This is a genomic window from Bacillus sp. FSL R12-0074 (genome assembly GCF_038005725.1).
Taxonomy (GTDB): Bacteria; Bacillota; Bacilli; order Bacillales; family Bacillaceae_G; genus Bacillus_A; species Bacillus_A mycoides.
This window is the reverse complement of the sequence record NZ_JBBOTR010000005.1, coordinates 1-53,696: the sequence shown is the minus strand read 5'-3', so window position 1 is coordinate 53,696 and position 53,696 is coordinate 1. Positions and strand designations below refer to the sequence as shown.

79 protein-coding genes and 2 pseudogenes are annotated in these 53,696 nt (G+C 35.5%); 15 read left to right on the top strand and 66 right to left on the bottom strand.

The genetic code is table 11. From position 1 onward, the window contains the following. Window positions 1–46 precede the first annotated feature (46 nt). From NSS97_RS30060 to NSS97_RS29940, 25 genes and pseudogenes are all read right to left on the bottom strand, one after another. A pseudogene (locus NSS97_RS30060) lies at window positions 47–986 on the bottom strand (DNA cytosine methyltransferase). Continuing rightward, complete coding sequence (locus NSS97_RS30055) at window positions 987–1,559, bottom strand: NUMOD4 domain-containing protein (protein WP_341115333.1); 573 nt, start codon at window positions 1,557–1,559, stop codon at window positions 987–989. Window positions 1,560–1,648: 89 nt separating this feature from the next. Beyond that, window positions 1,649–2,053 carry a DUF7448 domain-containing protein gene (locus tag NSS97_RS30050; RefSeq protein WP_328034248.1) on the bottom strand — a complete coding sequence of 135 codons (405 nt, stop codon included), beginning with the start codon at window positions 2,051–2,053 and terminating at the stop codon, window positions 1,649–1,651. A 43-nt stretch (window positions 2,054–2,096) separates the two neighbouring features. Continuing rightward, complete coding sequence (locus NSS97_RS30045) at window positions 2,097–2,600, bottom strand: dUTP diphosphatase (RefSeq protein ID WP_341115330.1); 504 nt, start codon at window positions 2,598–2,600, stop codon at window positions 2,097–2,099. A gap of 14 nt (window positions 2,601–2,614) precedes the next feature. Then, window positions 2,615–3,289: an HNH endonuclease gene (locus tag NSS97_RS30040; protein WP_341115328.1), complete on the bottom strand. Its 675-nt coding sequence runs from the start codon at window positions 3,287–3,289 to the stop codon at window positions 2,615–2,617. A gap of 13 nt (window positions 3,290–3,302) precedes the next feature. Then, the gene (locus NSS97_RS30035) at window positions 3,303–3,470 is read right to left on the bottom strand and encodes a hypothetical protein (RefSeq protein ID WP_341115326.1); all 168 of its coding nucleotides are present in this window, start codon (window positions 3,468–3,470) and stop codon (window positions 3,303–3,305) included. A 10-nt stretch (window positions 3,471–3,480) separates the two neighbouring features. Beyond that, complete coding sequence (locus NSS97_RS30030) at window positions 3,481–3,723, bottom strand: glutaredoxin family protein (RefSeq protein WP_341115323.1); 243 nt, start codon at window positions 3,721–3,723, stop codon at window positions 3,481–3,483. 69 nt (window positions 3,724–3,792) lie between these two features. Continuing rightward, a complete protein-coding gene (locus tag NSS97_RS30025) occupies window positions 3,793–4,200 on the bottom strand; it encodes a YopX family protein (RefSeq protein ID WP_341115321.1) in 408 nt (135 codons plus the stop codon). Next, window positions 4,187–4,330 carry a Fur-regulated basic protein FbpA gene (locus NSS97_RS30020; protein ID WP_341115319.1) on the bottom strand — a complete coding sequence of 48 codons (144 nt, stop codon included), beginning with the start codon at window positions 4,328–4,330 and terminating at the stop codon, window positions 4,187–4,189. The genes NSS97_RS30025 and NSS97_RS30020 overlap by 14 nt, the downstream gene beginning before the upstream one ends. Before the next feature lie 4 nt (window positions 4,331–4,334). Further along, window positions 4,335–4,532 carry a hypothetical protein gene (locus NSS97_RS30015; protein ID WP_341115317.1) on the bottom strand — a complete coding sequence of 66 codons (198 nt, stop codon included), beginning with the start codon at window positions 4,530–4,532 and terminating at the stop codon, window positions 4,335–4,337. An 11-nt stretch (window positions 4,533–4,543) separates the two neighbouring features. Beyond that, the gene (locus tag NSS97_RS30010; protein WP_341115316.1) at window positions 4,544–5,131 is read right to left on the bottom strand and encodes a hypothetical protein; all 588 of its coding nucleotides are present in this window, start codon (window positions 5,129–5,131) and stop codon (window positions 4,544–4,546) included. Then, the gene (locus NSS97_RS30005; RefSeq protein WP_341115314.1) at window positions 5,128–5,580 is read right to left on the bottom strand and encodes a nucleoside permease; all 453 of its coding nucleotides are present in this window, start codon (window positions 5,578–5,580) and stop codon (window positions 5,128–5,130) included. Before NSS97_RS30005 ends, NSS97_RS30010 begins: the two co-directional genes overlap by 4 nt. After that, complete coding sequence (locus NSS97_RS30000) at window positions 5,581–6,042, bottom strand: hypothetical protein (RefSeq protein ID WP_341115312.1); 462 nt, start codon at window positions 6,040–6,042, stop codon at window positions 5,581–5,583. 13 nt (window positions 6,043–6,055) lie between these two features. Continuing rightward, complete coding sequence (locus tag NSS97_RS29995) at window positions 6,056–6,322, bottom strand: hypothetical protein (protein WP_341115311.1); 267 nt, start codon at window positions 6,320–6,322, stop codon at window positions 6,056–6,058. Then, window positions 6,319–6,510, bottom strand: a complete 192-nt coding sequence (locus tag NSS97_RS29990; protein WP_341115309.1) for a hypothetical protein — start codon at window positions 6,508–6,510, stop codon at window positions 6,319–6,321. The genes NSS97_RS29995 and NSS97_RS29990 overlap by 4 nt, the downstream gene beginning before the upstream one ends. Window positions 6,511–6,547: 37 nt before the next feature. Continuing rightward, on the bottom strand, window positions 6,548–6,748 hold the full coding sequence (locus tag NSS97_RS29985; protein WP_341115308.1) for a hypothetical protein: 201 nt from the start codon (window positions 6,746–6,748) through the stop codon (window positions 6,548–6,550). Window positions 6,749–6,782: 34 nt separating this feature from the next. Continuing rightward, window positions 6,783–7,160, bottom strand: coding sequence for a hypothetical protein (locus tag NSS97_RS29980; protein ID WP_341115307.1), 378 nt, complete (start codon window positions 7,158–7,160; stop codon window positions 6,783–6,785). Window positions 7,161–7,235: 75 nt separating this feature from the next. Further along, entirely contained in the window at window positions 7,236–8,108 is an 873-nt protein-coding gene (locus NSS97_RS29975) for a DNA replication protein (RefSeq protein WP_341115338.1), read from the bottom strand. Next, window positions 8,038–8,838, bottom strand: a complete 801-nt coding sequence (locus tag NSS97_RS29970; protein ID WP_341115305.1) for a DnaD domain protein — start codon at window positions 8,836–8,838, stop codon at window positions 8,038–8,040. The genes NSS97_RS29975 and NSS97_RS29970 overlap by 71 nt, the downstream gene beginning before the upstream one ends. Further along, window positions 8,839–9,063, bottom strand: a complete 225-nt coding sequence (locus NSS97_RS29965; RefSeq protein WP_341115304.1) for a hypothetical protein — start codon at window positions 9,061–9,063, stop codon at window positions 8,839–8,841. A gap of 166 nt (window positions 9,064–9,229) precedes the next feature. After that, window positions 9,230–10,201: a RecT family recombinase gene (locus NSS97_RS29960; RefSeq protein ID WP_341115302.1), complete on the bottom strand. Its 972-nt coding sequence runs from the start codon at window positions 10,199–10,201 to the stop codon at window positions 9,230–9,232. Further along, window positions 10,194–11,960, bottom strand: coding sequence for an AAA family ATPase (locus NSS97_RS29955; RefSeq protein WP_341115301.1), 1,767 nt, complete (start codon window positions 11,958–11,960; stop codon window positions 10,194–10,196). Before NSS97_RS29955 ends, NSS97_RS29960 begins: the two co-directional genes overlap by 8 nt. Window positions 11,961–11,996: 36 nt before the next feature. Beyond that, a complete protein-coding gene (locus tag NSS97_RS29950; RefSeq protein WP_341115299.1) occupies window positions 11,997–12,227 on the bottom strand; it encodes a hypothetical protein in 231 nt (76 codons plus the stop codon). A 189-nt stretch (window positions 12,228–12,416) separates the two neighbouring features. After that, window positions 12,417–12,605 (bottom strand): hypothetical protein, encoded by a 189-nt coding sequence (locus NSS97_RS29945; RefSeq protein ID WP_341115298.1) that lies wholly within the window; start codon window positions 12,603–12,605, stop codon window positions 12,417–12,419. Window positions 12,606–12,813: 208 nt separating this feature from the next. Continuing rightward, entirely contained in the window at window positions 12,814–12,948 is a 135-nt protein-coding gene (locus NSS97_RS29940) for a hypothetical protein (protein ID WP_341115296.1), read from the bottom strand. A gap of 77 nt (window positions 12,949–13,025) precedes the next feature. Between NSS97_RS29940 and NSS97_RS29935 the strand changes: the two genes are divergently transcribed. After that, window positions 13,026–13,211 (top strand): hypothetical protein, encoded by a 186-nt coding sequence (locus NSS97_RS29935; protein WP_341115294.1) that lies wholly within the window; start codon window positions 13,026–13,028, stop codon window positions 13,209–13,211. A 33-nt stretch (window positions 13,212–13,244) separates the two neighbouring features. Here NSS97_RS29935 and NSS97_RS29930 read toward each other — a convergent pair whose 3' ends face one another. The 4 genes from NSS97_RS29930 to NSS97_RS29915 all read right to left on the bottom strand — a co-directional run bounded on the left by NSS97_RS29930 (window position 13,245) and on the right by NSS97_RS29915 (window position 14,696). After that, window positions 13,245–13,376 carry a hypothetical protein gene (locus NSS97_RS29930; protein ID WP_341115293.1) on the bottom strand — a complete coding sequence of 44 codons (132 nt, stop codon included), beginning with the start codon at window positions 13,374–13,376 and terminating at the stop codon, window positions 13,245–13,247. Window positions 13,377–13,494: 118 nt separating this feature from the next. Then, window positions 13,495–13,683 carry a hypothetical protein gene (locus NSS97_RS29925; RefSeq protein WP_341115291.1) on the bottom strand — a complete coding sequence of 63 codons (189 nt, stop codon included), beginning with the start codon at window positions 13,681–13,683 and terminating at the stop codon, window positions 13,495–13,497. Continuing rightward, window positions 13,680–14,417, bottom strand: coding sequence for an antA/AntB antirepressor family protein (locus NSS97_RS29920; protein WP_341115289.1), 738 nt, complete (start codon window positions 14,415–14,417; stop codon window positions 13,680–13,682). The genes NSS97_RS29925 and NSS97_RS29920 overlap by 4 nt, the downstream gene beginning before the upstream one ends. 60 nt (window positions 14,418–14,477) lie before the next feature. Next, entirely contained in the window at window positions 14,478–14,696 is a 219-nt protein-coding gene (locus NSS97_RS29915; RefSeq protein WP_445286000.1) for a helix-turn-helix domain-containing protein, read from the bottom strand. A gap of 177 nt (window positions 14,697–14,873) precedes the next feature. Between NSS97_RS29915 and NSS97_RS29910 the strand changes: the two genes are divergently transcribed. Continuing rightward, window positions 14,874–15,221, top strand: a complete 348-nt coding sequence (locus NSS97_RS29910) for a helix-turn-helix domain-containing protein (protein WP_341038933.1) — start codon at window positions 14,874–14,876, stop codon at window positions 15,219–15,221. Between the two features lie 6 nt (window positions 15,222–15,227). On the opposite strand, the gene NSS97_RS29905 is transcribed toward NSS97_RS29910, so the two are convergent. The 3 genes from NSS97_RS29905 to NSS97_RS29895 form a co-directional block, all read right to left on the bottom strand. Further along, window positions 15,228–15,380 carry a hypothetical protein gene (locus NSS97_RS29905; protein ID WP_341115287.1) on the bottom strand — a complete coding sequence of 51 codons (153 nt, stop codon included), beginning with the start codon at window positions 15,378–15,380 and terminating at the stop codon, window positions 15,228–15,230. A 143-nt stretch (window positions 15,381–15,523) separates the two neighbouring features. Then, window positions 15,524–15,667 (bottom strand): hypothetical protein, encoded by a 144-nt coding sequence (locus tag NSS97_RS29900; RefSeq protein ID WP_341115340.1) that lies wholly within the window; start codon window positions 15,665–15,667, stop codon window positions 15,524–15,526. A gap of 26 nt (window positions 15,668–15,693) precedes the next feature. Then, window positions 15,694–16,869 (bottom strand): AimR family lysis-lysogeny pheromone receptor, encoded by a 1,176-nt coding sequence (locus NSS97_RS29895; protein ID WP_445286001.1) that lies wholly within the window; start codon window positions 16,867–16,869, stop codon window positions 15,694–15,696. 525 nt (window positions 16,870–17,394) lie between these two features. Here NSS97_RS29895 and NSS97_RS29890 point away from each other — a divergent pair. The 12 genes from NSS97_RS29890 (at window position 17,395) to NSS97_RS29835 (ending at window position 25,216) form a co-directional block, all read left to right on the top strand. Further along, on the top strand, window positions 17,395–17,739 hold the full coding sequence (locus tag NSS97_RS29890; RefSeq protein WP_341115284.1) for a helix-turn-helix domain-containing protein: 345 nt from the start codon (window positions 17,395–17,397) through the stop codon (window positions 17,737–17,739). Between the two features lie 197 nt (window positions 17,740–17,936). After that, window positions 17,937–18,467 carry a DUF4352 domain-containing protein gene (locus NSS97_RS29885; protein WP_341115282.1) on the top strand — a complete coding sequence of 177 codons (531 nt, stop codon included), beginning with the start codon at window positions 17,937–17,939 and terminating at the stop codon, window positions 18,465–18,467. A gap of 15 nt (window positions 18,468–18,482) precedes the next feature. Next, window positions 18,483–18,827: a DUF4064 domain-containing protein gene (locus tag NSS97_RS29880; RefSeq protein ID WP_341115280.1), complete on the top strand. Its 345-nt coding sequence runs from the start codon at window positions 18,483–18,485 to the stop codon at window positions 18,825–18,827. A 466-nt stretch (window positions 18,828–19,293) separates the two neighbouring features. Then, the gene (locus NSS97_RS29875; RefSeq protein ID WP_341115278.1) at window positions 19,294–20,385 is read left to right on the top strand and encodes a replication initiator protein A; all 1,092 of its coding nucleotides are present in this window, start codon (window positions 19,294–19,296) and stop codon (window positions 20,383–20,385) included. A 312-nt stretch (window positions 20,386–20,697) separates the two neighbouring features. Continuing rightward, window positions 20,698–21,729, top strand: coding sequence for a ParM/StbA family protein (locus NSS97_RS29870; protein ID WP_341115276.1), 1,032 nt, complete (start codon window positions 20,698–20,700; stop codon window positions 21,727–21,729). Beyond that, complete coding sequence (locus NSS97_RS29865; protein ID WP_341115274.1) at window positions 21,689–22,015, top strand: peptidylprolyl isomerase; 327 nt, start codon at window positions 21,689–21,691, stop codon at window positions 22,013–22,015. The genes NSS97_RS29870 and NSS97_RS29865 overlap by 41 nt, the downstream gene beginning before the upstream one ends. Window positions 22,016–22,144: 129 nt before the next feature. Further along, window positions 22,145–22,525 carry a hypothetical protein gene (locus NSS97_RS29860; protein WP_341115273.1) on the top strand — a complete coding sequence of 127 codons (381 nt, stop codon included), beginning with the start codon at window positions 22,145–22,147 and terminating at the stop codon, window positions 22,523–22,525. 11 nt (window positions 22,526–22,536) lie between these two features. Further along, complete coding sequence (locus NSS97_RS29855; RefSeq protein WP_341115271.1) at window positions 22,537–23,067, top strand: hypothetical protein; 531 nt, start codon at window positions 22,537–22,539, stop codon at window positions 23,065–23,067. Window positions 23,068–23,153: 86 nt separating this feature from the next. Continuing rightward, window positions 23,154–23,387, top strand: a complete 234-nt coding sequence (locus NSS97_RS29850) for a helix-turn-helix transcriptional regulator (RefSeq protein WP_341115270.1) — start codon at window positions 23,154–23,156, stop codon at window positions 23,385–23,387. A gap of 143 nt (window positions 23,388–23,530) precedes the next feature. Further along, the gene (locus tag NSS97_RS29845; RefSeq protein ID WP_341115268.1) at window positions 23,531–23,971 is read left to right on the top strand and encodes a helix-turn-helix domain-containing protein; all 441 of its coding nucleotides are present in this window, start codon (window positions 23,531–23,533) and stop codon (window positions 23,969–23,971) included. An 18-nt stretch (window positions 23,972–23,989) separates the two neighbouring features. Further along, window positions 23,990–24,712 (top strand): nucleotide excision repair endonuclease, encoded by a 723-nt coding sequence (locus NSS97_RS29840; protein ID WP_341115266.1) that lies wholly within the window; start codon window positions 23,990–23,992, stop codon window positions 24,710–24,712. Between the two features lie 150 nt (window positions 24,713–24,862). Next, the gene (locus NSS97_RS29835) at window positions 24,863–25,216 is read left to right on the top strand and encodes a YolD-like family protein (RefSeq protein WP_341115264.1); all 354 of its coding nucleotides are present in this window, start codon (window positions 24,863–24,865) and stop codon (window positions 25,214–25,216) included. Window positions 25,217–25,242: 26 nt separating this feature from the next. On the opposite strand, the gene NSS97_RS29830 is transcribed toward NSS97_RS29835, so the two are convergent. The 19 genes and pseudogenes from NSS97_RS29830 to NSS97_RS29740 form a co-directional block, all read right to left on the bottom strand. Then, the gene (locus tag NSS97_RS29830; protein ID WP_341115262.1) at window positions 25,243–27,330 is read right to left on the bottom strand and encodes a right-handed parallel beta-helix repeat-containing protein; all 2,088 of its coding nucleotides are present in this window, start codon (window positions 27,328–27,330) and stop codon (window positions 25,243–25,245) included. Window positions 27,331–27,471: 141 nt separating this feature from the next. Then, window positions 27,472–28,239, bottom strand: coding sequence for an N-acetylmuramoyl-L-alanine amidase C-terminal domain-containing protein (locus NSS97_RS29825; RefSeq protein ID WP_341115260.1), 768 nt, complete (start codon window positions 28,237–28,239; stop codon window positions 27,472–27,474). After that, window positions 28,239–28,664 carry a phage holin family protein gene (locus tag NSS97_RS29820; protein ID WP_341115258.1) on the bottom strand — a complete coding sequence of 142 codons (426 nt, stop codon included), beginning with the start codon at window positions 28,662–28,664 and terminating at the stop codon, window positions 28,239–28,241. The genes NSS97_RS29825 and NSS97_RS29820 overlap by 1 nt, the downstream gene beginning before the upstream one ends. An 82-nt stretch (window positions 28,665–28,746) precedes the next feature. Then, a complete protein-coding gene (locus NSS97_RS29815; RefSeq protein ID WP_341115256.1) occupies window positions 28,747–30,519 on the bottom strand; it encodes a BppU family phage baseplate upper protein in 1,773 nt (590 codons plus the stop codon). Window positions 30,520–30,574: 55 nt separating this feature from the next. Continuing rightward, the gene (locus tag NSS97_RS29810; protein ID WP_341115254.1) at window positions 30,575–34,258 is read right to left on the bottom strand and encodes a phage tail spike protein; all 3,684 of its coding nucleotides are present in this window, start codon (window positions 34,256–34,258) and stop codon (window positions 30,575–30,577) included. After that, on the bottom strand, window positions 34,255–35,712 hold the full coding sequence (locus NSS97_RS29805) for a distal tail protein Dit (protein WP_341115252.1): 1,458 nt from the start codon (window positions 35,710–35,712) through the stop codon (window positions 34,255–34,257). The genes NSS97_RS29810 and NSS97_RS29805 overlap by 4 nt, the downstream gene beginning before the upstream one ends. Window positions 35,713–35,753: 41 nt before the next feature. Continuing rightward, window positions 35,754–39,362 (bottom strand): DUF2207 domain-containing protein, encoded by a 3,609-nt coding sequence (locus tag NSS97_RS29800; protein ID WP_341115251.1) that lies wholly within the window; start codon window positions 39,360–39,362, stop codon window positions 35,754–35,756. 231 nt (window positions 39,363–39,593) lie between these two features. Further along, entirely contained in the window at window positions 39,594–39,956 is a 363-nt protein-coding gene (locus NSS97_RS29795; RefSeq protein WP_341115249.1) for a hypothetical protein, read from the bottom strand. Between the two features lie 18 nt (window positions 39,957–39,974). Next, window positions 39,975–40,541 (bottom strand): major tail protein, encoded by a 567-nt coding sequence (locus NSS97_RS29790; RefSeq protein WP_341115248.1) that lies wholly within the window; start codon window positions 40,539–40,541, stop codon window positions 39,975–39,977. Further along, window positions 40,542–40,871: a hypothetical protein gene (locus NSS97_RS29785; RefSeq protein ID WP_341115245.1), complete on the bottom strand. Its 330-nt coding sequence runs from the start codon at window positions 40,869–40,871 to the stop codon at window positions 40,542–40,544. It lies immediately after the preceding gene. Further along, the gene (locus NSS97_RS29780) at window positions 40,868–41,212 is read right to left on the bottom strand and encodes an HK97 gp10 family phage protein (protein ID WP_341115335.1); all 345 of its coding nucleotides are present in this window, start codon (window positions 41,210–41,212) and stop codon (window positions 40,868–40,870) included. The genes NSS97_RS29785 and NSS97_RS29780 overlap by 4 nt, the downstream gene beginning before the upstream one ends. A gap of 1 nt (window position 41,213) precedes the next feature. Further along, window positions 41,214–41,513, bottom strand: coding sequence for a phage head closure protein (locus NSS97_RS29775; protein ID WP_341115241.1), 300 nt, complete (start codon window positions 41,511–41,513; stop codon window positions 41,214–41,216). Beyond that, window positions 41,510–41,782, bottom strand: coding sequence for a head-tail connector protein (locus NSS97_RS29770; RefSeq protein WP_341115240.1), 273 nt, complete (start codon window positions 41,780–41,782; stop codon window positions 41,510–41,512). The genes NSS97_RS29775 and NSS97_RS29770 overlap by 4 nt, the downstream gene beginning before the upstream one ends. Window positions 41,783–41,784: 2 nt before the next feature. Continuing rightward, window positions 41,785–42,075, bottom strand: a complete 291-nt coding sequence (locus tag NSS97_RS29765) for a hypothetical protein (RefSeq protein ID WP_341115239.1) — start codon at window positions 42,073–42,075, stop codon at window positions 41,785–41,787. Between the two features lie 36 nt (window positions 42,076–42,111). Further along, a complete protein-coding gene (locus NSS97_RS29760; RefSeq protein ID WP_341115236.1) occupies window positions 42,112–43,278 on the bottom strand; it encodes a phage major capsid protein in 1,167 nt (388 codons plus the stop codon). A 13-nt stretch (window positions 43,279–43,291) separates the two neighbouring features. Continuing rightward, window positions 43,292–43,876 carry an HK97 family phage prohead protease gene (locus NSS97_RS29755; RefSeq protein ID WP_341115234.1) on the bottom strand — a complete coding sequence of 195 codons (585 nt, stop codon included), beginning with the start codon at window positions 43,874–43,876 and terminating at the stop codon, window positions 43,292–43,294. Further along, the gene (locus tag NSS97_RS29750) at window positions 43,827–45,053 is read right to left on the bottom strand and encodes a phage portal protein (RefSeq protein ID WP_341115232.1); all 1,227 of its coding nucleotides are present in this window, start codon (window positions 45,051–45,053) and stop codon (window positions 43,827–43,829) included. Before NSS97_RS29750 ends, NSS97_RS29755 begins: the two co-directional genes overlap by 50 nt. Window positions 45,054–45,068: 15 nt before the next feature. Further along, window positions 45,069–46,755 (bottom strand): annotated as a pseudogene (locus NSS97_RS29745) (terminase large subunit). Beyond that, entirely contained in the window at window positions 46,718–47,485 is a 768-nt protein-coding gene (locus NSS97_RS29740) for an HNH endonuclease signature motif containing protein (protein ID WP_341115230.1), read from the bottom strand. The pseudogene NSS97_RS29745 and the gene NSS97_RS29740 overlap by 38 nt, the downstream one beginning before the upstream one ends. Window positions 47,486–47,573: 88 nt before the next feature. On the opposite strand from NSS97_RS29740, the gene NSS97_RS29735 reads away from it, so the two are divergent. Beyond that, window positions 47,574–47,720, top strand: a complete 147-nt coding sequence (locus NSS97_RS29735; RefSeq protein ID WP_341115227.1) for a ribbon-helix-helix protein, CopG family — start codon at window positions 47,574–47,576, stop codon at window positions 47,718–47,720. 14 nt (window positions 47,721–47,734) lie between these two features. Here NSS97_RS29735 and NSS97_RS29730 read toward each other — a convergent pair whose 3' ends face one another. The 15 genes from NSS97_RS29730 to NSS97_RS29660 form a co-directional block, all read right to left on the bottom strand. Beyond that, window positions 47,735–48,106, bottom strand: coding sequence for a hypothetical protein (locus tag NSS97_RS29730; RefSeq protein ID WP_341115223.1), 372 nt, complete (start codon window positions 48,104–48,106; stop codon window positions 47,735–47,737). Window positions 48,107–48,207: 101 nt separating this feature from the next. After that, window positions 48,208–48,462: a hypothetical protein gene (locus tag NSS97_RS29725; protein ID WP_341115221.1), complete on the bottom strand. Its 255-nt coding sequence runs from the start codon at window positions 48,460–48,462 to the stop codon at window positions 48,208–48,210. After that, window positions 48,449–48,757 carry a hypothetical protein gene (locus NSS97_RS29720; RefSeq protein ID WP_341115219.1) on the bottom strand — a complete coding sequence of 103 codons (309 nt, stop codon included), beginning with the start codon at window positions 48,755–48,757 and terminating at the stop codon, window positions 48,449–48,451. Before NSS97_RS29720 ends, NSS97_RS29725 begins: the two co-directional genes overlap by 14 nt. Continuing rightward, the gene (locus NSS97_RS29715) at window positions 48,757–49,059 is read right to left on the bottom strand and encodes an HNH endonuclease (protein WP_341115218.1); all 303 of its coding nucleotides are present in this window, start codon (window positions 49,057–49,059) and stop codon (window positions 48,757–48,759) included. Before NSS97_RS29715 ends, NSS97_RS29720 begins: the two co-directional genes overlap by 1 nt. Before the next feature lie 169 nt (window positions 49,060–49,228). Continuing rightward, the gene (locus NSS97_RS29710; protein WP_341115217.1) at window positions 49,229–49,453 is read right to left on the bottom strand and encodes a hypothetical protein; all 225 of its coding nucleotides are present in this window, start codon (window positions 49,451–49,453) and stop codon (window positions 49,229–49,231) included. Next, the gene (locus tag NSS97_RS29705; protein WP_341115215.1) at window positions 49,440–49,622 is read right to left on the bottom strand and encodes a hypothetical protein; all 183 of its coding nucleotides are present in this window, start codon (window positions 49,620–49,622) and stop codon (window positions 49,440–49,442) included. The genes NSS97_RS29710 and NSS97_RS29705 overlap by 14 nt, the downstream gene beginning before the upstream one ends. Window positions 49,623–49,647: 25 nt before the next feature. Beyond that, the gene (locus tag NSS97_RS29700) at window positions 49,648–49,863 is read right to left on the bottom strand and encodes a hypothetical protein (protein ID WP_341115213.1); all 216 of its coding nucleotides are present in this window, start codon (window positions 49,861–49,863) and stop codon (window positions 49,648–49,650) included. A 45-nt stretch (window positions 49,864–49,908) separates the two neighbouring features. Then, window positions 49,909–50,157: a hypothetical protein gene (locus NSS97_RS29695; protein ID WP_341115212.1), complete on the bottom strand. Its 249-nt coding sequence runs from the start codon at window positions 50,155–50,157 to the stop codon at window positions 49,909–49,911. 292 nt (window positions 50,158–50,449) lie between these two features. Continuing rightward, window positions 50,450–50,572, bottom strand: coding sequence for a hypothetical protein (locus NSS97_RS29690; RefSeq protein ID WP_341115210.1), 123 nt, complete (start codon window positions 50,570–50,572; stop codon window positions 50,450–50,452). Window positions 50,573–50,583: 11 nt separating this feature from the next. Continuing rightward, entirely contained in the window at window positions 50,584–50,823 is a 240-nt protein-coding gene (locus tag NSS97_RS29685; protein ID WP_341115207.1) for a hypothetical protein, read from the bottom strand. Between the two features lie 10 nt (window positions 50,824–50,833). Then, the gene (locus NSS97_RS29680; RefSeq protein WP_341115205.1) at window positions 50,834–51,076 is read right to left on the bottom strand and encodes a hypothetical protein; all 243 of its coding nucleotides are present in this window, start codon (window positions 51,074–51,076) and stop codon (window positions 50,834–50,836) included. Between the two features lie 765 nt (window positions 51,077–51,841). Then, window positions 51,842–52,297, bottom strand: coding sequence for a hypothetical protein (locus NSS97_RS29675; protein WP_000182202.1), 456 nt, complete (start codon window positions 52,295–52,297; stop codon window positions 51,842–51,844). Between the two features lie 138 nt (window positions 52,298–52,435). After that, complete coding sequence (locus NSS97_RS29670) at window positions 52,436–53,065, bottom strand: Holliday junction resolvase RecU (RefSeq protein ID WP_341115203.1); 630 nt, start codon at window positions 53,063–53,065, stop codon at window positions 52,436–52,438. Between the two features lie 2 nt (window positions 53,066–53,067). Continuing rightward, entirely contained in the window at window positions 53,068–53,244 is a 177-nt protein-coding gene (locus tag NSS97_RS29665; RefSeq protein WP_341115202.1) for a hypothetical protein, read from the bottom strand. Between the two features lie 29 nt (window positions 53,245–53,273). Then, window positions 53,274–53,456: a hypothetical protein gene (locus NSS97_RS29660; protein ID WP_341115200.1), complete on the bottom strand. Its 183-nt coding sequence runs from the start codon at window positions 53,454–53,456 to the stop codon at window positions 53,274–53,276. Window positions 53,457–53,696 lie beyond the last annotated feature (240 nt).

Here is a 53,696-nt window from a genome sequence, read left to right as displayed (position 1 = left end):
TTTGCACATTATCCATTCCCCTTTTCTACAAAATGAAATTTTTATACTAATCTTCCTCATACCCCATTCTCGAGCCGATAAATTTCGCAATATTAACCGTTAACCCGTTACCAGCCTGTGCATATAATTGATTAGGCGATGTTACTTCTTTTGCTCGATCAAAGTATTCGTCAGGAATCCCTTGCAATCGCCACGATTCTCTTTCTGTAAGCCAGTATAACTTCCCGTCACGTAAAGTAGTTTGTTCCCTGGATCTAAGTAATGTTTGCGCTACGCCGTGTCCTATGCGACCTCTGCGTGTCTTAGATGTTGGTACTGCTATATTAATAGCGTCACCAACAACACCGATATCATATCCTTGTTTAGTAGCCTGTCTTACTTTTACATAATCTTTCGTTACTTCTAAAATACAGCTATTCTTTTCTGTATCAACTAAATATTCGTCGGACACTTGATCCTCTAAGATATCCTGCAATGAATATTCTTTTCCTTCTTTGAGGGATTCCAACCTCGGTTGAGGTGATAACATTCCATTCCGCATCATACCCGACTCCATCCATTTCAGTGAGAATACGGGCAAAGTCCCATCCTTTATTAACTGATAATGTGTTATCAACGTTTTCAAAGAGCAAGTAGGCAGGTTTCTTATGTTCAGGTACTTCTTTGATGAGCCGGATAACTTCTGTAAATAGTCCTGATTTTTCTCCTGCAAGTCCTTTTTGTTTTCCGTTTTTGGAAATATCGGTGCAAGGGAACCCTGCTGTCCAAATATCCACTGACGGAATAGTAGTTCCTTTTGCGTTTCTGATATCATGTTCCGTCCACTCGCTTTCTACATTAACTTCATGCATAGCTTCATATGTTTTCCTTGCCGCTTTATCCCATTCGCAGAAACCAATACAGGTATGTCCCGCTTGTTCTAATCCGATTCTAAAAAGCCCAACGCCAGCAAATATATCTATAAATGTTAATTTATTGTTATTCATTTACACTACTACCTCTTCATCTGCGAATTTCCAAATGAAGCCCCCTGCACGTGGTCTTACACCTCTACATACAGCGCTTATGTTGTTTATTTTAGTTTTATCAATAGCTTCAGATAAACTTATAAAAGTAGCTACGATTTCGCCATCATTACTAATTTGATTTATTTTCCTTTTCGGCCTTCCTCCATTTGAATTTGGTTTATTAAGTCCTGTTCTATACGCATGTAGCGCATTTTCTCCATTTGTACACCACTCTAAATTATTTACGTTGTTATCTTGTTTATTTCCGTTGATATGGTTCACTTGAGGTTTGCATTCAATGTTAGGTATAAAAGCTTTAGCTACTAATCTATGAACAAATCCACCTTTTCTTTTACCTCTGTTTCTTAAATCCACTATTAAATAACCTTTATGATTTACCATCGGTTTCAATATGACACCTTCACGATTGTAAACTCTCCCGTTACTTCGTATGAATTCCCTTTTCATCGATCTGACTCTACCTAAATTGCTAACTTGATACATACCTTCGAATCCCTCATACCCTTCAATATCTCTCCATTCCTCTTTCATATCCATCCCTCCGTTTTCTGCAAGCTGGCGAATAAGTCTATAAAAGTAAGACTCATATCACCACCTCGCTTTCTATTAAAATAACGCTTTTATAACACTTCATCATGATTAATTTGTTTTGAAATAACTTTAGCTTCATGACCGTAATATCCATTGTGTTCGTTGTAAGCGACAAACTGGAGAGTTCCTTTAGATGTGACAATATCAACGAACATCACGTCACCTTCAAAATACTCACTTTCTATATCCAAATCATGCTTTTCAAGAAGACCTTCTTTTAATTCTGTATCAGTTATTTTCACATCAATAAGTTGTGCTCCTATAAAATCATTAAAGTCATCTTCTGACATAAAGTAACCAAAGTTTTCGCAGCAAGATTGTTCATCATCAATCAATAGCTTGATTACCTGTTCGTTTGTCGTTATAGCGTAACCACTCATGCTTGACCATCGCACTTTCTCTTGATGCTCTTCAATTTTTAAGATTTGTTCCATTTTTCATTCCTCCCTTGTTTTTATACAAAATTCAAATTTGGTCTTAATATCCGCTTGCTAACCGATCATAGTTAACTTGGTTCTTATCGAAATACGCCTTTTCCATATCTTCAAATGTCATTCCGATTTTAATTCCAATTGCTAATAGAGCCATCAATGCTTCTGTGTACTCGTTCCATTCGTTCAGTTCCAATCTGTATATGTTTTCGAATAGGTCATGGAATGAAGTATCTGTTCTTGTGTATCGACGACATTGTATATTGTCTATATCAACTTTAGTTATCCAATCACTATGTCCGTACTTATTACCCAAACTCGCCATAAAGTGCATGCAATCCGCCCACTCATCGTATTGACGCGCCTTATTTGTTGTTTTATTTTTCTTCCAATACTTAAAGAACCCTATTTCCTGCGCGAGCTCCCCAAGTTCTACGTATAAAGCTTGAGTGATATCTCCTGTAAGGCTTTTACCTTTTAAACTGTGTACCTTTACAATTTCGTTATCCAATTTTTCTTGTGCTTCGAAAATTTTTTGTATATTAATCATCTATATTCTCCTTTTTAAATTGATAATTTAACTTGACCTGAATCATCGATCTCTATTTCTGTTTTGTTTCGTTTGCTAAGGTTACAAGTTCGGCATAAAACCCTTAGATTCTCAGGAGTGCTATCTCCCCCTTTAGAAATAGGGATAGTATGGTCGATATGAGCTTTATTTTCATCGTTTTTATTATTGTCATGAACTTTCTTTCTGCAACATTGACAACTCCAGTTATCACGCTCCAGTAATTCTGTTCTCTGTACTGGAGTAAATTTAACGAAATTTTTATTCGATCGCCTTTTCAATATGCTAGCGTATACTTTGTCTTTGTTTTCGCTTTTCCACAATTTTATTTTTTGTGATATATGATTTTTGTTTTGTTCGCGCCACTCTCGTCCGTATTCAACAACTTTTTCTTTATTTTTATCACGCCAATTCCTCATTCTTTCAATCGTTCTTTCTTTGTTTTCTTTGTGCCACTGTCTTGTTTGTTCAGTTATTTTCCCTTTATTTTCTTTACGATAACGCTTTTGATATTCAGCTATTTTCTCTTTATTTTCTTTACAATATTGTTTCTTTCGTTCGGACACGCATTTTTTACAAGTGCCTTCATGACCATCCTTACACGTTTTTCCTTTTGGATAATCAATGTATAGCTTCCACTCATTGCATTTCTTGCAAACCTTACCGTCCACTCATATCCGCTCCTTATAAGTAACTTTTTAATTTCTCTTTCTGTTTCTTCAACACTTCCAAAGACTTCTCTGTTTTGCGTTTCTCACTATTTAATCCGTTCAAATGATATTGCTTCCTGTAAATCTCGATTTCTACTACTTCAAGTTCACCTTCCACCTGTATTTTGGTTTCTTTCTTCATACAATCCCTCCTACAGTCCTAATTCGTTCATTATTTTACCTTCTTCAAATCCTCTCACGATAGTTCCATTTTCGAATTTAAAAGCTGGTAAACTCATTATTCCTAAACCTTCAGCTTCAGCTTTATAAATGTCATTTTCCTCAATGTTTCTTTCTTCTAATTCAATTTCCACTGGAGCGAATCCCAAGAAATGTTTTGCACGTTTGCAATTTGGACAATCCGTTTTCGTGTACATAATGATCTTAGTTGCCATTCTCTTCATTCTCCTTTGTCTCCGCTAATAGTTGAGTGATTTCATAAACACCGTTTTCGATTGGTTTCATTATTTTTCATCTCCTTTTAATATTTCTTGATTTTCATAGATATTGCCGATGATTTTATGATATTTCGTTAATTCAACAGACACTGAAAATGCTGGTTCCATGTGGTCATAGTAATCTTGTCCGTTATCATGACACTGATACATAAAAGCTCCGTTTCTAAATTCCACAATTAGAAATGGTCTGCTTAAATCAGTTGAAACAATGTCACCTTCGTAAATTTCGTTTCCTTTTGAATCTTTTAATCCTGTGTACTGACTGACTGTTCCCCATTTAACTGGTATACACCCTTGATAATTCGCCTCAATATAAGCTAATTTATCTTCATAACCTATAATTGCACTTCCATAAAGCCATTTTGTATCACCGTAATTCTCAATTGGCATTCCGCGAAACTTAATCTCTCTCATTCTCCCCATCTCCTTTTATCAATTCGAATAGTTCCTGCTCACTCATTTCCCAAAGTTGACGTCCCGTATTTTCTTCCTTGTAAATCCCCTTATGTATCAGGACATCGATGTAGATTTGTTTCCTGTCCATTTACTTATCTCATGCCCTTCACATATTCTTCCTTCAGATCACGAATCAACATAATTTCCTGCGGTCCCACTTCATGTCCTAGCGAATTCACCCTGTTTCCGTATACCTCACCAGACATCGTTACACGCGTTATAGCGATATGCTCACCTGTCTGTTTATGAGTCCAGAAACCACGAAGTACGGCTCTTTCTTTTGCTGTCATGGCTTGTCCTCCTAACTTATCTGCTGCACTTCCTTATATTTTCGTGTTGTCTTCGTTGCTGCTTCTTCATATGACCATCCAATATCAATCCTGCTATAGAATGTCCCTACTTTAATTCCATTACTTTTCGCTACATTTATCCAATACTTGTTTTCTTTTTGTTTACCATTATCCGTTTCACTTATAACGATATTCTTCTTACCTCTAACAGGTCTTATTGCTGCTTCATAGGGATCCATTCCTCTTTCGACCCTCCTATGAAAAGTGGGGGCACTTATTCCGTTTTGTTTCCTTAGCTCTACATAATCACTAAATTTTGTTTTCTTTTGGCCATAAGGCGTTGTCGCTGCCTCTAAAGGACTCCATCCTCGACGTATGCGATTATAAAAGTCTTGTTTTTTAATACCGTTTCTAACAGCTAGTTTAGGTAAATCGCCGTGCTTCTCTCTTCCTTTCCAACTTGTTCCTATCGGCGTTGTAATTGCTCGTTCTAAGCTCCATCCATAATATTTAATACGATGATCTACATATTTTTTACAAACGCCTATAGCATCCGCTCTTTGATAATCTTTGTATGTCGGTACTATCCTATTTTTCACAACGCTTCCTCCTTAACTTTTACTGAGCAACGTCTTCCTGTATTGCTTGGCGGAGTTGTTGCCGCTCTTTCTAAATCCCAACCATGAGTATTAACCCTCGACATAAATGTTCGGTAACCAATTCCATTCCGGTTTGCGATATCCAGCCAATTCTTTCTATCCGATTTCATTTCGTTTGCCTGTCTAGTAGCCGCCTCTTCACACTCCCAACCAAGAAGGTTTATTCTGCTATAAAAAGTACTAATATTTATCCCGTTTTCTTGAGCTTTTTTAAGCCATTTTGTATATTTTCTTTCGTATCCATGATTTACTGTTCCCGGCTGTGCCGTTATTGCTTCTTTAATATCCCATCCTAATCGGTAAACCCTGCGATATAATGTGTGATAATTAATTCCGTTCTTCCTAGCAATTGCTCGTTCCTCATCGGTTAACCAACGATCTAAGGTCATTTATACCACCGCCTTCTTAGCTCGATGTTTAATGTTAGGTGGAGTCGTTATAGCGCTTTCTATACACCATTTAAGTACAAAGACTCTCGTTCTTAACGTTTGTTTTCCTACGCCGTTTTTTAACGCTTCTTGGTACTGTGATGGCTTTATAATGTCCGTTTTAGAGTGGGCTCTTTTCGTGCATTCTATTGGCGATAATACTGGTGTCGTTGCTGCGTCATTAGGATCCCAGTTATAACGCTTAACCCTTGAGAAAAACGTGTCATATGAGATACCATTTCGCTGTGCTAATCCCCATTCTTCTGCATACTTAACTTTCAAACTAACAAATAATGGTTTACTAATTGCTTTTTCTACATCCCATCCATGTACATTAATCCGCTGATCTACTGTACTTTTCTTAATTCCGTTTTGTTTTGCGATTTCGTATTCTTCCCAAGTAGGTACAGGATTGTATCTCATATCGTTTTCCCTCCTAATCTAATGCCATAATTTCAGCTAACGATCTGTCCGATATATAAGTATCGATAATTTGAATCCGTCCATATTTATCTTTAGCCATTCCTTCGGCTTCGCTCTCTGACTTCGCTTCAAACCATCTAAGCTTCCATTTGTCATCCTTGTCGTAAAACTCTACTGAGTACGTTATGACGCTTGTGACACGTTGTAAAAACTTCTCAGATGTGCTCTTTGCTGAATAATCGAAACTCCCAACGACATCTTCCAGTGTTAATTGCTTCATGCTACTTCTCCAGCTTTCTCTAGCTGTTGTAGTCGATATGCTTCCTTCAATCTCGCCATAACGGCATGACGTCTTCTGTCCACTTCTTCAGGGCTGCGATTCCCCGCCTCACAAATACATGATCCAAACTGATACATACCCATTCCAATATCGTTTCTAATTACTCCCGCTCCGTTACATGCACACATCTTAATTCCCCCTTTTATTTTTAAACAACGCTTTTGTTCAGTTTCCTTTGTTTAAATGCATTTCTAAAACCCGTTTTTCATTCCGAACCATTTCTAATGCTGAAATCAAATTATGTTCTAATACCTCTAAATCATTTATTCTTTTTTCTACTTGAACAGTTGATACAAAGTCATATATGTTTGCACCGATAGTACCGAATGATAATTTCACTTTCGCTTTTCCGTAGAAACCACTCATACAATCCCTCTTTTCTATTCAAATAATGATTTTTTTAAATCTTCTTTTCGTCTAATAACCCAATGTTATACATTTCTTTTGCTTTTTCATGATTAACCAATTCACCGTCTACTGTATTTGCATAAGGCGAAAGCTTCTTTTTAGTTGGATCATAGTACCCTGTTTCTAATTCAGCTTCCGAAAAAGGATGATTAGGTTTCAACACTGCTTCCCAATTTTCCAAGTAGATGGTTTCTCCTTCGCGATCTTTGTAATACCAGTCATATAGTTCTGGCCCTATTTCACTAGCATGGCAACTTTCACAATGGTATGGACCGCATTGAACCATCCCTACTCCTACATCTACCCAATCCGCTTCCATTTCTATTTCGCAATATGGACACTTTTGTGTCGGTGTATCGTATGCTCCCATAATGTATTCCCCCTTAGAATCCTAAATGTTCAATACGTTTATCTGATGTTTCCTTAAATACAACTGCTTCTGCTTTTATGCTGTTCTGTAACTAACTCCCTTAACTTGATACAAGTACTTCTTACTCATTCCGTACAACCGATCAGCTGCCGCAAATCCAATCTTGTCTTCCAATGTGTCTAAGTCTTCATTACTTGTGTACCAAATCGGTAAATTCCGTAAGTATCGCTCATTGATAATCTTGTAATACATGTCTTCTTTGAACTCGCTGTACTTCGATTTTGCTATGTCATCCCACACGAGAATGTCACAAGTACATAAATCATGAAGTAATTCATTTAATCGCTTCTTATTGTCATTCAGGAACGCTGCATTTTGTATCTCAGCCATGATATTTACATCTTGGACACATAACACTCTAGCGCCGCGCAAACGTCCTGTGCGCTCATCTACGACTTTGAATTTATTCAATGCATACTTAGCTGCTGCTATTTGCAAATGAGTCTTCCCTAATCCGTACGAGTTGTTTTCCTGGCGCATTTTATTTCGTTCTCCTGGAGGTAAACTTTTTAATCTCGTTTCACCCACTGATGCAATAAAACCGATACTATTCATCTTTGAATCTCTAATTTCGTTAAAGACTTTCAAATATTCGATCATAGCGTCATATAAAACTTTCTGCACTTCTGCCTCTCTTATGTAGTTATCAAATCGTGCATTTTCAAACTCAGATGGAATCATTGCGTACTTGAAACGAGATTTTAGACTTTTCCGTTCTAAGCATTCACATTCGATAGCAACATCAACATATTTTCCTTTTAGAAATTCAGATGGTTCTTTAATGAATGTGTACCCTTTATCACCACATATTTCACAATCAACCGATGGTTTGAGCGAATCCTCTTCCGCTGGTCGGTTGGATTCCTCTGCCAGTGCCTTTTTGTGCATAACTTCCGCTCTTTTCATTAAATCCTTCATTATGTCCCCTAGTTTTTCCATTACCATTCGCTCCTTTGTTTTTAAACTCTGTTTCTGATGCTTCAACATCTACTAAAGTACAAATGTTATTGTTAGCCCACTGCTTCAAGATTCCCTCAGCATAGTTCCATTTAGCTTGCTTTTTTAATGCGCGTTCCATAGCTGCTATAACCAATTCTTCACTTGTATCTTTAATCCACTGATCTACGTTCTCAGCCATGTACGGATTTAATATTCCAATGTTACTTTCATAGAATGAGAAGGGATTCTTACTACTATTACTTATTGTTAAATTAGTATTGTTAAGATTAGTATTGTTAGTGTTTCCCTCAGACACTACCCCTAGTTCCTCTGGGACACTACCCTGGTTTCCATCAGACACTACTAGTTTCTGTGAGACACTAGGGGTAGGTAGTACGTAATAGATATTTGATAAGTTATTTCCTTGTGCATCTTTCCTGTTAACTTTTTGAATGTACCCTTTTTCTTCTAATGACTTGATACATTGGACAATCTTCTTTCTTCCACATCCAACTTTTTCAGTTAATGTTGTTAGTGAAGGGAACGCTGATTGTGTATCTCGATTTGCATGTCTTACAATCACTGCGTAAGCCTTAAATTCGTAAACATCCAAATCACAGTTGTCAATTGCGTCATTCTCTATCATGAAAAACCCGCGTCTTTTATCAATAAAATTCATTTAGTCCACCTTCTTCATCCAACATTCATAGCTGACATTATCCGTGTAGCCGATTGTTCTAAATTCATGCTTACCTTGAAAACTTCTACCACTTTGCTCATAAAACTTACCGTTCTTATATACCGGTTTGATTGGTGTTAAGAAATCAAAACCTCTCTCAACCAAATCGTTTGTAGCTATTAACATTTCTTTTTGCGTTTGTCTTCTCACAGGTATCTTAAACATCAACCATCACTCCGTTCGCATATCGCAAATCCTTTCGATACTTTCAGGACCCTATAACCTGGGTAGCGTTTTGGATTTATATATTTCAGTACGTTTTTTTTGATTTCTTCCTGGTTAGTGCCTTTAAAGCACCAGCCAGGAAGAACAACTCTTGTTTGTGTGTTGATCATGCGAAGTTCATTTCCATGTTTTCAAAGTCAATTTCTGATTGTGGAGGCTCTTCTGCTATAACTTCAATTACCTCTACTTGTTCTACAACCACTTCGCTTTGTTTTTGTCTTTTTACACGCTCAAGGTCAATGAACTTAGACAGGGCAGCAATTTGTTGTAATGTTAGTTCTGTTGGTTTTTGATTGAATTTTTCTGTAATAATTGCTTTCAAATCATTTTTAGTCATTCCGAACCCTTTAAGCTTTGAGTTAATTGCTTCCCATTGATTTTTCATTTCTTCCTCTGGATTTACCGTTTCACCATCTTCAACCTGAATCTGATTTGGTTTATTTGGCGTGATATCTACACGTTTTTCAGGTTCGTAGGATTGAACGTTATCTACTGGACTAGATGAAACTGCTTCATCTTCGTTAATTTCAATTCCGTACTGCAATTTAGCAGCACGTTTCATTGCATGTTTTTTGAACATATCGTTAAACCAGTTATTCCACATATGTTTATTTGTGCCGTTCTTCATGTGAATTACTTCGTCTGTCTCCATCATGACTACAACATCTTTGAAACCATCACGTTGAGCCACTGCATAGCAACCAATTACTTTTCCGCGAGGGAATTTAACTTGGTGCTTCCTGATAATCCATTCACCTTCTTGAGAACGATCAGCTTCGAATTCATCGTTTTCGTGAACCGTTTGAACATCGATACCTTTATATCCGTTCTTTTGTCTTGCTAGGTGAAGTACGCCTTCTACTGATACTTGAATGCTCATTTTCCCGCCGTATACAATGCAGTAAATGTGATTTAAGAAGGGATTAAGTTCTGAGTTAACGCAAGTTTGTACGAATAAAGCAAATTGCTCATTACTTGTACCTGTTGCGATAGTGCTTTTGATTGTGTCTAGTTCTGATTTCGTAAAGTTACCGATTACCTTTTCTGTATTTGGTGCTGCTGTTACTTGATTAGTCATTGTTTTCTTCCTCCTCATTCACTTCTTGATATTCAAACTCTAAAACTTCGCCGGATTTACCTGCTTCATATGCCATTTTCATAAGGCTATCTACGCTGTGGCAGTCTGAAAAGTTACGACTTAAATTGTTGTCTTCTGGGGAATCGCTGTGATGAACATCAAACATTTCTTCTCCATCAACCTCTATAGAAACACGGCCGTATTCTCCCCATTCACTTTCTTCTGTTTTCATAACAACTTTCTTGATTTTGTTTGTTTCGCCAACTGAAACCGTGAAATTGCTATCTGCCACCTTCGCCACAATCAATTGACCGACTGGTTTTTCGAAATGTAAAATACTTTCTGCGTTATCGACAAAACATGGGACCACTAATTGGGATTGTTTACTCAGCACTTCAACAAGTTCTAATCCTGCTTTAATCTTTTCGGCCGTAGAAAGTCTGCTGTATGGTTTGTTGTCCATTAGTATTTCAAATGTAGCTCTCTCTTCGCCGTTTTTAAGAGTTTCATAGAGCTGTACATCAATGTTTGTAAATAAACTTTGAATCTTACTAACCATCAATTCAGAACGCTTAGTACGGAAGTCCTTAATAGCATCAATGATTGCTAATGATTCATTCTTTTCTTTGCGAATCTTCTCTTGCGTACTTGCTGCTTCATCGATTTCTTTTTGAAGCAATTCAAGTTGTTGTGACTGTCTAAGTAATCCGTTTAACCCGTAAATCTTTTCATCGATTTCTCTTGTTTGGTTAAGATCAACTTCTACAGCAGACATTTCTTTTATAGAAGCTTCTAGTTCTTTTAGTTTCTTAACCATGCTTATTCCAATTTGTTTCGCTTCTTCAAAACGATTAATTTTATTCTGTTTCACTTGCTCAACCGCTTCATCTTGTAAAGCTTGTCCACATGTATGACAAGTATCTTGTAACTTCTCGTTATTAATTCCGGTAAGGACATTTTTTTGTTGTGAAATTTGTTGTTTCACAACATCAATTTGGTACTGCACTTGATTGTACTGTTGTTGTTTTTGCTGACAGTCTCTAACTGTTTTATCTATTTCTGAACGTTTTGTTTGTAATTCAGATAGTTGTGATTCAATTTTTTCTTTATTTACATCAGCACTTTCCGCTTTTTGCTTCTCGTACTGTTCTTTTAATGTGATAACTCGTTCGCTTGCACGCTCATATGATTTCTCATGTGTTTTCTTACGCTCTATATGAACTTTCTGTAAGTCTTCTATTGAAAGTTTCTTTAAGTTTTCTTCTAATAACTCAACCTGTATTTTTGGTAACTCTGCGAATACTTCTTTTTTCAACGGCTCGCCTACATATGATAGAAGTTGTTCACGTTGTGTCTGCCAATGTTGTGAACTGAAGAATCCAGGATTGAATAGTGATAGGAACGCTTGCTTATCAAACAACTCATCTACAAATGATTCGAATTCCTTTGCTTTCTTAGGAACTTCATTAATGAAGTACTTAGCTGCTTTCTTTTGAGCTTTCCCAATCAATATGTTTTTATCATCTACTTGGATAAGAAGTTCGACTTTCGTTTCTGCTTCTTCATTACCAATAGGTTTAGGTTCATTTTTAGTTCCGTATGGATCAATACCGTATAAAACCCACGTAATCGCTTCACCTATAGATGATTTACCTGCGCCATTCGGGCCGCTAATAGTTGTTATTTCACCGAACTCCACATTAAGATTTTCGTGGTTTTTAAAGTTAGTAATACGTAATTCTTTAAAGTTGATTTTCATTATTTTAATCCCCCATTAAGTTGATAGTTCGTACTTTTATTTGCAAAATAGTTCGTTTGAAACAGTCTGTTGCGATGCCCACTCTTCTAAGAAACCATCGAATCCTTTGATCTGTCTCACGTGTGTTTTAGCAAACTCGATAAAACGTTTTGAGGTTACACTATGGTTGCTATAAACAGTTGTTTCACTGATTTCTGTAACTCCTTTGTTACGAATAAAGAAGTGTAATGTAATTTTGTAGAATGCATTTTTTCTCTTATCTATCATGATTAACTTCCTCCTTGTTTTGAGGAGAGCACATTTGGTATAATGTAAGTGAGTCATTACATGTGTTTTCTCCAAACCGTCCTTGGCGTAGGTCGGTTTTTTATTTTGTTATAGAAACTAACTAATAATTCTGTTAAAATATAGTTACCGATATGTGTAACAACCTGCCTGTGCTTCTGTACGGGCTTTTTATTTTGTTTTGATTCCTTTTCCCAAACATTTGTATTTAGGGATAATCGGCATAAACTCGACAATGTCAACCTTCCACTCAGGTGGTTCACCTTCAAAGTGACTATCCACTTGATAATGTTCAAATCTGCATAAGTACTTGTTTCCTTCTAAGTCATTGCAATATGTTGGTTCGAAACATGGTGACATTTCGACTCTCCTTTCTTGATGCTTTCACGCATCGGAATATCCAGGAACCCATTTACTAGGTGGGGGATGCCATTAAATTCCTGAATATTCCGACAAGCAAAGGCTTGTCTTTACCTGTAAAATAGTGGTATAATTATTCCATAAAGTTGGTAATCCAACTTTACCCTTATACAATGAGCCATGAGCCTTCACAACTCTTGGCTCTTTTTTATTTAGCTAGAATTATATACTTGTATGTTTCCTCAACCTTATCTGCGCTGTTATGTACTCCTCTGGCTCTTAAATCCTTTATGATCCATAAGATTTTCTTTTGTTCGCTTTCATCTCGCTGCTGTTTATCCATCGCTTTACCACCTTACTTATCTATTACTCTCCTAATTTGGTATAATGTCCCTATCAACTACGATAGGAGGTGACATTATGGACAAGAAAGAGATCGCTAAAGATTTAACTATTGCCTTTTTCCAAAACAAGTCAGGTTCAATCCGTTCTGTTGATGACGCTGTACTTGTATATGAAAAGTTCTACGAAGCTGTACATAGATCAGCTTCACTTGTTGATTATGGTCATGTTAAAACTGAAGATTTTGTACGCAACAATAAGTAGTTTTAACAAGAGTCGAAGCTGCCACTTCGGCTCTTAACTATTAATAATGATTTCCCTTGCTTCAGCTAAATGTTTTATTACTAATGCTGTTTCCGTATCGTTACAAATCTTAGTTAATTCGTTAATTCTTTCTAGTAACGCCTGAGCTACCTCAATTTTGTTCATTTTTTCCACCATCCTTCATAATCCGTTTGTCTATGCGTTCCATTAGATAAATGAATCCTTTGAATACTATGACTGCCACCAGTACCATGCATAGTGAGAATGTGCTTTCTTCCATTGTTTACACCGCCTCTTCCAAATGCTCATGTAATAAATCCAAAGCCATTTCAATTAATGCTTCTAAATGATCTGTTCTACTAACCACACTAGGGAATGTTCCGTGTCCATTTGTTAATGTTGCTGGGTAACGATCTCTAATATCTGAAAAAGCTGATTCTAATATTTCAATAGCTTCTATTAGTTGACTCATGCTGTAGCACTTCCTTTATTAAGGAGTTTGTCAGCTACTCGAACCGCATCTTCTAACTGATTTGTCATTGATAAGTACTGTGGTCTTGTTAAGTCTTTAAGACCATGCTTTTCTTTATAGTTCGTGATGCGTAATTTCAAGTTAGTTTTGTATGCAGTGTTGAATGCATCTGTGAAAGCTCTCCATGCATTTGGGATAGTCATTTTCTCTTGTTGTGCATGTCGTCTAATCATTTTGTTTAAGCGTTGCTGCAAGTCACCGATTGTGTCGATTCTGTCGATGTTATCTAACCGGTGGTTAACTGTTGTTACTCGCTGTTCTAGCTGAACCATTCTTTTTTCACTTTCCATATTTTGTTGAGCTAACATATAGATCAACTCGGCTGGTGACTTCACTTGTTGTTGGCGGAATCGTTTTTCTACTTCAATGAAGTATTTTCTGATTGCTCGTCCAGCTTCGTTATTTTGAACCATCGCAAATTCTTTTCCGGTATCTAAAGTCAGCCAATATTCATGTTTAGTAACATTTTGACGTTCCCCAATTTTGGTGAGCGTTAAATAGTAATCTTCATTCTCTGTAAAACCGTAATTTTTTACTCTTTCCTTAACCCATGTTGTGAAATCTTTCTTCACTAACATTTGTTCATGTAACTCTCGAGCATTTACGAATTTCTCGCCATTTTCATTTTGATAAACCGGAAGCATTTCATTTGCGATTACTTTTAATTGATTCATTTTCTTTATTCCTCCTGATTGGTTACTGTAGGTAGTCGATAGTTCCAAAAAAAATTCCACCTATAGTGTACTTTTTATTAGTAATTCATCTGTAGGGACATCATAAAGCTCTGATAATCTCCCTAATTTATCTATACTCGGTTGCCTAAAACCTCTTTCAATATGACCATAAGCACTTTTATGACAATTGAGGCGTTTCGCAACGTAACCATGGGTATATCCATGGTATTCTCTTAATTCTCTGGCTCTTTCTGTATTCAGTTTTATCATTTGAGTCATTTGAATCACCCTCGTTTGTTTCGTTGAATTCATCATAACACCATCGACTACTCTTAGTAAACCCCTAATTTGAAATTTATTTAAAAAAAGTCAAAAAAGGTTGTCTTAGAGTAGTCGATAATGTTAGTTTATATATAGAATGGTATATAATTTATGTTTATAAAGGGGAATTTTAAGATGGAGAACGCTATCGGCAAACGTGTTAAAGAAATACGTGCTGAATTAAAAATGAGTCAAAGCCAATTTGCAGAATCAATCGGAGTAAGTAAGTCTTTAATATCATTAATAGAACTAAGCAGAAAAAATCCTTCAGTAGAAACAATTAACAAGATCGCCAAGAAAGGTAATGTTAGTGTTGATTACATTATGGGAAGAACAGATAATAGAAGCTCTGGTGAAAATGAGACATCTAAAGTGAAAATAGAACTGAATACTGCTGTAGACAGAATCGAGAAGTTACCTGAAGAACAACAACGATTCATTATCAAAATGTTAAACGGCATGGTAGATAATATAGAGGATTGATAGCAATTATATGCTAACAATCCTCTCTTTTTTATTTGCTTCTTCAAACTCGCTCACATGACCAAACAATGTTTGTAAGTAAGTTATAGCTTGTTGGTCCCCTTTATTCGCTGCATTTATTAAAATCTCTAATTTATCCTTTTCAACATTGCTTAACATACTTTATCCCCCTCAGTTTCTTGTTAGTAGTTTGTGAATCGTTCAAAGTGGAAAGTTTTTGTCGTTTTCGTCAAAATGTTTCCACTCCCTATAAAGCAGAAATGACAGTGTCGAATTCGACACTGTCATTTTATATATATTTATTAACCGCCGCCTGGGCCAGGATCAACCATAAACTTTTCTATTTGAGCTACATTAGCTTCTCGATCTGTAAATTGGAAAGCTGTCACAGAAAGACACGCTACAGCAGCGATAGATAAAATCGCTTTGATAAACTTTGTTTTCAAGTGTTTCACCACCTTTTATATATGCCTCAATTATAACATTTCAGGGCTTCTTTTGGTAGAGAAATATAGAAAAAATCACCTGATTTAGAAAAACTTTCTGCGGACATTTCTAGGTATCTTTTCCCTTCTTCTCCTCCAACTGCAAGACCCATATAATACAACTGGAAACTACTAAGATACCCATTTTCATTTTGTAAGGTTTGTAGAATTTTAATAGCTTTTTCATTTTCACCTAACTTTACATATAAAAATGCCTTTTCAGCTTCATCTAGTTCTTCAGGGTTTATAGTATGTAAATCTTTCTCGTAATGTATTCTCAAAAATAAAAGCGTATTTAAAACTTTCTCTCTTCTTATTTCTAACTTCCTATTCACTGGATCGCCAATAAGTTCTAATGATTTCTCCATATATTCTTTCGCTTTTTGATAATCAGAAAAAACATAGCTTTCCCCAGCTTTACAATACGCCACTGCTTTAGTGCTAATATAACAATTCGTATCATTATTAATTATTTCAAAACATAAATTACGAGCTTTATCTAAATTATTCTCGTGTAACTCTACGAAAATATTCATTTCTTTTATTCTTAATAAAAATGAATCCCTTAAGGTATGGCATTTAATTTCTAGAATGTCAGGTAATAATTGCTGGATATATTCATTAACCATCTTGTAATTTCTCAAATCAAAAAAAGAGTATATTGTATTTAAAACTGATAATATTACCAATTCATTGTCTGTATACTTTTGCTTTTTTCTCATTTTATCAACTTTCTCAAAGTACATCTTAGGAGTAATTGTATCTTCGCTTCTTTCTCGCAAAGTTTTGTATAATGGAACCAAGTTTAAGTTTATCCGTACAGTTTTTGAATTCCCTTTTTTCTTTTCATTTTTATCTTCTTTGTTTTTAAGACTAGTTATCTGTTGCATTACCACATCTTGAAGATCATATTCCCCAAACATATCTAACACTTCTAATGCTAACTTTAAATTTTTATGTGATAAATGGGGTGTTATCTTTTTTATCCATTTTCTACGGAATTCAACATCATTTGGCTTGTATAATCTTAGTGCGTCTACAAAATGCATGAAATCGAATTTCCCTTTTGTATTGAAATAACCATTTACTGTAGTATGTGTTACATCAAAGCGTTTAGCTAGTTTTCTGTTAGTGTAACCGTTTGATTTTAATTTTTCGTTCATATTAGTTAATAATTCTTGCACAATATTTGTCCCCCTTGTTCGGAACAAAAGACACGTTATACCCAATTTTTAACTTTTAAGGAAAACGCGCCACTACATTCATGAGATGTGATATAATTTATGTAAGACTTGCAGTAAGTGTTTTCCCTAGTCGGATTAGGGAAAGCGGTATAAGAGTGTTAGCGCACTACTTATACACGCTGTGAGTCTTTTTTACGTCCGTTTATTTTGTATTAATAATACCACAAATTTCCCAATATTCAGTCCTATGATTATCAGACAATTGTTGAGAAAGTTAAGAAACCGCTCTACAACAACGTTTCTTATGTTTAATAAAAATAAATATGTAATTGTGCATATTGTCATATGAATAATCCATATGAATATTTTACCACTAATCACCCGAAAAGAGAACATAGGTTCTTATTTTTATTTTTCTGAGAATAATAATTAATCATTATACTATATTTGACAATAAATCTATCATTTATAGTATATCGATATTACTATAACTATACTGATAGTATGAAAACTTTAGGTGAAACTTTAAAAAAACTTAGAAAAAGTCGTTCGTTAAGACAAGCAGATTTAGCTCATGATCTAAATCTCAGCAGAAGCCAAATTAACAATTATGAAAATGGATTTTCTGAGCCTGATCTTACGACAATGTTTCGTCTCGCCTCCTATTTCAACGTATCGTTAGACGTGCTTACTGGGCGTACTGACGCTACAGATGATGAAACGCTACATAATACTCTCAATGGTGTTCAAAAAACGTATGGAGCGTTGTCCGAAAGCCAAAGAAAGAATTTTTGTAAACAACTCGACCACTATGTGAAGTTCTTAGGTGAGTGTGATGAGTTGTTGTAACTCGATTGATTTCATTGTAGGGGAAAACTTTTCCATTGAATAGTGGTAAATTTTTACATAATTTGACCATTCTTACCAGTGAGAGCTTATGCTCTCTTTTTTTATTTTCTTTCGACAGAATATAACAAAATAGTTGTAACTGTTTCTGTTATGATGGTTTCGGAAATCTTACATTTTACATAACTGGAGGAAACAAAATGTATAAAAAAATGGGTACAATTGCTTTAACTGGAGCGCTTGCTTTTAGTTTATCTGCATGTGGTGAAACAGAAGTTAAAGAAGTAAGTAAAGACAATACTCCTAAACAAGAGGAAAAAAAGGACAAAAAAGCATCTACCGAAAACAAAGTTTATAAAATCGGGGATACAGTAGAAGTTAATGGTCTACAACTAACTTTCAGTTCTGCTAAATTTGTTGAGCCTAGCGAATACAGTAAACCAGAAAAAGGAAAAGTTCTAGAAATCGCGTTCAATGCTAAGAACAATGGCAAGAAAGATGTATATTTCGGAACTTCTGAATTAAAAATTGCCGATGTTGACGGTAATCAATTCAAAGAATACTTTGGTGGAGGAGATACATTCGTAAACGAAAATATCGCACCAGGTAACCAAATCACTAACAAAATGTTATTTGATGTACCAGAGGGTGATAAATTTACAGGTACATTCAAACCTACATTTACATTTGATGAAAAATCTGTGAAATTCGAATTTGAAATAGCTAAATAAGGAGAAATTAAAAATATGAAACGAACAACTGAATTTGTATTAGGTCTTATCGGTGGTATTTTCGGTATTATTAGTGCATTTATCGCTTTAATGATCGGTGGTATGGGGGCTGCATTTGAAGCTGAAGGTGCAGACAGCATCATTGGTTTAGGATGGGGAGCTGTTGCTTTATCGATTTTAGGAATTGTTGGCTGCGTAGTAGTTAAAAAGAATGCTAAAGTTGGCGGTATCATGATGACAGTCGCTGCTATTGGTGGATTCATCTGTATCTCTATCGTTTACTTATTACCAGGAGTATTATTGTTGATTGGCGGATTAATGGGTATCTTCCGTAAAGATAAAGCTGCTGTATCTGTATAATCTACTTATATTATTAAAATTAAAGTGGTTCAAGTCGGAGGAAGGCACCTTAGGGTGTCTTTTCTTTATACATTAAAAAGCCCACCTATTTCCGTAGGTGGGTTATATGTGATTTTGCACTTGTGCATTATTAAATTATACCAAGAACCTTCAATCCTCGTTAAGCTTCCCGATTTCTCTTCTTTTTTCGTCAATCTTCTGTTAAGATTGGAAATGGATACATAGATTTTTAAACAATTAAATTTATATAAAACTAAAAAACCCCCGGCTCAGTTTTTAGATGGTTCAAGGTTGGTCGCCAGAACACCATTTAAAAACTCCAAAAGCAGAGGTTTTGTAAGTTACGTCATTAAGTTAATACTTTCTATATTGATAGTATCATAACTTTAAAAAAACGTAAATACAAAATCCTCTACTTTCCTATACCCAATTTTAAGCCGGGGTGGAAAATGGAGGATTTTTTATTATGTCTACAAACAAAAGAGAACGACGCATCAACGGCAGAAAAGCAAGTGCAGACCTATACTTCCCTTTACATCAATTCTTATTTTATGAACCTAAATATAGAAAATTAAGCAACAACGCTCGTGTTTTATACTCCATCTTACGTGACAGATATAAACTTTCATTACAAACATCTCAACATGTAGATACATATATAGATAGTGAAGGGGACATATACTGCATTCTCGATAACACTGAACTTAGTTATCTATTAGCAGTATCAGAACCTACAGCGATTAAAGCCAAGAAAGAACTGCATGCTGTTGAATTACTTGATGAAGAGTACGTAAAAGATGAACCTAATAGACTGTACGTATTGGACCCAGAGTTAACAACGGATAACTGGACTTATATGGCCGATCTAGATGAAATACGCAAACAGAAAAAAGAAAAGAAACTTGAACAATCTAAGAAGAGAAAAGAAAAAAAGGTTATTAAAGAAGCTGAAGAAAACCAATCGTCAGTTGGTGACTTAAATAACTTTAGTCACCAGGAAAATGAGGATTCCGTAAAAAGTGGTGACTTAAATAACTTTAGTCACGTGACTAAAGAATCTTTAGAGTATACAAAAGTATTTGTAATACAGACTGATTTTAATATCTTTAGTAAGTATGTAGGTAAGGATATTCCTAATCTCCTTATTGATTTTTATAAAGAATATTTCAAAACAACTAAGTACGCTGAAATCGAACTTACAAAACTTTGTGAAGAGGGAAATTCATTATTAACATTTGAAGCAATTAAACGTGCTATTGATGGAGAACCAGAAAAGCCTATTGCTTACATTAAAGGAACAGTTTCTAAATGGAATGAAGCAAACTGCAAAACATTAGAAGATATACTAAACTACGAAAAAGATCATCATGAACAGAAGAAGAAAAACAGAAAATCTAAATTACCTAGAACACGTACTAATCGAATTGAAGTTGTTCCTGAATGGTTGAAAGAACAAAAAGAAGTAGAAGAATCCGAACAGGAACAGAATAACAGTAAGAATTTAGAAGAAGAACAAAAACGATTGAATGAAGTTTTAAATAAATATAAAAGAGCATAGGTTATTTTCGGATAACCTTTTATAAGTGAAATTTCACATACTGTATCTATTGTGTAAAAGAGATTTTTCAGTATATAGGGGATTTTAACGAATCTTAGGGAGGACAAGTCTATGTCTTCCTGACTTTGCTACATGCGTTTTTATAGATATTGCGAAGCCTTTGCGATGCCCTACGACCTCGCAAACTGACAATCAATGATTAACCAATGAAAAGTTTATCTTTTTTGGTATATTTCATTGAATTGAAACGTAAGTATCTGTTAGAATCAAAAATATCAATGATTAACCATTGGCTTTGAAAGGGGAATGAATATGTTATTAGGAAATCCATATGCGATTGACTTAGGAAATGGCTTTACAAAGCGAGCTTCAAAGAAAAATAAAGACCTAGAAGCAGCTGTTGTTACAGAATTATCGGTGTTAGCACCTGTAGATGACTACTACAATGAAGCTGAATTCACAAAAATCGAATTAACAAACACTGACTTTTCATACTACATAGGGGAGGAAGCAAGAAAATCCAAACTTCCACTTGTTCGCGCGCTTGGAGAGAATAAAGCGAAGCGTTATGAGGACCCAACATTCAAGAAACAGCTATTCGGATTCATTGCGAAAGACTTCAAAAAGAACGTTACGATTCCATTGCTTGTTACTGGTCTTCCTGTATCTCACTTTGGCAACCAACGTGAATCATTACAAAAAGTAGCTATGGAAGAAACAGCTGTTAAGGTAAATGGTGAGTTAATCACAATCAAAGTAAAGCAGTGCTTAGTGATTCCACAACCAGTAGGAACACAGTACTACTTAGTTAAGAAAGAAATCATCAAAAAAGAAGATCGTATTCTAATTATTGATGGTGGATTCGGTACGTTTGACGTGACTGATATGTCTGGTAACGCTGTTATCGATCGCTTAGGAACTGAATTAGGATGTGAGAAAGCGTTCCTTAACATTGAACAAATCGTTCGTGACAACATCGGTGAAACACCTGATTTAAGCGTTTCTAACATGCATTATATCCTTGAGAGTGGTTACAAGTATAATGGTTCTCTGTACGACTTATATACGCACAAAGATGTAGCTGAAAAAGTTGACGCTGAATTACAACGTCATTTTGATGCGGCACTTCGTGAAGTATCTCAAAAGTTCAACTTAGCTGTATACGATAAAATTGTGTGGACTGGTGGAATGGCTGCCCTTCATAAAAAGCGTATCGAAAAGAAAAAAGAGCAATTCCCAACATTTGCGGTTCTAGAAAATGGTCAAGAAGCTAACCTATTAGGATACTACTATTTAGGATGTGATGTCTTTGACAAGCTTACAAAAGAAAAAGCTCCAAATTGAGCTTAACCCTAATAATGATAAAGTCCTTTATAACTTCGTCACTCGATTAGAGGAACAAGGTAAAGGCCAAAAAGGTTACGTAAATAAGCAGATTAAAAAACGATTAGAAATGTACCAAGTACTTGCTGAAGTTGCTGGTGAAGAAGATCCACTTCAATTGGTTAAGAAATTGTTAATCAATATAAACACTCATGGTATACAGAATGATGCAGGAGAAGTTGAAAAACCTACTGATGAAGTTGCTGATAATGCCATGGCATTAATTGATGGTTTCAACGACTGGTAAATAACTATATAAGTAAAACGCAACCCCCTTTCTCTCTTTTCTTGAAATTAGCAGGAACAATAGCACGTTGGAATTATGTCCCTGAGAATACAGAGGGGGAGGAGGTTAATTTCGAAAGGGGAGAGTAGCATGAGTAAAATTAACCCTATGTTCGAAACTCCTAAACAATCTACTACAATAACAAACCTACACCCTCGTAAAACTCGTTCCGATAAAAAGAAAGACGTAAAAATCCCCGTAAATGAAATACAAAGACAATTAATAAGAACCTCAGCAATCCAAAAAAATATAACCACTACACAATATATGTCCAAATTAATCACAGAACATCTCAGAATCGATTATATAAGCGAAATACATGCGTATGAATATAAGGACACTAAAAAGTACATTCATGCGAAATTGGATCAGGAAACGCACTCTAAGCTTGTCCATTTGGCTATTGAATGGGGTGTGTCACAAAGAGCAGCCGCAACACGAATCTTATGCTTTGCATTACGTACAATGTAGGGAGTGACAACATGTATAGCAAATATGATGTGATGACCAAAGAAATACAACTTATGAGCGCTAATAATTGGTGGGAACGAACTAAGATTGAATGGACATTAAAAGAGAAGTACCGATTTGAAGTTAAAATGCTCAAGATCTACTTATTCCGCATGAACATCATAATTGAAGATATGGAAGAGGAAGAGTATGAGTGTAACGCTAGTGATTTAGCTGAAATACTCGTTGAAGACTTTCTCGAACATATAAGGTCCAAGAACAGTATGGATCAGTTATATCAAATCCTAGATAGTAAGAAACACTATACAGATTACGAATTAGAATTTAATGAAAATGATGAACGATATGGAACTATAACAGTAAAGATTGATAGAAGGACATTACGAAGGATTGAAGTGTTTTTCTCTGATATGGCTCATACCTTCCCTATGCATGGATATACGGCCGATAAATTGATTAATATTCTGATGTGCGACTATATGAAGTTCTATGCCGAAGAACCGGGAAAGAAGCTCTCCTTATTGAAACGAAGATTTTCATGATATTTAGAATTCCTATTTTCGGGATGTTTAAAAAATGAAATCTTTGACCACTCTTGTACTAAGAACTTAAAACAGGAGTGATTAAAATGGGATGGCTTATTTCTGGTAAAGGGAGAAAGTCGAAGCTCTCCAATTTTCTGGAGAAAAACAAAATTACTCAACAAGAATTAGCGGAAAGAAGCGGTGTCAGTAAATCTACAATTAGTCGTGTATGTCAAGGGGATAAATTTTCTCCCACTATGAAGAATGCACAAAAAATTATTAAAGCTTTGAAGAAGTTAACAAATAAAGATGTTTATTATGATGATTTTTGGATGTAGCTGACTAATTGCGGTCAGCTTTTTTATATTGTCGAAACTTTGTCGAATGAAAATAGGGAAAATGTATTTACTTGAATACATTTAAATGTTAAATTAGATATAACAATTCGTATTCAATTAAATACAATTTAAGGAGTGAGATTATGAAAGATGCATTAAAGTATGTGTATACATCAAAAGAAGCTGCTGAAATATGGGGATTATCATATCAAACGGTTACGCAATGGTATAGCAGAGGTAAATTCGAGAATAATGAAGCTAAAAAAAGTGGGGGTGCAATTCTAGTGACACATCAAGGGATGGAAAGAGTTGCAGGAGAGATTAATGAAGAAAAGAGACAGAAAAATATTTTAAGACGAGAAATAGTAAGTTCCTTGAAAACAGTGTCAGTATTATTGGATAAATTGGAAGGATTCGAGCAGTATAACTCCGCCAACCTTATTTATGAATGGCATAGAATAAAAGATATCATTAGAAAAGAAGGATTTGGATTTTTATCTTTAAGTGAGACTGAAACAGTTCATAAAGATACTTTATTGTTATTAGATCGTACAAACGAAATAATAACAAAACATCCTATGTAAAGAGGGAGGGAATAGACAATGTTTTCTTTAGTAAATAATTTACCAAAGCCTGATGGGTTATTAAGATTTGGAGAATTAAACCAAGGTATGTTACCTGAAATACCAGGTGTTTACGTTTGGTATGACTACTTAGGCACTTCTTTATATGTAGGAAAAGCAGCTAATTTAAAACGAAGAATAGAAAGTCACTTATATGAGTCGCATAATCAATACTTAAAGAAGGATATTTCTCGTAATCGAATAAGCCATATTGTATATTTCGAATGTGAAACTGAAGAAGATGCAGTTATTTTAGAAAGAGTATTAATAAAAAACTCATCATTCGTAGGAGTATATAATATTCAAATGATTACCGATAAGGATAAAGTAGTTAAGAAAAGATATACTGACTTTAAAAAGAAGTCTAGAAGTGATAAGAAAAAAGATGTAAAGATTCCAATCACTGATGATATGTATAAAAAGATATTAATTGTAAGTAGAAAAGAAGGATTTACTCCAACGCAATTCTCTACTAGGTCTTTTTCAGAGGCATTACTTAATAAATCTGAATTCCCTAATGTAGAATATAATTCAGGGACTGGTACATTTATTCATGTTAAGTTAAATCTAGAAATATATGATATGCTCGTTGAATTATCAGTTTCTTGGAGATGCTCAATAAGAAAAGCAGCACACAAAGTATTTGATTATGCATTAAAAAACGATACCTACGTTAAGGAGTATAGTCATTTGATTCAATGATGACATGAGGCATCGAGATATCTTGATCTGGTGGTTAAAGCTGATGTTTTTTTTGGATGTAGCTTCGTGAAAACGAGGCTATTTTTATACTTTTAAAAGAACGTACGTTCGTGTATAATGAACATAAATTACACGAAGCGGGGGATCATCATGGAAAATCAAAACTGGGGAACGCCGAAGATAAAAGGGCGTGGTATGGTAAAATGGATGCCGTTTGCCAGTATGCCGGAACAATATGAAGGAATTAGAGATATACTTAGTGATTTAAATAAAATACCGAAACCAATTGTGACTGAAGATATGAAGGAACAAATAGAACGTAGTTTGATTCATTCGATGCAAAGTAAAGAAGAAATATCAATTTCTTTTTACCGTGATGGCATGATACAAGACATGTACATAAACGTGCTACACATCGAACCGATGCTAAAAACCGTGTATTGTACGGATGCCTTTGGTTTGAATACTGAATTTAAGTTTAATGAATTAGTGAATATAAACTAAAAAAAAGCTGACTCAAAAGAGCCAGCTTAAATTGTTGGTAAAGTAATGTTCGCAAAAGTATTATTTGAATCGACAAAGTTACGTATGTGATTCTTATTTGCGTAGTATTTTAAGTTCAATGGTGTTGGTCCTGTGTAAATGAACTCATTTCCTTCCAGAACTAATTCATTCGCTGTATTTGCTGAACCAGATGCTAATAGTGAAACAAATGCAGGGTTACTTATCGAAACTCTACAATACTTTGCTTTATAAGATGTGTAAGGTCTGTTCGTATCGGATAAAAACAGGTTATTCTTTGTGTTAATAGTGATATCACAATCATCTAATAGTGTATACGATGCTTGGTTGTCCACATTTGTAATACCAACTTCACAAGTTGTATCTATAAGTTTTGATTTAGTAACCCTAATGTTCATCGGACGACCACTAAATAGGTGATTCCTTAACTCGCAATTAAGAAATTCTGACCTAGTGAACTCGCAAACGTCTATATTTTGAGCATTAGGGTTTTCTGATCTAACTCGTAAATTTTCGAATCTACAATTATCATATCCTTTAACTTTAAACGTCATTTCCCTTTGTGTAGGGATAGATTTAAAGGTACATTTGCTTATTTTATTTGCTTTTATCCACGGTGTAGTAACGGGATTTTCTGTGAAAATAAAATGGTTATTGTCGAATGTGCAATTATCTCCCAAAGCAACGAAGTCAGGGTTTACGTATTGATTGTTAGATAAAGAAACTCTATACGAATCATTAGTTACATTCATATTACCGCCTGTGAAGCTATTACCTTCAATATTCACAAAAGCCGCATTAAAATTAGAAGTCATAAGCCCAATGTTATTTTGACAGTTGTATAAGAAATTATCCTTAATAGTAGCATGGACTAATGAGTAAAGATTAATCGCAATGTAATCAATATTATATATGTGGTTATGCTCTATTAAGACATCATAACACCCAACCAAAATACCATGATAACTACCGTAAATATGATTATCTTTTATGGTACAACTTGCCCCATAAGAGTCTTCCATGTTTATCGAATAGCGAGTTGGATCGTTGAAAATAGGCTTTCCATCCAAAAACCTAACCATCCCTTTACCATTATCACGGATTTTATTGTTTACAATTTTGTTATAGTTACCACCTAGCGTGATTCCACCTCTATGGCCATTAAAAACCTCGCAGTTTTCCACAGTATTATGATGAGGAGTACCACCAAACATGATTGTATATTGCATGTTCTTATTTACATTGTTCTCATTATAAAATTGAAGTCTAAATTTTGTTGCGTTTACAGGAATAGAAATGTCAGTGTAAATTCTTCTCTTTTTCATAACCCCTATGAATTTGTTGTTATTGTCATAAAAAAAGATGTCCAGTTCTTTACTGTTTAAATTGGTTGTTCTAGCGTATCCTGAGCCGGCGATAAGGAAGTAAGTTATCTTAGGTGTTAAGTCTTGAGGTATGTTTAATAATTTTGTTGTGAGTGTATTAGCTGCGGTGGTTGGTTGTCCTGTACTGTAATCTAAAGCACTTAATGTAAGTCCTTGATCAAATTCTCCGTAATCAAATATTGAGTTTGAGCTAAATGAAATATTATCTCCCATGTAGTCGCTAACTTCGCACAAATCAGCCTTACAATATGCAGAACCTCTTTCAAATACGATCCCATATGTGTGTTCCATTGCAACTTCCCTGGAATCTAGGAAACTACGATCAGCTCTACAACCTATGAGTTTTCCGTGATATACGCGAGATTTAAAGGTCTTACTAAAAATAACACTGCGCCCTTTGAAGTTGTAATAATCATTTGTTGTCCTGTTATCAAAAGGTGATTTTCTATTAGAGTCATAGATGACTTTTAATGTTGAATTATTTAAATTTAAATTAACATTTTCTAACATTTTTATTTCGCGTGGATAGCATAAAGCATAAAAACCTTTCGGCAGTCTTGCTTCCGTGTAATCGTTATCCGATGCATATTGTAAAGCAGCATTAATCCCTTGTATATTCTTATCTGCTTGGATATAATCAGCATCTGCATAAGGCTTGCTTGGTATTCCTTTTTTGATTCCAAACTTTTCTAAATCGATAGCATATATCATATTTTCCCCACCTTATTTTAAATTTTTAGATTTTTTATTAGAAAAATAAAAAGAGCATCTTCGTGAAAAGACACTCTTTTGTTTATTCCTACTTCACATATACATAGGTTTCATTTGCGGTTACATAGTATGTTTTGCTATTTATTTAAGATACTCGTACCACCATTTTCTTTCATCCATCCAAGCCGTAATCTTATCAAGTTCACCATTTGGTAATACTTCTGTTTGCAAGTACGCTAAACCAGATAATGGATCAGAAACAACCTGCCCTTTAGTTCCACGTTCGTTCATAGCGTTTACAACTTCCTGGACCAATGAAATGCCAAATCCACCAGATTTAACGTATTGATAACCACCATTACTCACGTTACCACCTCCACCTTGAATAGTTCTACCCACAATAACCTCAGCTACAGCTTTAGCTGCTTTATCAAAGTTTTCACGGTATTTTTGCATATCAACTTCATTATCGATAAAACAGATCTCAGGAAGTAATCCTGTCTTTGTTTTATTAATCCAACCTAATTCAGTAGAAAATTTGATTCCTCGATCTCTCAATCCAAAAGCATCAGCCATCGCCTTTGAAATTTTAGCTGCTAATTCTCTATTCCCATATGAAGGATGCAACCAAACTTCACAGCCTGTACCACCTGGAGAGGCGTTTAAATGAAACTGTAAATCTACATCACTACCTTTCACACGCAAATGATTATCCGCTGCATTACTCCAAACTGCGGTTTTTGTTGTTCCTACTTCATCTGAACAGTTTACATATTTCCATCCTGCTGCTTGTACATATTTAGCAACAGCATCCAAGAAACGTCTGTCCTCCACATGCTCGATTCCAAATTGACTATTTGCCCCTGGTACCTTTTCGTTATGACCGCCTGAACCAGCAAATTCACCCATTACTCAACATCTCCTTTTTTAACTTCTTGTTTTTGTTTACCACCTAAAATCTCAACTGCATTCGTCAATGCTGAAGGTAAAGGGATTCCCATACGTCCAGCATTTTCTAAAAGTGAAAGCAATTCATTACCCATGAAGAAGAAAATAGTTGCTTCACGGATTGCGCTGTTACTTCCCAGAGCTGTATCTAGTTGAGCGGCCGCACCAACTAAAAGAAAAAGCACCACCTTTTTGGCGATGCCTTTAAAACCAACTTTACTTTTCAGTTCCCCGTTATATCCTGCTGCGATCATGCCAGTTAAATAATCAATAACCGCCATTGTAACTAAGATTTTCAATGTCGCATCCCATCCTCCCAAGAAATACCCACAGAAGCCACCAAAAGTGGCAATAAAAGCTTTTAATAACACATCGATTCGATCCACATTCTTTCCTCCTTCGCAAAATAAAAAAGCCTGCTAGTAAGCACACTTTGTTTTGTTATATAAGCCGTATTTTGTTCGTAAATTAATATTCTGGTGTTTCAAATAATTGATTACTCTTCAAAGTTCTTCTTGCATAAGCTACACCTGTACCTACTACTGAAACATCAACATTAGAATCGTAAGATACACACCCATCTAACCACATTTTTCCGTCTTGGGTTTGGAAATTTATATGACTTGAAGTCGTTGTTGATACAGAATTATACGATACACAACCTATATTCCATGCATTAGAACTACCTACATCTACTACATTAGGACCTTTATTTTTAAAATAAATACAATTCACACGAATAATATTACCCGAATCGTGCATAGTTGAACCGTTATTATTATTCTCTGCATTTCCGACCCCGTTTTTATACCCTATACAATCTATTTCAATAGCATTGGGAACGATAGACGTGTACACGTGATAATTAAACCCATCTCGCTGATTTTGAGCGGCGATACAATTCTGTAGAAATACTTGTCTAGCTCCTTTAATCGTCAATCCATTTGCGGATAAATCCCCTTTTGTTCCGTATTTAAATTCACAATTTTTAAAGTATAAATTCATGTTGTCAGTCGCGGATGCGGTTAATGTCTCGAAAGGACTGTCACCACCATAAAACTTAATTCCTTCCATATAGATGCTTTTCGTCCCTTGTACCCATCCATTCCCACCAGTTACATATACTTTTACTGTATTATCCGGTACACGGTCGTCTTTCAATCTTACGTATACAGAAGTTGCATCTGCAAACCATGATCCCGGCGTTGCGCTCACTTCTGCAATACTAGCTTTTTTAATTAGTTCTTTATGATCACCGTACTCGTCTAGGTCTAAACCGTCATACACATTTACTACCGCTGACCTTGCCGTTTTATAGACTTTATCCGTACCTTCTGCTGCCCACACTAAGCCATCTTGATGTGTGCTGAAAATGATATCACCTTTGTATAGAGGTTTAATTACTAATGTACTTGATGCCGGATTTGTTTTAATCCATCCTTTATTTCGGTCATACGTACCTGGCGCCACATAGATAATTCTAGCATCTGCCTGTAGTAGCGCTTTTGAGAAAGATTTAAAAGCCGTTGCTGATGTTAATCCATCGTTAGTATCTACACCATTAACATCAACGTAATAAGCTTTACCAACAGCAGGTACAAACTTTTCAATATCAAATACTGCATTATACCTACCGAATATATCTTTCTTAATCATTATCTGTGGATTCTTCCACGGGAATTTTGCTGGAGGTGGAATGACACCTGGTCTTTCGTCTGTTTTCTTTGCATTTTGTACAGATGCTTCTTTTGCTTCGTTCGCTGTTTTTTCAGATGCGATGAGCGCATCAAAATTTACATCTTTAAGATTCTCATTTGCTTCAATAATCTTCTGAATAACACCAAATTCATTTGTTGATTCAATCGCTTCATCACTCGCAAGCGATTCTTTAACAACAAACACAAATTGTTGCGTATCTATAATTCTGTCATTTTCTGTAATGTGGATTTGAGCAAGTACATTACCTATAGATGTTAAAGTTTGTGTCTTTAATACAATTTGGTACTTACCTTTCAATGTATTAATTGGCTGGCAATCGTCTTGAAATACTCTAGTGCCATCCGATTTTTTAAATGAAATACGGACTGCAGTTGCTTGACCTAAATCTAATTCTTCTCCTTTATTTTTTATATTGATAAGTAATTTTGCTGAATTCTGATCGTTTTGCGAAAAACGAATTGTTGCTGGTGTGGATGTTTCATTTACTAAATCCACGTTGATTTCATAAGTTTTAAATGTCATAAAATCACTCCTTTATACAAAATAAAAAGGACCAGCGTTTGCTGCTCCATCTGTTTTAACTAATTAATTTTTGAACTAACTCTTTTAATGCCGAAACTTCATTTGTAAGTGTTGTTACTTGCTCTTTTAATTGGCTATTTTCTTTCTTTACATTTTCAATTTCTTCTTTTAATTGCTTATTTTCTTCTTTAATCTCGATATATATTTTTTGCGTTGCATCGATATTTAACGCTATAAGATTATATAAACGCACCGCGTTTTTTTCTTCTGATGTAAATACGCTGTCTGTATCTTCTGCAATAAAACCATAATGTAGCGGTATGTCATTTGTTGTATATACTTGATTAGTTCCTACAGCTCTTTCTCTCATTTGATATAGCTTTTCGACATCAACTTTTAAATTGTATTGTTGTATTTTAAGAGACATAATTTTCTCTAAAGAATCAACTTCAATGTCTCTAATATTAGATTTAATTGTTCTGGTACTGCTAGTATCAACAGGACCGTTACAAGTTATTTTATTTGCCTTAATATTCCCACATTCCAACCCTGCTGTTGGTGCACTCCCACCTGACGGGATAAGCTGTAATGAGTTTTGATATCCTTGTACATGTGATCCCCTAATACGGATATATGCCAGGCGTAAGTCAGCGTTGTTGTTATCGTCCTGCAATAATATCTGATTACCGCCAGTCTTCGTTTTGTTCTCAAAAAAGAAAGCACCAGAATTATTCTTAAAAGTATGATTAGTAGATACATCTGAATTAAAGCCCCCATTAGTGGAAGACATCAAAATAGAATTATTTGCTTCTACTGAAAAGAATTTATTCGCATAAAATTGAATATCACCAAGTCCACTTTCACCAGTTGTCCGGAAAGACATGATGTTTTTAGATGAGCTCCTTAATTGACCATCCGTTTGGATATCCATATGACCACCGTCACGGGAAAATAAAATTTGTGAGTTTCTAGCAAATGTATTTGTATTTGCATTGAAAAAAGCAGCCATCCCAATAGTTGCTTGTGCTTTTTCAAATTGTTCAACACCATTTTCTATTGGCGTTATCTGTGTCATAATAAACGAACCATTTATGTCAGACGAGGCATTTCGTCCTAAAATAAATGTAGGTTGTAATGCATTATCTGATGTTCGGTTATAAAAACCCCAATAACCTCTAACTTTGTTTTCGTCAAAAAGACGAATATCTTGTTTGTTTAATTCTACAAATCGTTTCTCTGTGCCACCAGTGGTCTTTAAGGTTACCCCTTCAAATACCTGTCCTTTAATATGTTCAGCTGTGACAAATCCTTTTAATCCTATTCGTTTGGCATCAATGTCAATTGCTTCTGCTGATTGATTGATAGATGAGATTACAGTACCTTTTTGAACTGTATTTTTTATACCGTTTTCTGTAACCTCAATACGTCCTTCCATCGTTTTTACATATGCACCTGTCGCAAATGTACCGTCTACTTCTTTTCTTGTGTATGTTTCTTCTTTTTTCGCACTGATTTCAACACCTTTTTCAGTTGCTGAAACTCTACGTTCTATATCCGTGACCTTTTGGTTATAGTCTGCGGTTGCTACCTTATCAGCCAAATCATCAATGATTTTATCTTTATCGACCATATCATTTGGATTTTCGATAAAAGAACTTGCTTTAGTTCCTTTTTGTAACATCGGATGAGCTACCCACATCGTTCCATTTTGAATAACATATGCTCTGAAACCTACAAGAGCGGCTTCTGGTGGTGCTACCTTTGTAAATTCTTGTCTTGTCCAAGTATCATTTTTTATAGTGAAATCATTGGTACCAGCATTCAACTGGGTACCATCGCTTTTCCAAAACACAGCAACCATACGTAGTTTATTATTTAAGTGTTCGTCTATATTTTTAGTATAAAAATATGCAGAAACAACAACATTTTCACCTGGCGTTACTGGAACTCTATTAGATGTAAAACTATTATAAGCAGGCGCGGTTTCTCCAGTAACGGTCAATTTCATGCTGGATTCACCTAAAAATGTTGTATCTTTGTCTACAACTGCCGGAAATTTAGCTCCTAGTCCCCAATATTTTGTACCCTGGGTAAATCTAGTGTTTCTAATTTCATTAGTTGGTCCGATTCCACCGATATAGTCCTCAACTTGTTTAATATCAACTTTTGCTTCAATCTTTCGTGATGTCTGTTCAATTTTAGTGTTAGCTTCAAATATTTGTTTGCCTTGATCTGTTGTAGTGATAGTTAATTGTTCGACATCACTTGTTAGACCAGTCATTGATGTTTCAAAATTAGCAGTGCGTTCATCAAGATCTTTTACATCTTTTCCATAATCCTTCACCAAGACTTCCCATTCTGTACCATTCCACTTTTTCAATATGCCAGGTTTACCTTGAGAGATATCTAGCCATAAGCTTTTCCCAGGCTCTAATCCTTTAGTCGGAGGATTAACCCCTTCATAAATAGTTGTTTGATAGTCTTTCAGATTTTCTTGTACTTTTTGCGCTAACTCTTTAGCCGCTTGAGATTCTTTCTGAGCGGTTTCGGCTTTTTGATCATTCTCTTTTACTAGTTCTTCTAACTTATCCAATAATTCTTTATTGGCTTTACTGCCCAGTGTAGCTAATATTTTGTTGAACATTTTCCGTAATTCTTCGTTTGTATCCACAATCTCGCGATAATCACCAAACACATATTTATCTTGTATAGGATCCGTAAAAGATTCATCACCAGCAATCGCACGAGCTTCAAGATATAATTTCGGTGTAAATCCAGTATCCTTAATTTTTAATTTATCACCTTCATTAATTAGTTCATGAGCTAGTCCGAATACACGGCCGATAGACTGTGCTTGAACATCATAAGAAACAGATGTATTAATACGTTTCTTATGCTCAGTTTTCATAAGCGTTAGTAATCGTTGTGGTGTTATATCTTGTTCTGTCTCTGGAGTATAGAATCCGAATTTATGTTGACCACGCTCATTCCAACGTTGAAATGCATCGTTATCTACGATGTACAGCAAACCGTTATTAATACTCTCAACTGTAATTATCTTGTCTCCTTCGCCTTTAACGAACCCCATAAGCGCTGTGCAGATATTTTGAGAGTTTTCAATACGTTTGATTCCCATTAAATCTTTACCTAGAGTTACTTCTTTACCTGTTTCTCGTCCTCGTTTCTTAACCATATCTACATAACGACCAACAATTTGCGAACCAACAACTTCAGCACGGTATTGAATTTCTAATTCGAATAAAGAAGCAATCTTTTTCAAGAAACTTAATGGATCAATGAATTCATCAATTGTCATTGAATGGAATCCGGCATATTCTAAATTTCCTTTTTTCCATTTCGTACCTGCAAGAGCTATATCCACCATTTCAATTACTGTCTTACCTTCTAAAATTTGTGGAGGGATAATTCCTGCTTTTGCAAGTTGAATCCATTCACCAGATGCATAAGTAATTACAGATCTATCATTAGAATCTTTTTCAGCTTCAGTAATTACATAAGGAACAATCCGCCCATCCCTTACCTCTTTTAACACTAAGTTCTGCTGCATAAGAGTTGCTGCATGTTCTGTATTATCAAATACTTTAAACTCTAAAGTATCAATGTTATTTTTGATTTCCCAATGTCGCTTATCGTCCCAGTAATCTTTAGATTGAATAGCAGAAACGATTTGTTCTGTTTGAAAATCGACAACATGAAGTGTTCCACTAGGTGTTCTCATCTAAATCTCTCCCTATACATTACCTTTGCTATTCCGACATTTGGAGGCATTATTTCTAGTTTATTTTGACCTTTTTGAATAACTGGATAATCACTAAAAATATCTTTTAGATTTATCGCGCTCTTACCATTTATCGTTACAAGACTTCGTTCTGTATCAATAACTACTTTGTCCCCAACATCAAAAATATAAGGAGGATTACTTTGCGTATTCATATTAACTTTCCATATTTTTAAATCATCGATAGACATTTGTGAACAAAACATATTATTTGAAAACTGAGAAATGCTGATTTGCACTTGGGCGACTTTATTCATATTGACATTATTTTCATCTATCCACACTACAAAGCGTTCTGAGTCATCAATCTCCGTACCTAATATAAATTTAGAAATATATGCTTCCCATCTGTTTCCAGTTCTAGCAAGCCATAAACGACCTCTAAAATTTGTCCAGGTGTCTGGGTGATCTCCATGCTCGTTGATAAAGACTTGCCCACCCGGTTTTTTACTATTCCCAACAGAAGCAAATCCGCTGTTTTGTTCCGCTTCCCATTGAACATCAGACATGGATATACGGGCCACATAATCGCTGTTTTCATCCAACAATCCTATTTCAACCCGCCCCATTTGGTCCCAGTGAAAACTATTAATACCTACATAGGCTTGCATGATAAAGTCCTGCAATGGACCTTGTGGAATGTTCTTCTTTGCTATGCACCCATGCCAACCTTTTACTGTAGGTTCACCTAGATATTCAGCCATAAAACGATATCCGTCTGTTTTAAACTTTCCTCCACCAGTCATATCTTCTGTTTTAGGGACATTTGTCCATCCTACAGTTGTTGACATTTCATCCCACATAACACGTTGATTTCTTTCAATAGGTATTTGATCCGCTTTAAGTGGGTATCCAATACGGAAATAATTCATACCATTCCATACATCAAAAAATGTGGAAGGCTTCTCTACTTCAACTTCTATAATTGCATTAGATTCCACACTTCCTTTGTTTTGTACGTTTGCTATTAGACCTCGACCATCATTCAGAAAATCAACTGTTTGTATCTGACCTAGTTTATAAGGCATTGGGCAAATAAATTTAAGCATTCCTTTACCCAGAGTGACGAATTCATCTGGATCAAACCCTTCGTCCACAACAGCTAGATATGTTCTGTTTGGTTCTACATCAAAAATAAGCTCCACTGGTTGTTCTGTAATTAACCAAGCTGCTATTTCTTCTTTTAATAGTTCTAAGTCGCCACCATCAGGAACTATAATTCCTACAGGAATCGAAAGAACACGGATGTCAGTTTGTGTGTTTAATAATCTTGCCCCTGGATAACCTGGAACACTTAGAAAATTCCTTTTCAACGGTGCCCATGTAGGTCTTTTCCATCCTTTTTCAATTTGAATAAAATCTTTACGTTGATTGTTAAATGTAAAAGAACTCATGTTAACACCTCTTTTCTTTATAAAATAAAAGAAACCCAAACCTAAAAGGCTGAGTTTCTTGCTGTTTCTCTATCTTGATACTCGGTTGTATATCGATAAGTACCACGTGCCACATCTCGTCCTTCTAAAGTAACAGGAACTTCAATTACTAAATCGCCACCTTGTGTTGGCATCGCTCCGCCACCAGATGATCCAGACGAGTAATTAAACACTTGATTTGATACACCGCTTGTCATTGCTTGTTTGCTGTTTGACATACTTCCATACACACCACTCATAACAGTTTTTAATCCTGATAACTGGCTCATAGAACTATCCATCATACGACTCATATCACTCATTAATTGACTCATAGATCCAGTCGTGCCAACCATAGTCGCAGCAATACCTGCACCAATATCTCCAAGTGTCTTTTTATTTAGGGGAAGCACTGCTTCTCGTCCTGCTTCTCCAGCGCCTTGCAAGTTACCGCTATTCATTCCGAATATTGTAGGTTTAGTGAAGATACCACCTTTAGCACGCCAATCAATATTGAGTCCAGATGGGAACGTAATATCTTTTCCTAAAACGTTTTTCGTACTAGTTTGTAAGCTAAAGTGTGGAAGAGGTGGCATTTCGGGCTTTGGAATTTTTAATTTCAAGTCACTAAAAAATCCCTTAATCTTCCCAATAAATTTTTCTATGCTGTCAACAGCATCTTTTATTGGGTCAATAATAAACCGCTTTGCCGCTTCAAATTTTTCTTGCGCTGCATTTTTTACAGCGTCAAATTTCTCTTTGGCAGAGTTATATAACTCAGTAAATTTTTGTTTCGCTTGATTATACGTTTCAGTGACTGGATCAATCACATATTTCTTCACCGAATTCCAAGCTGTGAGTGTATAAGATTTTATAGTTTCCCAATTACTTAATATCCAATTTGCTAAATCTCCAAGCTTTTGCTTGGTTGTATTCCACAAGTCTTGAACAGGTTGAATAACATATTGTTTGACCAAATTCCAAGCCGCAAGAGTATATGATTTAGCAAGTTCCCATTTTGAATTTAACCAAGATATCAAATCACCAAATTTTTCTTTTACAAAGTTCCAAGTATCTAGGACGGGTTGAATGATATATTGTTTAAATAAAGACCAACCAATTTGTGCCGCTAACTTCGCAATTTCCCATTGTTGACTTAGCCAGTTAACTAATTCGCCAATTTTTCCACTTACCCAATCATAAGCTTCTTGAATTGGTTGAATAATATATTGACTGATTGCCGCCCAAGCAATTTGCACTCCAGCTTGAATAAGTAACCAACCTGCTTCTAAAACTGTTGAAATCAATGAAATGATGGGATCTAAAAAAGTAACAATCGCATTCCAAGTATCTTGCCAAGCTTGCGTTAGCATCCCCCATAATTCGGATGCTGTTGTCACTAAAGAAGTCCACCAAGAGGAAGCCGTTTCAACAATTCCAGACCATAAGCTGCTAAAGAATTCACCTATTGGGTCAAAGAAACTATGCATCATTTCTGTGAATGAAGCCCAGGCCCCCGAAAAGAATTCGACTATGGAATTCCATGTATCACTACATATCTGACCTATACCTGTCCATAAATCACTAAAAAATTGACCAATGGGATCAAAAAATGCATGCATTGTTTCTAAAAATGAAGCCCAAACTTCACTAGATGATTGAACGATACCGTCCCAAAGTTCTATCAAATATTCCTTAATAGAATTCCAGGTTTCTATTGTCCAAGTTTTAATAGATTCCCAGTTTTGATAAATGGCTACACCTAAAGCGACTAAAGCGGCTATGATAATCGGCACAATGGCAACTATGCCAGCCGCTACAGCCGCACCAACCCCAAATATACTCATTACTGTTACAACTATAGGCGCAAGTGCCATAATCGCACCTGAAATTATACCAATCGCTACTGCAACACTAGCTAATGTAGCCGCTAAAGTTGGATTATTAGATATCCATTCAGCAAATTTAGAAATAAGATCAGCTACAACACTAAGTACTGGTTGGAGAGCAACTTGTAAATCTTGCATAGCCTTTTGAAACTTTATAGCTGGATTCGCATCCATTTTCTTTATGGAGTCATTCAATTGATCTTGGTTATTTTTGAAATCGACCGTTTTTTCTTTTGCACCTAGCAATGTATTAATTATGTTTTGGCCTTGGTCTTCGTACATTGTACCGAATAGCTTTACCCCTAATTCGTTTCTCTTTGTTTCATTTTCAACTTGTGATAATGCTAGAGCAATATCAGTCATAGCGGCTGATCCTTCTTTACCGCCATTAGCTACAGCTTTACCCCATTTTTCAACTTGATCTGCTGAAATATTAGTACCTTCAAGAGCTTGTTTCATAGCTTTATCGACACCTTGACCAAACTCAGCGGCTTTAATACGCCCCTCTTTCAAACCATCTAAGAGATTATCAATGTTCCAAGTACCTGTTTCGACCCCAGCCGCCATAATCGCTTGTACTTCTTCAGCACTATATCCTGCTCGTGTAAGCTGCCCACCATATTCAGCAATAATGTCTAATTGCTCAGGTGGAAATCCCATTTTTAATAAGGCGTTTGTTAATCCAAGGGCTCCTTCTTGTGAAATACCTAGTTCATTACCAATTTCATTTGTTTCTTGTATTAATTCAGTAAAATCAATACCTTCATATGATTGTGCAATTGCGGCTGCTCCCTTTACGATTGCTGCATTCGCTTCATCACTAACATTTTTATTCAACGCCCACTGCCTGCGCACACCTTCTAAAGATGCTTCAGCATCCACACCGTAAGCAGTTATCCCTCTAACAGCTTCTTCAACTGACTTTTTTGAAGACTCTGGAACATCGAAAGTGATATCGATTTTCGTTTTTAACTTTGACATATCCAACGCTTGTTCAATCGTTCCGGCAATACCACCACCGGCTACCATAGCGCCAAGAACGTTTTCTAAACCGATATCTAATTCTTTAAATTCTCTTTCTGTCCTTTGGGCTTCTTGCTGTAAATCTCGTAATTCGTTTCGTACTTGTTGAATCGAATTTCCATCATCCACAGATCGTAACGCTCTCTGTAATTTCTCAATATCAGCTTCTGTTCCTAGTGCTTCTCGGCCGATAATTCCAATCGCTTGCTCTAACTGGCGACTTGTAGCCGTTCCACTTTTAATTGCATTCACAAGACGATTTCCTAACGCTCCTGCAAAATCATCAACACTTTTTCCTGTAGCCCTAAATAATGTTTCTAATTGTCTAGTTGAACTTGCTACATTTTCTTGCTCGGCTTTCATGCTTCCTAATTTATTTTTAAGACCATTAAGTGACCCTTCTGTAAATTCAATTTCACGCCTAAACGCTCGATATTGTTCTTCAGAAATTTTACCGTTTTGAAATTGTGCTTGTACTTGTTGTTCAGCAGCCTTTAACTTATCTAGTTTTTCAGTTGTATTTTCAATTTGTTGTGTTAATAATTTTTGCTTTTGCGCTAATGCTTCCACATTACCTGGATCAAATTTCAAAAGGCGTTCTACATCTTTTAATTCTTTTGTTAGATCATTGCTGCGTTTATTAACATCTTTTAAGGCGTTTTGTAAACCAACGGTATTACCGCCAATCTCAACCGTAATTCCTTTAATTCTTCCTGACATATTTTCACCTCATTTCTTAGAAAGAATCGTAATCTTTTTGATTCGCTTTTCTTACTTTTTCTTTATCTGGATTTTCCATTTCAGCAAATTCAGCAATATAATCAAAGCAATCACCGATTGTCATATCTTCTAAATCCCAACGTGTTAATTTCGATTTATAACAAAGAGCAAGGAACGTATCGGTTGTTAACTCTTCATCACCGAAAGTCCCTTGCTCTCCATTATTTTTCTTTATTTTTTTTTTGCTCCCATAGTAACTTGAACTAATTCCATAACTTCTGGCATAATTTCTTCAATCGGGAATTCTTCAAATCCATCCAACCACGTCATAGGATCAGGAATACTTGAATCAGCTGTTTTAGCGTATAACCAAGTCAAATCATAAATAAGTTCAAAGTCTACCTTACTTATATCAACATTTGACATATCAATAGGTTGTTCTGATCCATCTGATGAGGTTAAAGCATTAATCGCCCCTAACCCCATCAAATCTGCAAATAAATTGCGTCTAAATTGCGCTTTATAACGTTTAACCGTTGCCGCTGTAGCTTTTAATCGAACCTGTTTACCATCAATTATGATTGTCTTTTCCATCTATTTATGCCCCTTTTATTATTTTTTTTTATAAACTTCCGTGTACCAACCATCATAAATAGCTTGAGTAGTATTAGAAGTCGTTTTTGTTTTAACTACACGTTCCCCATTAAGATCGATAGGACTAGCAACGAATTTCAACTCATTTGTATTAGGCTCAGCGGAGTTTGTTTTTGTTTTAGATGCAAGTGTTGGACGACTTGCTGAACAGTTATACATAACGTGACGAGTTGCTTTTTTATCGCCATCAAATTCAAATAACATTGCAAATGATTTCCCTTTTGCATCCGCTAACTCATTTAACACACCATCAACTTCATCTAGACGTTCACCTAATGCCTCGATAGCGAATTGCTCTGGAATATTCGCAATAGATAACGTTCCATCATAACCTTGGTTATTACTTGCAGCGTAATAGAGCATATCGTCAGCGTAAAATTCAATTAAATCACCACGTGGTTCAAACGTTAATTCAACCCCACCTGGCATTGGGATTGGCGAATCAAAAGTGACTACATTATTTAGTACACTGTATGGAGCAAAATGAACTTTTTTTAAACCGAATGTTACTTTATTGTTTTCCATTTATATCAACCTCACTTCATATGTTTTTTGATGCATTTTTTCAGAATCTATAAAAGCCTCAAATGATTCATAAGGTATCTCATGATCATCTAAGGCTTTTTCTAATTTGGATTCAGCAACCAAATCCTTTTTTATTGTATAAAGCTCAATACTTACATCATTTATTTTGTGATAAACCTTGTTATCGGCTGGCATATTAGGAGAGCCATCCACAAGATAGCAAATGTAAGGAGGCGAAGGTAACTTATTACCTTGTGTTTTTGTGAAATGCGAATAAGCCACAGGATAACCTGTAGCATCAAGAATCTTCTTTAATTCAATTAAATTCATTTTTGAACCACCTTTTCTACACGTCTAGGTAATTCATCAATTACATATTCTTCAACTGGACGGATGTGGACTTTTGCAGGAACTCGACCACCACCAACTTTCGCATGTCCCTTTTCTAAAAGGTGTGTTAGTTGTCCTTTGGTATTATGAAGAACAACTCCATTCCCTTCTTTTTTCTTACGCCAACCTTTACGATAACCACCAGTTTTTTTAGGACTACCTTGTTTTAATTTATCTACAGCAATATCTGCTATATCGTCGATTTCATTTTCTAAATCTTCTTCCACAACATTTGTATATCTTTGCAATTCTCTAGCAATCTCACTAGCGAAATTATTAATACTAGCCACCAATGTCCACCTCACAATACAACTCGATTTTTTCATCATCTCTTTCGTATGTGCGGTAAATGTTATATGTTTTTTCACCATATTTAACTTTCACTTCTTCTTGATAGTCAAACAAATGGATGATCAATACACAACTAGCTTTAATTCCACTCTGCCCTGCTTGGAAAAATTCTGATTGTGGAACAGACTTCTTTCTACAAAAGACTTGTCTACTAAATAATTCGACTTGTTCTATTTGTCCTAAGTCATCTTCAACTGTTTTAAACTCTGAAAAAAATAGAATATCGTTCATTTATAATCACCTGCTAATGTCAGGTGGTTTCTTAACATGTTAAAAGATGATTGGAATCGTTCAGCTTCCTTTGCATCTGGAATAAAGTTAGCTTTTACATACGTAATAATTGCTCGTTTAATTAATGGATCTTCATCATCGTTTGCTTTAATGCCAGAAACACCAGATAGCATTAAATCATGTCGTGATGCTTCAATTAAGTCTTCAATCTCATCGTTAAGAGCATCATGAGATACACGTAACGCCTTTTTAACATCTATAAGGATCATGGTTATTCACCTAATTTGTTTAATTCATTTAATGATTTAAGTGCAGCATCTTTACCTTTTACCTTTTCACCATTTGGTAACTGATAATATCCACCACCAACATGAGTTAGTTCATTAACTTCCTTATCAATTTCTTCAACCGAACCTTCATTTAAAAACCCTTCGTCTTGGAGAAAAATGATTCGTTTCACATCATTAGATTCATATGAATCTCCAATACTATAATGAACATCAGTGAATTTATCTCGAAATGCTCTTTTAACAACACATTTCTTCAATGTATTTGAGTCCACTGTTAAACCTCCATTTCTCATAAAGAAAAGCGGCTATTATACAGTAGCCGCTTTTTTAACACGTAAGAATCCATTTTTAGAAATTACGTTACCACCAGCAAAAACAGATCCTCTATGGGCAATCATACCTTGCTTGAATTTGAAATCAGTAGAACGTTGTACATCCATATCAGAGAAGATAGTAAGTTGATAGTTTGATAACGGGCCATACGCCATGTTGTATTGACCAGCAGTTGTTTTAGAATCAGAAATTGCTTTACATGCGCTATTGATAATAAATGGTACACCATCAATCGTTCCTGAATTGCCATGAGAAACAACGTTGTATACTTTTTTACCATCAGAAGTACGAAGCTTAGCAAATGCTTTTAAATCTTTTTTGTTTAGAATTAACACCGCTGCATCTTCAACATCTTCATCTCCACCATAGCTATAAATGATGTCGTCTAATGTTGATTCATCAATCTTCGAAATTTCTAAATCTGTTGCTACATCGATTGCTTTAGCTGCTGTAGAGAAAATACCAACAAGACGATTCGTTGCGCCTGTTCCAATTAAAATTTCACGAGTCATTTTTTTACGTGTTGCAACAGTAATACCTTTCATTACTTCACCGTCATAGTCTGCTGCCGGTAACTTTTGAAGTTCTTCAGTGTCTTCTGAGTAAGCCGTGACCTTAGCTTTTGTAATATCTGCATATCCGAACGTTGTTTCAGCTGATGTGTAATCAGTTCCTTCGGCAGTATAATCACCTTCACCATATCCATTAATATATGGTTGTTGGTAGCTTTCACCGCCTTTTAATGTTTTCGTAGAGACACGATCAATTAATGTAGATACTTCGTTAAATGTAGGTCGAATATCTGAAGCGCTATGCTTTGGAAGCACTACATTACTACTTCCTACAGTTACAGCACGATTTTCTATCAATGCTTGCCCACGTTTTTCTGATGCTTCTAACTCCACATCTTGTTGCGGTGGCTCATTGTTAAACGTTTCAACTACTGTACGTTTTTCTGGCTCGGCATTGTTATTAATAACTTCAGCTTCTTTCAGTAAACGTTGACGAGTTTCAATTTTTGTTTGTTCTTCGCTTAGCTCGCGTAATTCAGTTTCTAATGCTACTAAGTCAACTTCTCCAGTACCTTCTAATGCTGTGCGGATTTCCGTTTTACGTTGTAAAATTTCTTGTAATCGATTCATATATCATTCTCCTCTATAAGTAAGTTTTTAAGATTAGTTTTTTACGTAATTCTTCTTTCTGTTTTCTTTCTTCATGATGTTTATATGGATCGTAACCTCTCGCGCTAACTTCCGAATCAGGATAAGCGGGAAAGGCGACTGCGCTAACTTCTAATAACTTAGCTTTAGTTACTGTTCGTAACATTAAATCATCGTCAGGTTCATCTATTTCCTCAGTGATCATACTAAAACCAAAGCTAACACCATCAACATCGCCACGCTTAATCGTTTCATACGTGTCATTTCCAAGTGTTGTTTTTGGTAATGTCAATTCGAACCTTAATCCAATGGAATCCTCCGCTAATTTCAAAGTGTTGTTCTTTGTTCTACCCAATACTTTAGAAGTATCATGTGCCCACAAAAAACGTTGGTCATCTTTTTGCAATGATTCTAAGAACGCACCTTGTCGGAATTGCTCGCGGAATTTTCGATAATAACCCATAACTACTGAATTCTTTTCCCACTTCACAGCGTATCCCGATAGCATTTTATTACCGTGTTCATCTTCTCTAATTTCTATTGTTTGCGTTATTAGTTCCCTTTGTTCCGTTTTGTTCATTATTCTCACCTCCTTCACCAGTAACTTTTCCATCTTTAACTAGAGCTGTATCTAATCTGCGAATTGGTTTATCTCCGCCTTCTATTGGTCCGAGAGAAAGAATTGAACGCCATTCATTCGGTGTCATAGCTCCTCTATCTACCATTTGAACTAAGTCCATCTTTGTCCCCAAAGAAGCATATTGAAGTGAAGAGGATTCAAAGATAATCTTGTTACCAAACCCTCTTTCTCGACGTGAAAAAAGCTTCCTGGTATATTCCCCAGCAAGCTGCATTGCGAATGGTTCGATTTCTGACTCATAATAAGCTGTCCATTCGTCTTCGTTATATTTACTTTGAATGATTTTATCGTTTGTATTAAAGAAATTGTAAATACGCTGTACAGTTTCTTGCATTTGTTTTGAATCCGGTACAAAAGCTTCAGGTTTCACTTGCTCTAAATCATAACGCGGATCAGAAGAAGCCGCGCCACCATCGTTCGCGATATTTAAATAGTTATTAACGAAGTTTTTCACCTGATTATCAATATCTTCTTGCTTCAATACCGATTTAAATTTAAGAATCCACTTTACTACCGCACTATTCTTAATCGCTTTAACAATACCTTGATCTGTAGTGGTAACAATCTCCATTAATTGTGCCAATGCATTACCTGGATGTTCGCCAAAGAAGTCATTATCATTAAAATCTTTTCGCAAATGAATTACATCTGTATAAGGTATCGTCATTTGCTTTCCATTTTTAAAATAGAACTTTAAAAAGATATCTCCTTGTGCCCCTTCAACAACTTCTACTGTTGTACATGGAATAGGATATATCTCAGTAGCGTATCCGATATCATCACGCTTAATATAAGCAAATGCATTGTGATTCAGTTCCAATTGAACAGCCATTTTTTCTTGGAACATTTGTCCCGTCATTAATGGGTTGGGCTCTTCCAACAAAAACTTCATATACGGCTCTGGATTAACCTTAAATTCAGTAGTGTTATCTCGAATATGCTTAGCTATAAGTTTACCAACCGCTTTCGCTTTAGGTCGTATGCAAGCTCGAATAATATCACTCTGATATATGTCACCGTTCCAAGCAAAAAAGCCTCCGCCATTATCGTTTATCATTTCAAAACGAGTTGTAGTAGGGGCTTGTTTCTTTCCAAATATCTTATCAAATAATCCCAATTTCTCACCTCCTTCTTAAATCATGTTGAGGTAATCATTCCTCTTATCTTGAAGGATTACATAAGCGTTTAAGAGCGCCGCTGTTCCATCAATACGGCGTCTTTGATTCTTTGTTTTATTCGGTTGGATGTTTAAATTCTTATCAATATCAATAGCTGTATTAGAAAGACACCATTTATCAATTGGATTGTTATTATAGTTCACTAATTTAGATTCTAAATCGGCTCCTAATAGCTTCATTGGACTAGAAAGGGTTTGTTTACCTTGAGCAACAGGAATCATAGCTTCTTTCCCAAAATAACCTTCCATTTCTTCCACCCAATAATTTGCGCTCCACCTATCGTAACCAATCCAAGGGATATAAATGCCGAATTCATCTCTAATTTCTAAGAACCATTCAGTAACAAATTTATAATGAACTGAATTGCCTGGTGTAGTCCTTAATAATCCTTGTTCATGCCATAAATCATACGGAATATCATCTTCTTTACTTCGTTGTTCTAGTAAATCTTCAGGCAACCAATACATTTGTTTAACATAGATATGTGGATCATCAGAAACCATAAAAATAACCTTCGCTGCTGTTAAATCGGTTGTTGAGGATAAATCACAACCACCAATTCCATACGAAGGTTTTAATTCTGCTACTTTATATTTAGATGTATTATTTAATTGTTCAAAGGTTAGCCAAGCTTCTGTTGATGTTTCACGAATATTAAAGTCCTTTGTAAGTAAATTCTTAACAAGCATAGGATTTGCTTTTGCCTTTTCAACTTTACTTCTAAGTTGATCCTCATTTTTGATAGTTCCTAATCCTGGATTTGCTTTTTTCCAACACTTTGGGTCTATCCATTCTTCCCTTTTATCAAGTTCATAAATAATAGGAAGAACTCTTTCATCTTTGTAACCTTCTGGGTCGTCATAACCGTTTATAATACGTTCGGCTTCTTCATATTTAATATCAAAGATTCCTTCTCTTACAGTTCCGGCAGTCGTTGTAATAATAGAAATTGGTTGTTCACGAGCCGTCATACCATCAACAATAACGTCATAAAGATTCTTATCTTCAATAGCATGTAGTTCATCTATTAATGAACAATGTACATTAAGTCCATCAAGTGTATTTGAATCACTTGAAAGAGGTTTGAAAGAACCATCGTTAAAATCTGAAATCATTTCAGCTACTAACGTACGAATTCTTTTAGAAAGGACTGGTGATTTTCTCACCATTCTCTTTGCTTCAGACCAAATAATTTTAGCCTGATCTTTTTTAGTTGCTGCTGATACTATTTCGGGTCCTGGTTCGTTATCAGCAACCATTAAATATAAAGCAATTGCAGACCCCCAAGCCGATTTTCCATTTTTCCGGGCAACAATTAACATAAACTCACGGTATTTTCTTATACCATCTATTTTATGAACAAAACCAAATAAAGCGGCCGTCATAGCTTTTTGCCATAATTCTAGTAGAAAAGGTTTACCGCCAAAGACGCCCCTTCGAATGTTTACAGAAGTTTTCGATAAACTCTATAGCGTGATTAGCACGTTTGTAATCATACTCCCATTCGCTTTCTTTATTATACAAATCAGATACTAGTTTTTTATAAACACGGTTGACTTTATCACTAACAACTTCTTCACCATTTACAATCCTGTTGTTATATTCAACAATAGGATTGTGATTTAATGGATATTTTTTCATTAGAAGAGGACTCCTTTCTTTTAAAATCGAGAAATAAACCAAATTGCGCCTTCGTGTTATTACCATAACCATATTCTTTATGAAATTCTTCATGATGATTTCCGCATAATGTTACACCGTTATTAATATCAGTTCGTTTTTCTTTGCACCAATTATAACCATCTAAATGATGTGCAACTAATCCTTTACCTCTATACCCACAAACAACACAAGTGTAATTGTCTTTTTCATATACTTCCTTTGTCCACTTTTTACTTTCAAGTGTTTTTCTTCGTTTAACTCTATCTTCATCACTCAAATCATAATTATAACTAGCGCTATTTTCACCTGAAAATCTTCCCAGTTGTTCCGCATGTTTTCCGTTACATTTTTTTGAACAGTAATGATATTTAAACTTAGAAAATTGTCCTATTCGCTGACTTATTTTATCACCACAATAATCACAGTGATATTCCACTTCTCCACCTTGCCAATTCCAGTGTTTTTCTTTTTTTCTCAATCCGTTTTCTTTTGTATATTCACTTTCACAATGACGAGAACAATATTTCTGTGTTTTCTTATGCGTTTTAAAATCATTATCGCATTGTAAACACTTATTTTTATATCTTTTACTCATTTCATACTCGCATTTTTTACAAGCATTTCTATATCCATCTTTCATTTCTTTTTGCTTTGAAAACTCATTAATATCCTTTTCAATACTGCATTTCTTACAAACTCTAGTTTTCACTGTTACCACCTCTATTTATATTATATCACAGTGACATCACCTTTACGATACAGTTAAATCACTTTATAATATAATCGAGGTGATAAAAATGACGATTTCAAAAGATAAAACAAGATATTCTTTGAGTATCGAGAAAGAAGTTAAAGAAAAATTAGAGCAAGAAGCAAAGAAACAAAATAGAAGTTTGAACAATCTTATAGAGACAATTCTAAAGAACTACATCACTAATGAATAGTGAGGTAGTTCTAATCATCTATCCATCACAAACTCATCGAATCCATCACTCTTCTTTTTTGGCTCTGGTGGTATTTTAGGAACATAGTCGCCAAGTTGTTTCATGATAGATTGGTAATTTTTATTCATCGATATATAGCGCCGAGCTTGTGGACGTTCTCTTTCATATGGCTCTTGAGTCTCTGATTGTGAGAACAATTCGTCATAACCGTTCTCATCGAGATCCTTTCGAATATCTTCTAACCGAACTCGCAAGTCTGCCGCTTCAACAATTAGTCCCTCTACAACCAAGAGGGTATCTTTTGGCATATCTTTGTATATCCTTTTAAGTCTGTTTATTTCCTTTTTAACACGCTCTTCTTTTGTTAGATCTTTTTTAATCGCCATCAATAACACCTCACTTCTTTCATTTTGGGGTAGGGGGGTCACGCGGAATGACCTGTGTGTTACACGAAGCTCCCCTCTCGGTCCCCCTACGAGCCTTTGTTTTATTTTTGATAGGGGGGGTTTACTTCTTTTTTCTCCTGACTGTTTTCTTCTAATAAACCATGAATGAATTTATCTATTACACTTGCACCGGCTTCTTTCATTTGATTTGGCGTTGAATTATTAATAATCTTTTCTAATTCTTCATCCAATTGTTTTAATGAATGATTACCTGAATTATTATTAAGCACTTCCTCACCTAGTCCTTGAACGAATGCACCAATGACAATCGCCTTCTCAAGTTTAGTTAGTTCCATTTATCAAACTACCTCCTTCACTCCAATTGCATCCTGCACAACACTTAACATAAGCAACCGAACCACCATCAGCAAATACTTCTGTAGTATCTATAGGTCCCTCACAGTGAGGACATACTTCTATATCTATCGGTTTCACAGATAACACGTTATTAATATTGAAATAACTATTACCAGCATTTAATACACCATTACCTTCATTAACATTAAACAGTCTAATATCACCAATAACTATATCTGTACTACCATCAATGAGTGTTACCTTGTTTGCCTTAATCTTCTTACTACTACTCATTAACTATCCCTCCTAATCAAATCACCATTCTCATCAAACATCACACCTTCTGCTACAGGACTATTCTTCTCATGATGCTCACGGTTGTGACAATCCTGACACAGTAGTTCTAAGTTACTGAAGCTTAACGTAATCTCTGGATCATTAATGTTCTCAGGCGTTATGTAGTTCTTATGGTGAACAATCTTCCCTGCTTTCACTGTACATCTCTCACACAATCCATGTCTGAATTTATAATAAGAGTCTCTGCACTTCTTCCATGCAGAACTTTTATAGAATTTTTTAGCATATTCTTTTGCCATTCACCCACCTCACGATAATCTCTTCTATAGAATAAAAGCACGAATGGTACTAAATATTAAAAATGATTCGAATTATATATTTACCAAATAAATACAAGCTGGTATAATAAAGGTACATTGTCATCGGACGAGACTTGAAAGCCAACAAGTTTCGTCCTCTTTTTTATGTCTACTCCTTCAAAAACTCATCAATTGTCTTATCTAACACACTAACAAGCGCCTCTCGTACTTGTTTCGGTGTTGTATCGTCATTCATTTCGTTATACATCGCAACTGCTTTTTCTAGCTTCTGCGGTTCAATGCGTTCCTTTACCAATTCCACTCCGAGAATATTATTGATTAATCTTCCTATTACTACTGCTTGTTCTTGTTTATTTAGTTCAGTTAGTTTCATTTGCTCTCACCTTCAGTTCTAAATCGCCAATATATTTCTTTAATGAATCTACATTTTCATTCAATGCATTAATCCGTCCTTGCATGATCATTTTCTCCGCATACATTTGTTGTGCTGTCGTTTCTAAGACTTCAAGCCTATGATTTATAACATCTTTATCTTCCATCATTCATCCTCCTCATGGTAGTTCCTAATTAAAATAGATTTGCATGAATCTTGTTAATTAAGTCTTCATGTTTCATTTCTTTGTATTCATCAAACGGTATTGATAATTTTCCAGACAAGCAGTTATCCCCTTTGATTAATTCATATCGAATGACCGCATCAGTTGACTGCAAACGCAGTTCCTTGTCTCCCATTCTTGTCACTTCGATATACTCAATACTTACATCGTCAATGTAAATATTCATCTAATCACTCCTCTTCTGTAAAATAAAAAAAAAGCAGCGGATTCGCTACTGTAATTGTTCTACTATCTCATTAAATATCTCATGTCCTTTTTCTGGGTATCTTTCTAATCCACCATCCGCAAAGTATTCACCTTCGTTACTAATCATCTCAATTAGTACGTCACCGTCTTCCCAAACCTGCAAAGAGAATGCAACGCATGACTCAAATTCTTTTAGTGCTTCTTCTCTGTCTGTGGTAGCTAACATAATATCCGTATCAGTGTTGTCCCACATCACAACTGTATAGATCAGCACGAAATCACCTCAAAAGAATCTTATTTTGAAAAATACATAACACGAAACTAATTTATACAGGGAAATGAATAATATACACAATATTACTGCGTATAACATGCATTATGTAAATTAGGTAACTGGGAAATGCCATGGTATCAGCGCTTTTGTAATTCCCTATGAATAAGAGGTATTCATAATTTTATACATTGGCTTTAAAACGCTATTTTCAGCACCTAATCACCGTTATTTCCTGCATAAACTTCACTTTGTTAACTATCTCTATTTTCGTTCGTTGTGTTCGTTTGTTTTGTTAGCTCTCTTCCTCTTCGTAATCCTCAACTTCATTTTCTTCCATCCCGCACTTATGACAGAAGTTAACATCACAACATGGGCAATGTACCCACCACTCATTACAATTTGGACATTGATCCATAACTTCACCACCTAAATATCAACTTGATAATTTGAATACTCCATATTACTTAACTTCTCAAGGTTTTCTCTCATTTCCACCGCTCTATCTCTAGCTGCAGTAATATCATGTGTTGTATCAGCTGGATCAGGATAAACAATTTCATCACAAATCTCCAAAAAGTAATCGGCATCAATCTTTCCTTGCAACCACATCTTTGCATATAAATTAAGGTCATCAAGTTTCTTTTGTTGAGATTGTGTTAACTCCATCCTATCGCCCCTAACAAGTAGTCCTATCTCTAATAAGCATCGGCTTACGATTCAATACCTGCGATTTCATAACTTTAACTACAGTATGAGGGAAAATAGTGCATTTTATATATTCCGGTTCTTCCTCATACACACTAGCGTCTTTGATTAGTTCGTTTAATTCTCCAAACTGTTTACTCATATCACTAAAAGCCTTACGTAACATATCAAATGCTTTGTCTAATGCTCCTCCACAAACAACAATCACCTTCATCCCCACACTCCTTATCTTCCCTTATCACTCTCAACTGCTCCATTTCCTACTCTATAACCGAAATAGATTACCAAGAAAGTAACAAGTGTACCTGTAAAATACCCTAAAAAGAAGCTTAACCAAGTCATGCTATCACTTCCCATTCAAATATCCATTTCATTCATATTCACGTTTAATGTGTAATTTCTATATAACAAAGAAAATTATTCTCTCTAAACCCGGAACTAACGGACGATACAAGCGATCGGCTAATTCCTGGTTTACAAAAAACAAAAAGCCATCACCGAAGTGACAGCTCTAAAGGGGATGGGAGAAAAGAGAGAAAACAAATGGCAATAAGCATCTCTTCATTTCAAGGCTGAGTACTCTCAACCTTCTCCAAGCCACCGCATCGATAGTATGGCTACACGCCCTGTGTCGGTGACTGGGAGAAGAATAAGAATCTTCTCGTTTATACTCCGTAGAGTCGGCTACTTAATGTCATTTTCACCATTTACGTTTGCACAATGTGATTATATCCAAGACGCATATGTTTCTTCCTACGCCTTGTTTGAACCAACACACAAGACTGAGGGGAATGTTCAGCTGTATTGGCTCAAACAAAGAGCGGAAGCTCTCTGCTCGTTTAGACCTATATTTTTAAAAAAATCCAGTTCATCCGACCGAACGAACCATCACCACATTTGTAAAGCAATCCATCTCGAAATCAAGAACTTTGAAGTAGTTTCCGCTACCTCTCAGTAATAATAGTGTATCACCTAATTATCAAGAGCAGTGTGTCATCGTTGTGGCATGATTGTGGCTTCTTTTCATTTTGCTACTCACTCTTCTAATATGGTCATAGCTATAACCTAGCTCACTAGCGACCTGTTTTAAATTGAATCCCATTACATCTCGTAAATATATAATCTGTTGTTCTAGACCTTTCTTTTTGCTCATAATAAACTGCGCTTCTCCCATTAATCCTTTCTTATCTGCAATACGTTGTTTTAATCGCTCTGACTTCTCCATAATACGATCATGACGACCAGCTATTTCATCTAAAGCTAACGGAATTTGTCCACCTGTTACACGATCCTTGCTATAATCAGTAACTCCATTGAACTTAGGAGCATTCATATGCATGTTTTTCATTAAGTATTTGTGCTCTAATTTAAGGTCCTTTAGTTCAACTTCCATTAATTCGATTTCTTCGCCTAAGTTTTGATAAATGTTTGTCATGGTAAATCCCCCTATTTCGAATTTGTCTTTTTAACATCACATAAGGTACGTGAAATTTTACTATCTCATTGTTGAATAAGGGAACATCGCGCATTAACATAGCCCCCACCACACTATTGCGCATTGTTCCGTTATCCATTAAACCTTTAATAATTTACGTTTCTTGTTGGCCATCTTCTCTTTTGCTGCTTCAATGTTATTTGCTACCCTCTTATGGTCCTGATCAAATTGAATCATGCCATCAAACATAACTGGTGCTACTGCTTCATCTACGTATTGTAAGTAATCCACTGGCGCTCGTTCTGTCTGTTCTACTAAGTACCCATAAATATCAAAGTCTGCTCTTGGTATCGACTTCTTACCTTTTGGCTGCTGTGACATCCTTACATAAGATTGAATGACTGATAGTGGTATCGCAAATGTTGACTGGTCCTTGCTAAACCCAATAAGGAAGAAACAAATCGCTCCCATCTTCTCCGCTGTCTCTAGATAATCCAATTGGTGCTGCGCGATGTTCTTTAAATCAAATCTATTTATCTCATTTGTAGACTTTGCTTCAAACGCTACTGCTCGTCCTTTATATACGCCGTCATAATCTACTGTACTTTTAGACTCGTAATAACCATCTTTCACACGTCCATAAACCATTTTTAATACCTTCACAGGAGTCGGACGCTTGTTTATAAGCGCCACTCCCTCGCGTTGATACATTTCATTCGATAGATTAATAAGCTTCTCAAAAGCCATTCCACGGTTACCTTGTCCCATTTTTATTCCTCCATTTCTTTCTTGCAGTCTTCAAGAAAATCAATAACTTCCTGAATATGTTCCCTTGTTGTCATACTCTCCATTACATATCCTTCATCGTTATAAACATTAACCTTATTTCCTGTAAACTCCATTCCACACATTCCATCCTCACCCAATAGCTTTACGTTCTCTTCCATTCACCTAACCTCACTTTCTATTCAAAGGATTATTTTATTAAGTTATGTTTATTTAACCGAAACCGAGTTTCCATACCTTTTATATTTTTCTCATACACTGGCATTACATATGTCTCTTCATTGATGTACAAATGTAACTCTACATATTGTTTTTCTTTATTCCATCCATAAGAAGCCAATGGTACCATTTTAGGCTCTGCTTTTTCTGCCATTTCACTCTACCCCCTGAATAAAACTCAATATCCTGTTAATACTAATCACAACTACTTCTTCCCCGAAGTAGTGCTTCCAACAAGTTTTTGGAGCAGTTAGCTTTTGCTAGCTGCTCTTTTATATCATTCAGTATCATAATTAGGATTACATGATTCTCTTTCGATGTCATCCATATGCTCATAGCTACAAGAGAAACATATTTCCTCGTCCTCATCTATTTCATCATCACAATAAAAACA

Bases quoted from the DNA above. Each gene is read 5' to 3' on its own strand.
- NSS97_RS29955 (WP_341115301.1), bottom strand. From the start codon at position 11,960: ATGAAAATCAACTTTAAAGAATTACGTATTACTAACTTTAAAAACCAC.
- NSS97_RS29800 (WP_341115251.1), bottom strand. From the start codon at position 39,362: ATGTCAGGAAGAATTAAAGGAATTACGGTTGAGATTGGCGGTAATACC.
- NSS97_RS29665 (WP_341115202.1), bottom strand. From the start codon at position 53,244: ATGGAAGAGAACGTAAAGCTATTGGGTGAGGATGGAATGTGTGGAATG.
- NSS97_RS29860 (WP_341115273.1), top strand. From the start codon at position 22,145: ATGAGTAAAATTAACCCTATGTTCGAAACTCCTAAACAATCTACTACA.
- NSS97_RS29990 (WP_341115309.1), bottom strand. From the start codon at position 6,510: ATGTGTGCATGTAACGGAGCGGGAGTAATTAGAAACGATATTGGAATG.
- NSS97_RS29835 (WP_341115264.1), top strand. From the start codon at position 24,863: ATGGAAAATCAAAACTGGGGAACGCCGAAGATAAAAGGGCGTGGTATG.
- NSS97_RS29965 (WP_341115304.1), bottom strand. From the start codon at position 9,063: ATGTTTAAGATACCTGTGAGAAGACAAACGCAAAAAGAAATGTTAATA.
- NSS97_RS29690 (WP_341115210.1), bottom strand. From the start codon at position 50,572: ATGGATCAATGTCCAAATTGTAATGAGTGGTGGGTACATTGCCCATGT.
- NSS97_RS29915 (WP_445286000.1), bottom strand. From the start codon at position 14,696: ATGACTCAAATGATAAAACTGAATACAGAAAGAGCCAGAGAATTAAGA.
- NSS97_RS29810 (WP_341115254.1), bottom strand. From the start codon at position 34,258: ATGAGAACACCTAGTGGAACACTTCATGTTGTCGATTTTCAAACAGAA.
- NSS97_RS29710 (WP_341115217.1), bottom strand. From the start codon at position 49,453: ATGAAACTAACTGAACTAAATAAACAAGAACAAGCAGTAGTAATAGGA.
- NSS97_RS29885 (WP_341115282.1), top strand. From the start codon at position 17,937: ATGTATAAAAAAATGGGTACAATTGCTTTAACTGGAGCGCTTGCTTTT.
- NSS97_RS29730 (WP_341115223.1), bottom strand. From the start codon at position 48,106: ATGGCGATTAAAAAAGATCTAACAAAAGAAGAGCGTGTTAAAAAGGAA.
- NSS97_RS29930 (WP_341115293.1), bottom strand. From the start codon at position 13,376: ATGAACAAAATTGAGGTAGCTCAGGCGTTACTAGAAAGAATTAACGAA.
- NSS97_RS29850 (WP_341115270.1), top strand. From the start codon at position 23,154: ATGGGATGGCTTATTTCTGGTAAAGGGAGAAAGTCGAAGCTCTCCAAT.
- NSS97_RS29890 (WP_341115284.1), top strand. From the start codon at position 17,395: ATGAAAACTTTAGGTGAAACTTTAAAAAAACTTAGAAAAAGTCGTTCG.
- NSS97_RS29670 (WP_341115203.1), bottom strand. From the start codon at position 53,065: ATGGGACAAGGTAACCGTGGAATGGCTTTTGAGAAGCTTATTAATCTA.
- NSS97_RS29945 (WP_341115298.1), bottom strand. From the start codon at position 12,605: ATGTCACCATGTTTCGAACCAACATATTGCAATGACTTAGAAGGAAAC.
- NSS97_RS29685 (WP_341115207.1), bottom strand. From the start codon at position 50,823: ATGGAGTTAACACAATCTCAACAAAAGAAACTTGATGACCTTAATTTA.
- NSS97_RS29865 (WP_341115274.1), top strand. From the start codon at position 21,689: ATGTCTTTGACAAGCTTACAAAAGAAAAAGCTCCAAATTGAGCTTAAC.
- NSS97_RS29825 (WP_341115260.1), bottom strand. From the start codon at position 28,239: ATGGGTGAATTTGCTGGTTCAGGCGGTCATAACGAAAAGGTACCAGGG.
- NSS97_RS30045 (WP_341115330.1), bottom strand. From the start codon at position 2,600: ATGATTAATATACAAAAAATTTTCGAAGCACAAGAAAAATTGGATAAC.
- NSS97_RS29735 (WP_341115227.1), top strand. From the start codon at position 47,574: ATGACGATTTCAAAAGATAAAACAAGATATTCTTTGAGTATCGAGAAA.
- NSS97_RS30050 (WP_328034248.1), bottom strand. From the start codon at position 2,053: ATGGAACAAATCTTAAAAATTGAAGAGCATCAAGAGAAAGTGCGATGG.
- NSS97_RS29805 (WP_341115252.1), bottom strand. From the start codon at position 35,712: ATGAGTTCTTTTACATTTAACAATCAACGTAAAGATTTTATTCAAATT.
- NSS97_RS29785 (WP_341115245.1), bottom strand. From the start codon at position 40,871: ATGAATTTAATTGAATTAAAGAAGATTCTTGATGCTACAGGTTATCCT.
- NSS97_RS29880 (WP_341115280.1), top strand. From the start codon at position 18,483: ATGAAACGAACAACTGAATTTGTATTAGGTCTTATCGGTGGTATTTTC.
- NSS97_RS29815 (WP_341115256.1), bottom strand. From the start codon at position 30,519: ATGACATTTAAAACTTATGAAATCAACGTGGATTTAGTAAATGAAACA.
- NSS97_RS30025 (WP_341115321.1), bottom strand. From the start codon at position 4,200: ATGAGAGAGATTAAGTTTCGCGGAATGCCAATTGAGAATTACGGTGAT.
- NSS97_RS30020 (WP_341115319.1), bottom strand. From the start codon at position 4,330: ATGGACAGGAAACAAATCTACATCGATGTCCTGATACATAAGGGGATT.
- NSS97_RS29675 (WP_000182202.1), bottom strand. From the start codon at position 52,297: ATGACAAACATTTATCAAAACTTAGGCGAAGAAATCGAATTAATGGAA.
- NSS97_RS29985 (WP_341115308.1), bottom strand. From the start codon at position 6,748: ATGAGTGGTTTCTACGGAAAAGCGAAAGTGAAATTATCATTCGGTACT.
- NSS97_RS30055 (WP_341115333.1), bottom strand. From the start codon at position 1,559: ATGAAAGAGGAATGGAGAGATATTGAAGGGTATGAGGGATTCGAAGGT.
- NSS97_RS29700 (WP_341115213.1), bottom strand. From the start codon at position 49,863: ATGAATATTTACATTGACGATGTAAGTATTGAGTATATCGAAGTGACA.
- NSS97_RS30035 (WP_341115326.1), bottom strand. From the start codon at position 3,470: ATGAAGAAAGAAACCAAAATACAGGTGGAAGGTGAACTTGAAGTAGTA.
- NSS97_RS29705 (WP_341115215.1), bottom strand. From the start codon at position 49,622: ATGATGGAAGATAAAGATGTTATAAATCATAGGCTTGAAGTCTTAGAA.
- NSS97_RS30030 (WP_341115323.1), bottom strand. From the start codon at position 3,723: ATGGCAACTAAGATCATTATGTACACGAAAACGGATTGTCCAAATTGC.
- NSS97_RS29845 (WP_341115268.1), top strand. From the start codon at position 23,531: ATGAAAGATGCATTAAAGTATGTGTATACATCAAAAGAAGCTGCTGAA.
- NSS97_RS29775 (WP_341115241.1), bottom strand. From the start codon at position 41,513: ATGAACGATATTCTATTTTTTTCAGAGTTTAAAACAGTTGAAGATGAC.
- NSS97_RS29715 (WP_341115218.1), bottom strand. From the start codon at position 49,059: ATGGCAAAAGAATATGCTAAAAAATTCTATAAAAGTTCTGCATGGAAG.
- NSS97_RS30000 (WP_341115312.1), bottom strand. From the start codon at position 6,042: ATGAGATACAATCCTGTACCTACTTGGGAAGAATACGAAATCGCAAAA.
- NSS97_RS29660 (WP_341115200.1), bottom strand. From the start codon at position 53,456: ATGGCAGAAAAAGCAGAGCCTAAAATGGTACCATTGGCTTCTTATGGA.
- NSS97_RS29760 (WP_341115236.1), bottom strand. From the start codon at position 43,278: ATGAATCGATTACAAGAAATTTTACAACGTAAAACGGAAATCCGCACA.
- NSS97_RS29940 (WP_341115296.1), bottom strand. From the start codon at position 12,948: ATGGATAAACAGCAGCGAGATGAAAGCGAACAAAAGAAAATCTTATGG.
- NSS97_RS29925 (WP_341115291.1), bottom strand. From the start codon at position 13,683: ATGAGTCAACTAATAGAAGCTATTGAAATATTAGAATCAGCTTTTTCA.
- NSS97_RS29870 (WP_341115276.1), top strand. From the start codon at position 20,698: ATGTTATTAGGAAATCCATATGCGATTGACTTAGGAAATGGCTTTACA.
- NSS97_RS29770 (WP_341115240.1), bottom strand. From the start codon at position 41,782: ATGATCCTTATAGATGTTAAAAAGGCGTTACGTGTATCTCATGATGCT.
- NSS97_RS29680 (WP_341115205.1), bottom strand. From the start codon at position 51,076: ATGAAGGTGATTGTTGTTTGTGGAGGAGCATTAGACAAAGCATTTGAT.
- NSS97_RS29920 (WP_341115289.1), bottom strand. From the start codon at position 14,417: ATGAATCAATTAAAAGTAATCGCAAATGAAATGCTTCCGGTTTATCAA.
- NSS97_RS29935 (WP_341115294.1), top strand. From the start codon at position 13,026: ATGGACAAGAAAGAGATCGCTAAAGATTTAACTATTGCCTTTTTCCAA.
- NSS97_RS30015 (WP_341115317.1), bottom strand. From the start codon at position 4,532: ATGACAGCAAAAGAAAGAGCCGTACTTCGTGGTTTCTGGACTCATAAA.
- NSS97_RS29790 (WP_341115248.1), bottom strand. From the start codon at position 40,541: ATGGAAAACAATAAAGTAACATTCGGTTTAAAAAAAGTTCATTTTGCT.
- NSS97_RS29970 (WP_341115305.1), bottom strand. From the start codon at position 8,838: ATGAATTTTATTGATAAAAGACGCGGGTTTTTCATGATAGAGAATGAC.
- NSS97_RS29975 (WP_341115338.1), bottom strand. From the start codon at position 8,108: ATGCACAAAAAGGCACTGGCAGAGGAATCCAACCGACCAGCGGAAGAG.
- NSS97_RS29950 (WP_341115299.1), bottom strand. From the start codon at position 12,227: ATGATAGATAAGAGAAAAAATGCATTCTACAAAATTACATTACACTTC.
- NSS97_RS29905 (WP_341115287.1), bottom strand. From the start codon at position 15,380: ATGTTAAGCAATGTTGAAAAGGATAAATTAGAGATTTTAATAAATGCA.
- NSS97_RS29875 (WP_341115278.1), top strand. From the start codon at position 19,294: ATGTCTACAAACAAAAGAGAACGACGCATCAACGGCAGAAAAGCAAGT.
- NSS97_RS29720 (WP_341115219.1), bottom strand. From the start codon at position 48,757: ATGAGTAGTAGTAAGAAGATTAAGGCAAACAAGGTAACACTCATTGAT.
- NSS97_RS29895 (WP_445286001.1), bottom strand. From the start codon at position 16,869: ATGAACGAAAAATTAAAATCAAACGGTTACACTAACAGAAAACTAGCT.
- NSS97_RS29755 (WP_341115234.1), bottom strand. From the start codon at position 43,876: ATGAACAAAACGGAACAAAGGGAACTAATAACGCAAACAATAGAAATT.
- NSS97_RS29910 (WP_341038933.1), top strand. From the start codon at position 14,874: ATGGAGAACGCTATCGGCAAACGTGTTAAAGAAATACGTGCTGAATTA.
- NSS97_RS29840 (WP_341115266.1), top strand. From the start codon at position 23,990: ATGTTTTCTTTAGTAAATAATTTACCAAAGCCTGATGGGTTATTAAGA.
- NSS97_RS29995 (WP_341115311.1), bottom strand. From the start codon at position 6,322: ATGAAGCAATTAACACTGGAAGATGTCGTTGGGAGTTTCGATTATTCA.
- NSS97_RS29725 (WP_341115221.1), bottom strand. From the start codon at position 48,462: ATGGAACTAACTAAACTTGAGAAGGCGATTGTCATTGGTGCATTCGTT.
- NSS97_RS29795 (WP_341115249.1), bottom strand. From the start codon at position 39,956: ATGGAAAAGACAATCATAATTGATGGTAAACAGGTTCGATTAAAAGCT.
- NSS97_RS29830 (WP_341115262.1), bottom strand. From the start codon at position 27,330: ATGATATATGCTATCGATTTAGAAAAGTTTGGAATCAAAAAAGGAATA.
- NSS97_RS29980 (WP_341115307.1), bottom strand. From the start codon at position 7,160: ATGGGAGCATACGATACACCGACACAAAAGTGTCCATATTGCGAAATA.
- NSS97_RS29855 (WP_341115271.1), top strand. From the start codon at position 22,537: ATGTATAGCAAATATGATGTGATGACCAAAGAAATACAACTTATGAGC.
- NSS97_RS30005 (WP_341115314.1), bottom strand. From the start codon at position 5,580: ATGACCTTAGATCGTTGGTTAACCGATGAGGAACGAGCAATTGCTAGG.
- NSS97_RS29960 (WP_341115302.1), bottom strand. From the start codon at position 10,201: ATGACTAATCAAGTAACAGCAGCACCAAATACAGAAAAGGTAATCGGT.